A 57,671-nucleotide genomic window follows, 5' to 3' on the forward strand; every position below is an offset into this window, starting at 1 on the left:
GATCCCGGGCCCCCCCAAAAACCCCCCGGGGGGGCCCCCCGCGCCGAAGTACAGCGCGGCGGCCGCCACCAATCCCCACACTGGAATACCGCTTTTCCTCATGCTCAAGGTCGCCCCACCGATCGCCCGATTGCAGAATGACCGCCGATCCCGACGTGCAGAGCGGCGTCCCGGCGGTCGCCACTAGCGATCATCATCCCATGCGCGCTAGCACGATCAACGTGACCGTGACGACAATCGCCCCGCCGATGCGGGTGGCGATCTGCGCAAACGGCATCAGTTGCATGCGGTTGGCGGCGGTGAGGATGGCAACGTCGCCGGTCCCGCCCTGTCCGCTGTGACAGGCGTTCACGATCGCCGTATCGATAGGGTACATCTTCAACATGCGCCCGACCACAAACCCGGTCCCCATTAGCGTTGCCACCGTCGCGACGATGGTGATGATGTTGGCTAGCGTGAACGCCGCCATCAGTTTGTCCCACGGCGTCATCGCCACGCCGATCGCGAACAGCAACGGATAGGTAACGGCCGTCGAGAAGAACTTGTAGACGACAAAGGCACCTTCCTGCAACGGCGGCGACACTGCCCGGGCGAGCTTGACCAGCACCGCGAGAAACAACATGGCCACCGGCGCCGGCAGCCCGAACATATTGCGGCACATCAGCCCCAGCAGGTACAGCGTGATGGCGGTGATTCCCGCTGCCGCGATATGGGAGACGTCGACATGTCCGCGAATTTCCTCCTGCACCGGATCCATTTCGTCTTCCTCTCCGACTTGCAGACGGCCTTGACCCGTGAGATGCGGAAAGCGTTTTCCGACCATGTCGAGCGCGCCTGCAAGGATGATCGCGGTGAGACTGCCGAGCATCACTGGCGGCAGCACCTGGGCGAACAACTCGCCCTGCGGCAGGTGGAGGATTTCCGAATAGCCAATCGACAAGGGTATCGCGCCTTCGCCGATGCCACCCGCCATGATCGGCACCACCACATAGAAGAACGTATGGCGCGCGCCGAGACCCAATGCTGTGCCGACCAGCGTCCCGACAATACCTGCCGCGACTGAACCGAGGGCGAGCGGAACGAAGATCTTGATGAAGCCCCGGATCAGCACGCGGCGGTCCATGCTCAGAATACTGCCCACGATAATCGAGGCGATGAACAGGTAGAGGAAGTTGGTCGACTTCGTGAAGTCCGTCGTAAGCGTGAGGATCGGCTTGGGCAGCAAATGGTAGTAGGTCAGCGCCGAGGGGATGAAGGTCGCGAAGATTGCGGCCGCTCCGATGTTTCGGACGATCGGCAGGCGCTTGCCGATCTCCGCGCAGGTGAAACCGAAAAAGGCCAGCACGGCTATCGCCATCGAGATCTCGCCCGGCACCTTTCCGGTGATCGCGAAACCTGCTATCAGCGCAAGCAGAATGACGTAGACCGGCAGCGGAATAATACCGATCCGGTATTCCATCAGCTTCCACCAGCCCTCAGGCCAGAAGTGCGGCTTGATTTGGGGTTGCTGCGCCGGCGCCGGATGTGATGTGTGTGAAGTGATTTGCACGAAGCGTCTCCTCGCGGTTGAAGACCGGTGCTGCATTGCTATAAAGCAGTCGAATGCGGCCCGGTCCTGGTCTGATCAGTGGATGGTAGTGGCAGCCTTCAGCCCGTTCAAGCGACGATTCAAGCGACGAACCGGACGTTGGCCTGAGGCGTGCGAGTGTCGAGATTTCGACCGCGATTCAGGTGGTCGTCAATCTCCGCGGCGCAGCCGATCATCCGGCCATACAGGAACACAGTGAAGGCAGCGGTCTCGAGTGCTTCATTGGAGAAGTCGCCCGCGCGATGGCGCGCCCACAGCATCTTTAGCAGCACCGAAGCAATCACTGCATCGACGTTGACCGCGAACACGTTGCGCGTCACGTTCTCGTCGTAGAGCGCCTGCACCAGCTCCCGATAGTAGTGGTGGAACACGTTGTATTCGCCCCGCTCTTCGAAGCGCTGACGTACGAACACTTCACGTGGATCGACGTTGACGGGCTTGCCCTTGAACACCGGATGGTTGATGCAGGGCAGCGCGGTCGCCTGCTGTGCGCCGACCTCCTTGCGCTGTGTCCGCTCCTCGCCATAGGCACGTGCGAATCCGGCGGCCATCGCCTTCAGGTCGATACCGTGCGCCGGGTCGCCGGGATCGGATATCGCTATCGCCTCGAAGCGCTCGAGCAGGAACGCCACGCCTTCGAAGCCATTGCCGCCATGTGCGTAGCCCGCGTGCGTGAGAAAGCCAACCATTGCCTTGTTCAGTTGCACGCGCTCCGGCGTCTCGGGACCGTCTGCCGATACCGCGCCCTTCGCTCCCTGCGCGGAGATCGCCCCGGGTCCGTTAGTGAGCAGCAGGCCCACGAGTGTCTGGAATCCGAAGAGCTCCGCTTCATCGGGCTTGCCCCCGATCAACGCGGCACACGCAACATCGGTTAGTGAGCGTTGTCCCAGCACCTCGTCCATCGCGATACCGCAGAAGCGCCCCACTTCATGTTGGCCCGCATCGACCGACGCGCCGATCAGCGTTCCGAACAGGCGCATCCACCATGGCAGATTTTCAACGGTCATCCGCGATACGCGCTTGCGCATCAACGGTCCCCACGCGAGCGTCGTGGTGATGGCAGCCAGCACGGCATCGGAACTCGGATGCCCGTCGAGGCTCTGTAAATAGCGGATGAACACGGACTGCGCTTCTCTTTTCGTGAGACCCGCGAGCATCGCCGTGGCCTTTTCGTCAGGCGCATCGCACGTGAGCAACGTGCTCGCCTCGGCATCCGGATGCATCGACGTGACGTCGAAATCTTCGTCAAGCGCATCACGCAAGCCCGCCGCGGTGCCGAGTTCGACCAGCGCCCGCGCGGCCCGGCGCGCGCCGTCCGCGCGACGCGGGCCGACAATGCTCACCGCCGCCGCGAGTACGCTGTTTGGCGCGTTGCCCGCGTCGCGTGCAGCCTGCGCCGCTGCAAGCGTCGCGTCGCCATGCAGATTGAGCTCGGCTCCGACCGCGACGCTGACAAGCCTGGCGTCGTTCACGCCTCCCGGCTCGTGCAGCAGCGCGAGACAAAGGTTACCCTCGAGCGAATACTGCGCGGCCTGCAGCACCGGAACGCCATGCAGGCTCGTCACCTGCGTGTCCGGGTCCATCTGCGATGCGCCCGAAGCGTCCTTCATGTTCTGGCGCGGCAACACGATGCCGACTTGCTGGTTCAGTGTGGCGATCTGCGCGTCATACGGCGACAGCGCCGCGACAACGGGCAAGTCGAGCTCGGGCGGCATGGCAATTCCGTTCGACGAACGAAACCACGGTTTGAGCGCGAGACTCCCTTCCGGCTCGAAATCCGGCCGCGCGCCGTTCTCGCGCATGACCGCGGTCAGGGCGGCCGGAATGTAGGCGATGTTGGTCACCAGCGCGCCCCTTGCACTGCATACCGGATCGTCCGGTGTGAAGGGCCGGTCGACGCCAAACTTCTCCATGAACCAGCGCTCCTTGGACGCCGCGTCGTCATTGCCGCCGGCCAATGCTCCCGCATGGCCGACGGCACGTGTCAGCTTCTGCTTCCAGCGGCCGACCACGCACGCCACCACCGGTTTGCTGAATTCCGCTTCGAGCTCGTAGTACCCGCCCGGCTCCGAGTACAGGACGGCCGCTTTGCTGCGCGCGTCATTGGCGAGCGCGAACGCGAACTCCGGCGCCGCGAAGTGGATATAGACGTCCTTGCCGCTCGACATGAGCGTGGTCGTCCCCCACCCGGCCATTCGCAGGTAGGTGGCGATCGTCGTGGTGAAGTTGCCCGAGTTGGAGAAGATCGCGATCGACCCTTTCTTTAGCGCCTCGTCGGGACTATCGCCGCCGAGTGCACCGCCGATGCGCACGCGGTTCCATGCATCGGCGATGCCGAGGCTGTTGCCGCCGAAGATGTCAATGCCGTTTTGCTGCCCCATCGCCCGTATCTCGCGCGAATCATGCACAGACAATTTCTCCGTGACGATGAAGATCTTCTTGAGTTCGGGGTTGACGCGAATCAGTTCGGCCACGCCATCGCGCGCGGCGGATGGCGGCAAGTAGATCACCCCGCAATTGAAACGGTGGCCGTCCTGCAGCCCCTCCAGCACGCTGTTGTACACGGGGATATTGCCAAGCGAAGTCTCGAGCACCTGTCCGCGTCGCCCGGGCGATGTGCCGAAAACGACGTTGCCACCCGAATACACGTGGCCCACCGGCGTGACCTGCCGCGACTCGCCGCCGAGTATGTTCAGCACGCACACGCGGTCCTCGCGGCTGGCCGCCTGCGCGAGCGAACTGATGCCGACGTAGTATTTGAAATCTCCCGCACCTTGTCTGTACATGGTCTTCCTCCAGATTGATCTATGCGCTCGAGTTGTGGCGGCTCATGCCTGAGCGGGCGCGCTTTGCGCACTATTGAGCCGCGCGGCGACCTGTTCACGGCCTCCTGCCTTCATCCATCCATCCGCTGCCTTCGCGTACTGGATGACTTCGCTAATATCCGAATCGAATCCGAAAATGCTGTACGGCAAACCGAGCGCATCGCAGGTATCGCGCATCGCACCCATGCCGCGCACGAGATTCGGTCCGCCGCGCCCGATCACAACGTAGAGCGGCGTCGGCCCGTTCTTGCTGAAGTGCTCGCGCAATGCATCGGCCATGGCGCGCAAGGTCTCGAAGATATCGGTGTTGTTCGACTTCCCACCGATGATGAACAGTACGTTGGTCTGCTTCAGCCAGTGCTTGAAGCAGATACGCGCCACTTCCTTCATCTTTTCGTACGGCGGATTTCCACCAAAGTCCGAGGAGATGATCGCGTCGTCGCCGAGCATCTCCGACACCAGCGAGTTCGCTCCGCCGCCAAAAGTCGGCGCGAGGATGGTGCCGCTTTCGTTGATCACATAGACGTCGCTTTGGCCCTGGTAGGTCCGCAACTGGTTGATCTCCGATTCGAAATCGGAATAGTCGACCGAGAACACATGCGCGGGTATGTCGAGGCGCTGCCAGCGAACGTCGTCGCGGTCAAAGCCGCATTTGAAGTCGCAGGCGACGGGCGTTAGCCGGCCGTCGCGACCCGGCTGCATGCGAATCGGATTCAGTTCGAGCGTAGTCATGCCGAAGTTGTGATACAGCTCCCAGAGCTTCGGCAGGTGTTGGACCAGCGGTGAAATGATCTCCTTAGGCGCATTCAGGCGTGACAGCGCGTTGGCGACGACGAACGCCTTCAGGCCGGTTAGCGGATCGAATGGCACGTGCGCGATCATGCTGGGGTCGAGCTCCTCGATGTCGACGCCGCCGTGATGCGTGATCGTCATCGTCGGCGCCCTGAAACGCGTCGAATCGGTGATCGAGAAATACACTTCATGCTGAGCCGGCACGGCGCCCTCGAAGGTCACGCCATTGGCCTTGGCAGTCTGATTGCCATGCCGGTGTTCGGCGAAGTACAGGCGCTCCTTCTCCTTCAATGCGGTTTTCAGGTCGCTCGCGCGCCCGATCAGTCCTGCCTTGCCCTTTTTGCCTATCCCGCCCTTGAACATCGGCTTCACAAACACTGAACCATAACGATCGATCAGAGCCTTGATCTGCTCTTCACTCGCGTCAGGGCCGAGCACTTCGGCAGTTGGAAAGCCGCCGAACTTCAGCAGTTTTGAGCCGTACAACATTCCGGTGACTTGCATATCGTCTCCTTTCGGGTTGCTTCCTGAATGAAACTGAGAGCTGGCAGCGTCGGGGGCATGCATTGAAGAGCCCATTGACGAACGCATCTTTCCCGCCGGCCGCATAAGGCGGTCGGAGCTGAAGTCGGCTGGGAAAAGGTGAATGGCGGTGTGCTAACGCCGCGCGTTTGCGCAAGAGGGAATCAATCGAATCATGGGTGTCGTCTCCGTGGTCGCGCCCTGGACGGACGCCTTGATGGCGTTAAACGCCTATGGCACGAACGAATGCAAGGCCCGTGCCAATGATCGACGGTTGTCAGACACACGTATGTCTTTGATTTATTTGGTTTTGATGCGTATCGAAAATGCCGGTTCGGCGGGGAAAGTCTCGAACTTCAGAATTCGCCGGCGGCGCAGGCTTAAACTTCATCCACCAGAGAAAGCCAGCGGACATACATTGACTGCGGTTCGGCGCGCGGGGTGGAACATGGTGCTCCTGCCGATGCAGGTCGGTTGACGGGCCCTTGACGCGACGACCCGTCGCGATCAGTCAAGCACACGCATCGCCGCACAACCGTCGAGCCAGTCGAGCACGATACGAAACACGTCGTCGCTGTTGGTATCCATCATCATCATGTGCGTGTTGCCGCGCATGCCGAGCGCCGGCAGATCAATGCGTTCGCCTCGTCCGCCCGCTGCATTCCAGGCAGCCATCGAGGCGTTCGCGCGAGCAGAATGCGCACGCCACGCTTCGTCTTCATCGATGAAGTCGCCGAACACGACGAGCGCCGGCGTGCCCTGCAAACCCGCATCGAACGAAGCGGGCACGCCGTGCGGTTCCAGCGCGATGCATGCGCGCACCTGGTCGCGCGCCGCATCGGCCGCATCGAATACGAGCCCGCCACCCTGGCTAAAGCCGAGCAGCACGCACGGTCCGATACGTGTCACCACATCGATCAGCGCCTGCCGTTGCAGCGCCATCGTGCCAGGCCAACGCGGCACCGTTTGCGCTGAAAGACTGCGCAGCGCATCGAGCGGGAAACGGTGGCCGGCGTAACCGAAGCGGTAGATCTTCGCGGACTCCTCGTCGCTGCGCGACAACGGCTGGTCGGGCCAGATATCGTCGAGCGCGCAGAATCCCGCGCGTCCGCGTTCGACGTTATCCACGACGTACACCGACACGCCCTCTTCCAGCAGTCGCTGGAGCCAGCCGGGCCTGCCGTCGGGCGTGTCTTCCCACATCGCACCCGTCAGACCGCCGCCATGCATCAGCACGAGCGGCACCGGATAGCGCGGCGTGGCCTGCAGGAAGTACTGCACGTAGGCCGCCTCGATCCAGTAAGTGCCATTCGGATCGTAGTCGCGCGTCGATGTCGAAGACAGCGTGACCCGATACGGCGTCCGCCCGCTCACGCTCACACTCCGCCCGCCGACGAAGAAGCTGCCCGTCTTGCGCAGCGTGATCATCGGCCGCACCGGTTCATGCCACGGCTCGCCTGCCTGCCGCGCTTCGTGTTCATACGCGCACCGCACTGAGCGTTTCAGCGGGAAACAATTCCTCCGGCTTCAGCAGCCGATGGCACACGCCCTGCTCATAGCCGAACTCGAGGAACGCTTCGAGCGTCGTGCGGTTAGGCTCGAGCCCGTATGGCCAGATGTCCGCGCCGAACAGCGCTTGCGCTTCGGCGACACGCGACGGCATCCACGGCAGCGGAAAATGCGAGCAGGTGATATCGCTCAGCCGGTAGAGGCTGTTGCGCTTCGCCTCTTCAAAGGCCTTTAGCAGATTGCCGGCAATCCAGCGGTGCTTTTCGAAAGTCTCGCGGCGCAGCACGATCAGATGCATGATCGGAAAGATCCGGGTCGCCTCGTAGTACGCGCGTTCGGCATCGACGAATTCGGGGTAAAGCCGCACGATCTCGTCCGCGCGAGCGCTGTCCGGCTCGGGCGGACGCGCGCTCATGACCGCATCGATCTTGTCGTCGAGCAGCAGCGACGTCAACGAATGCCCGGGCTCCGATCGATACGACACGCCCTCCGGCACCCGCACGTCGACCTTTTCCTTACGCCCCGCCTGGTTCACACCGCCCTGCACCCATTCGATCTCGGACAGCGGAATACCCAGCGAATGCGCGATCCAGCCGCGCGAATAGATCGCCGCGGTTTGCGCCCATTCGGGAATGCCGATGCGTTTGCCGCGCAAATCCTCCGGACGTCGCACCGCGCCGCTGCGGCGCACGTAGAGCGACGACTGCCGGAACGAACGCGACGGAAACACCGGCAAGCCGACGAGGCGATCGTCGCCTTGCGAACGCAACGACGAGTATTTGCCGAACGACATCTCCGAGATGTCCCACTCCTGGAAATGCGTGGTGCGATAAAAAATCTCCTCGACGTTCAGGATCGAAGGCAGCAGTTCGATGCCTTCGGGCTGCACGCGCCCGGTGACCAGATCGCGCACGTGGTCGTAATCGCTGACGGCGAGGCTCAGGGACAGTCTTGACATAAGGGTTCTCGTAGAAGCAAAAATTTCAATGGGCGTTGGTCACGACCGCATGCGGTTGCGACGGACCGACGGTCAGCACCAGGGTCGCCGTCATCAGCACGGCCGCGCCGATCGCGACGAACATGATGCCCGGACCGCCCGACCACTGCTGCAGGAGGCCGGCCACGGCCGGGCCGAACATCGCGCCGACGCGCGACAGTCCGAGGAATATGCCGACGCCCGTGCCGCGCATTTCGGTCGGATAAGCCGACGCGACGAGGTTGTTCAGCACCATCTGCGAGCCGACCACGAAGGCGCCCGCGCCGGCCACGGCAAGCAGCGTGGTCGTGCGGTCGGTCGCCCAGGCCAGCAGCGCGACCATCGCCGCGCCGAGCAGATACGACAGCGCGAGAACCTTGCGGCGGTCGCCGACGCGGTCGGCGGCGAAACCGGCAATCAGTCCACCCGCCACCGCCATGCCGGCGAACAGCGAGCCGTAGGCGAAGCTCGAAGACAGATTCTCGCCGCGCTTGAGCATGATGGTCGGCAGCCAGCCCGACAGACCGTAAGCGGAGAACAGGCTCAACGCGCCGGCGGCCCAGAAACTCAAGGTACGAAGCCGGTATTCGTGTGCCAGCAACTGACGAAGCGGACTCTTGTGCGAAAGCGTGCCGCCCGCGGCGAACTCGCCCACATCGTACGCAGCGGCGCGTTCCGGACGCAACTTGTAGAGCAGCGGCTTCAACTCCTCCCACCGGCCTCGATTGGCGAGAAAGCGCGGCGACTCCGGCAGCCATAGCTGGATCGCCATCGCGAACACCAGCGCAATGCCGCCAACGTAGTAAAGGCTCTGCCATCCGTAATGCGGCGTGAGCCAGGCCGCGATCAGCCCCGCCGACGACGATCCGCTCACCCATCCGAGCGAGAAGAACACGATCGTGAAGACGTTGGACGAGCGTGTCGGCGCGATCTCGTTGATGTAGGTGACCGCGAGCGGCATCAGCAGGCCGAGTGCAAGGCCCATCGTCAGACGCAGTGCGATGTACGACGCGAGGTCGTGCGCGAATAGCGCGATCGCAAGGCTCATCACACCGGAGCCCCAGCAGCCGAGCAGCAGGATCTTGCGGCGCCCGAAGCGGTCGCCGAGCAGACCGCTGACGGCCGACCCGGCGGCGAACCCGGCAAGCCCGCTCGACAGCATCACGCCGATCCGCACCGGCGACAAGCCCCACGGTCCCGCCACGTAGTGAACGATATACGCCGAGTTGTACAGATCGTAGCCGTCGAACAACAGAATCAGCGAGATCAGGATACCCAGACGAATATGGAAGCCGCCAAGGCGCGCCTCCTCCAGTTCCTGCCGGACATCGATGCGGCTGGCCGGCATCGACACTTTAAGTTGAGCCATGATCTTCTCCGCTCTCAGAAACTGTGTTTGATGCCGACCATCGCGCCGGTCTGGTTGCTGCCCGTCGTCACGTCGCCGATCGCGCGCACGCCGATGTTCAGGCCGTTGGAGTTGCTGACATACGAGACCTCCGCGTAGAGGTCGGTGCTCTTGGACAGAAAATAGTCGGCGAGCAGCACACCGCTCGATGTCTTCTGCCCGCTGCCGCGAATGCGCTCCTGATAGCCGCCCAGCGATAGCGTGAGCGGCGCGCTCGCCTGCCACGTGGCGCCCAGCCAGTACAGCAGCGAGCTTTGCAGCGCCGTGCTGTTGCGGATGTTGAGCCAGCGCGTGCCGACATACGCTTTCACCGGTCCGAACGCGTACGATCCGCCGCCCACCACGCGCATCTGCGTGACGTCTTGCGTGGCGATCGAGGTGCCCTGCATCTGGTCGTACGCGACCCCGACATTGGCGGGCCCGCCCGCGTATTGCAGCGCAAAGCTATATTCGCGACCGACCTTCGAGTGGCCGGGCACCTGCGCGCCGTTCACAATCGTCGAATCGAAGCCCGTGCTGTACAACGCGGCGAACGTCACACCCGAAAACCTCGCCAGATATCGCACCGAATTGTCCGCGCGGCCTACCAGCGTCGGATCGTAACCCTGCGCCGAATAGCTCGGATTGAAGTTGAGCGGGTCGTACACGTACATCAACTCGTAGATAAGATTGTACTGACGGCCAAGCGTCACATCGCCGTACGGTGTGCTCAAGCCGACGTACGCCTTGCGTCCAAACATCCGGCCGCCCTGTCCGAGCGCGCCGTTGTTGATCGAGAAACCGTTCTCCAGATCGAACACGGCCTTCAGTCCGCCGCCCAGGTCTTCCTGCCCGCGCAAGCCCCAACGCGAACCGGCGAGGCTGCCGGACTCCATGCGCACGGCGGTGCCGGAGGTGCCGTTGGGTCCGGGCACATGATTGATGACTTCGATACCGACGTCGGCGATGCCGTAGAGCGTCACCGAACTTTGCGCATGCGCGGCCGGGACGGCGGCGCATGACACGGTGAACGCCGCGAGGGCGTGGCGTTTCTTCACGTTTGTGTCTCCAGGGTTATTGTATTGATGTTTATTTTTTCGGATTCCGAATTGGCGTTACGGGACTTGGCAAACCGACTGCCGGCAAGATCGCACTACACGACACGGGCGATCCTGCCGGGATCAACGCGTCGTCAATCCAGCCGTGGCGGCTCGCGACGCGGCTGCGGCAGCGGCGCGCCGAGCCCCGCCTGCCTGGCGAGCGCGTACAGACGCAGACCGAGCGCAAGGTCCGACACGCCCATGCCCATCGCCTTGAACACCGTGATGTCGTCGGACGCCGCGCGCGCGAGACGTTGCGCGACCACGTCGCAAAGCGGCGTCACCGCGCTCCAGCCATCCCGCGCGCCGAACGCGCGCGCGAACTCCGTCGACAGCCGCTTTGCCGCGCCGAGGTCGTCGACCACGGCACGCGTGCAGCGGGCGAACACATCGTCGGCGAGTTCGATTCGTTCTTCCGTGATCGCCCCCACCGCATTCACGTGCGTGCCGTATGCCAGCGCCGCGGCCGGCAGAAACGCTTCGGTGGCGCGCGTCACGGTCGTGACGATCGGCGCATCGCGGACCGCGGCTTCCACTGAAGCCGCTTCGACGATTTCGATGTCGAACCTGCCGCGCGCCTGTTCGACGAACGCGCGGCGCTTGGCGGGCGTCGGACTGTACACGCGCACCAGCTTCAGCGGTCGCACCGCAGCCACCGCCGCGAGTTGCGCGAGCGCCTGCTTGCCGGTCCCGATCAGCGCGAACACCTCCGCATCGGGCCGCGCGAGCCACTTCGTCGCGACGCCCGAAATGCCACCGGTACGCATCTGGCCGAGCGCGAACGCCTCCAGAATCGCCCTCAATTGGCCGTTCCCGCTATCGAACAGAATCAGCAGCGGACACGCGCCGCCCTCCGTATGCGCCCAGGTCTTGGTGCCGACGATCCCGGCCTGCTGGTACGCCGCACCGATCGCGTGCAGATTGTTATGCTCCCACGCGACGTGCGTCTTGCCCATGTTGCGCGCCACCCCGCTCGCCTGCTGCGCGAGCCCGTCTTCGAGCGCCTCGATGGCGCCGGAGAGGTTCATCAGCGAAACGATCTGTTGCTCGGAAATCCACACCGGCGTGCTTGTCGCGCTCATTGCTCGCCCTCGAAGATGGAAGGCACCGGCGGCTTCAGCCCCAGCGTATTGACGGCAAGCGCATGCGTGACGTAGCGGCCGATCAGCATCACGAAGGCCATCGCTTCAGCGGGACTCAGCAAACTCGCGAGCGTGTCGAACTCCGCTTGCGCTTCGAGCCCGCGCGTGCGCAGCGCCTTGAGCGCATAGGTTTGCGCGGCCTTTTCGAGGTCGCTCAGTTCCGTTGCCGCGGCGGGATCGAGCCGGTTGACCTGCGCGATCCACTCGCGCGAAAAACCGAGTTTGTCGCTCAGCCGTTCGTGCTGGTGGCGCTCATAGCGGTTCTCCATGTAGCTCGCCACGGTCAGCGCGCCGAGTTCGGTCAGACGGTCGGGCAATGCGTGTTTGAGCGCATCGGTGAAATGCATGAATTGCAGCGTCACGTCGGGCGCATGCCCCACGCACTTGAACAGCTCGCCGAGATAGCGCAACCGCTCGACGCGCGGCGTCAGATAGGCGGCCAGATCGGGCCGCATGCCGGCCATCTCCAACCGTGGGATCCTGTCGCTCATCGTTGTCTCCGGGATCGTTGTGGTTCGGGTCGTCGCAACACGCTCAGAGCAGCCCGGCGCGATCGAGCACGCCATCGAGCCGCGCTTCGAGCTCGCGCGTGGCGGGCATCATCGGCAGGCGGTGCTCGTTGGCGGGGATCAGGCCCATCCGCTTCATCATGTACTTGATCGGGATCGGGTTCGTGTCGTAGAAGACCGACTGGTTCAGCTCGAACAGCGCGAAGTGCAGCTTGCGGGCGACCGCGTAGTCGTCACGCTCGACGGCTTCGACCAGATTGGCAACCTTGCGCGGCGCGAGGTTGCCGACCGCGTTCATCAGACCGCACGCGCCGACCGCGAGCATCGGATAACTCAACTCTTCGAGACCGACGAACACGCGCCAGTCCGGCCCGAACGCGTCGAGCATGTGCGTGACGAAACCCATGTCGTTGACCGCGTGCTTCATACCGGCCATGTTCGGCACGCGTTCCCGGATCGCCTTGACGGTCGCCAGATCCATGCTGACCGCGGCGCGCCCCGGGATGTGATAGATCAGCAACGGCCGTTCCGTGCGCGCGCCGATGTCCGCGTAATACTCGACGAGGCCGCGTTGCGGCGGACGGATGTAGTACGGTGTGACCACCAGCATTGCGTCGGCACCGGCCTTGTCTGCGTGCTGCGTCAACTCGACGGTTTCGGCATGCGACTGCGAACCGGTTGCGGCCAGCACCGGCACCCGGCCCGCGGCGGCTTCGACGGCCACGTCGACCAGACGGTTGCGCTCGGCGACCGTCAGCAGGCTCGGTTCGGCCGTCGTACCGTTGACGAGCACGCCGTGCCCGCCGTTGACGATCTGCCAGTCGACGAGCCGCGCATAGGTTTCGTAATCGACCGCCTGGTTGCGGAACGGGGTGACGATCGGCGTGATCGAGCCCTTCAGCCATGAGATATCGCGCATGATTCGGATTCCTTGTCGATGGCGCCGCTTACGCGGCCTTGGCGGAGTTCGCGCGATTGGTCGAAAAACCCGTCTGCGTACCGAGCAGCGCGGGCGGCTCCTTCAGGCTCTCCTGCCACAGCAGCGATTGCATGTAGATGTTCAGCGGCTGGTCCTGGATGGTCAGCTCGTACACGTAATCGTCGTACGACGCGTGGTTATGCACGGCCCAGCCCGGCGCCGACAGCATCAGGTCGCCGGCTTTCCACTCGTAACGGTTGCCCGCCACCATGCTGTAGCCGGAGCCGGAGAAGTAGTAGTTGATCGCCGACGACACATGGCGATGCGGACGGTCGACGATCTTCGGCGGGCGGATCGTCATCGTCGCGAAGAAGTTCGGCGTGATGCCGTTGGTGCGGCCCGTGACCGGGTTGTACATCATGTACAGCCGCCGGCCGACGTACTCGCTGCCGAGCGCCTCGAGCTTGTCGAGTTCGCTCTTCACCTGTTGCCACGGAAAGTGCAGCGGACGCGAGTCGACCACTTGCGGATTGATCAGCGTTTCGTACGGCATCAGCAGACCGCCGTCGTCGCCGATCGCAAACGTGCCGAACGGATTGCGGCGCTTCGGGTCGTCGCTCGCATGCGCGGTGACCGTTTCAGTCGGCACTTCGAGTTCGACGCCGAACTCGGGCACGTACACCTCCATGTGCTGCAGCAACGGGATGTTCGAATAGACGAGCCGCACCTGGATGTCGCTGGTGTCGTTCGTATGCGAGTACGCGACGAAGGCCGGATGATTCCAGACGTCGTATTGACGGAACGCGATGGTGCGGCCCGCGACGCGCGTCGAACCGCCGCCGCGTATGCAGAAATTCACCTCGGTCGCGTTGTGGCGCATCGACTCGGTGGTTTCGCCCGGCAGCAGCACCTGCAACGACACCTGAATGCCGGGCGCGAGTCCCGGCGAGCCGTCGCGCGCGGACGGATGAACGATCAGGGAATGACGGCGGCCGTCGGACGGCTTCGGCAACGCGGCCAGCCGCGCCACCTCCGCGTCGATCTGCTCGCGGCTCACGATAACGGGCGCCCAGTAGTGATTGTCGCGGGGGCGCTGGCCCGTCTGGTCGACGAAGCTTGCTTGCGCCGGACCGAATTCGCGTCTCAGGTCATGCATCGGAAGGTCTCCTCAAGGCAACTGTCCGAAGCTCAGCCGGACAGTCGCGGGAATGGAATCGAGGATTGAAAATTACTCGCCCGCGATTTATCAATCAAGATTGATATTTCAAATCAACATAAAATTGTTTTTGATTTCCGGTGGCGTTGCAATGGGGGTGAATGGCCCGTTCATCCGCATTGGTGTGGACTTTCAATCAGACGTCGCGTACCCTTTGGCGATGAATTTATATTGATTGTATTGATTCCATGACAACCAAAGATCTGATGACACGCGAGGAAGTGCTGGCGCGGCTCAACATCAAGCCGGCCACGCTTTACTCGTACGTAAGTCGTGGAATGATCGGCACCGCGCCGCACGACGACGGCCGCCGCAGCCTGTACGTGCGCGCCGACGTCGAACGCGTGGGCAGCCGCAAGCGCGGACGCATGCCGAAGGCCGCGGCGGCGGAATCGACCATGCGCTGGGGCGAGCCGGTGCTCGCGTCGGCGATCACGCACATCACGGCGCAAGGGCCGCTGTATCGCAACCGCTCGGCCGTCGAAATGGCGAAGGCGGGCTCGTCGTTCGAATCCGTCTCGCAGTTGCTGATGACCGGTGTCTGGCAGGACGGCGTCACCGCATGGGGCGCGCTCGACACGCCGCAAGCGGTGCTGCCGCTGTTCGGCGCCTATGCGGGCAAGCTGGAAGGCAGCGACATCGCCAATCTGCTCGGCATGGTGCCGCTCGCGCTCGGCATGCAAGGTCGCGGCGCGGCGGAAATCTCCGACGGCAGCGCCGTGCAGGCCGCGCGCCTCATCATGCAGACAATGGCGGGCTGCCTCGGCTTTCTGAGCAAGCAGCGCGCGTTCGTGATGCGCGAGCGCGGCGAGAGCCTCGCGGCCTATCTGCTGCGCGCGGCGGGCGGCACCTGCACGCCCGATGCGGTCTTCGCGATCAACGGCGCGCTCACCGTACTCGCCGACAACGAACTCGCGCCGGCAACCTTCGCCGCACGCGTCGCGGCGTCGACCAATGCCGATCTCTACAACTGCATCGCGGCGGCGATCGGCTCGCACGTCGGCTTCTCGACCGGCACCGCAACCGAGAAAGTGGAAACGCTGTTGTTGCGCGACGTGTCCCACTCCGACCCGGTCGCCCGCCTGCAGCTCGTGCGCGAAGTGGGCGCGAGCCTGTTCGGCTTCAACCATCCGCTGTATCCGGAGGGCGACGTGCGCGCCAATCTGGTTCTCGAACAGGTGCGCGCGCTGGCGAACGCGACGCCGGACACCGCCCCGACGCTCGAATTCCTCGCGCTCGCCGAGGAACGGCTGTCGATGCATCCGGGCGTGGCGATCGCGCTCGTCGTGCTGGCGCGTGCGCTCGGGCTACCGGACGGCACTGCTACCGCGCTCTGGATCATCAGCCGCACGGCCGGCTGGGTCGCGCATGTGCTGGAGCAGCGCGCGCAAGCCTTCCTGCTGCGGCCGCGCGCGAAGTACATCGCGGGATTGCGCATGTAGCCGCGCGATCGGCGGCGAAGTATTCAGCCGGGCGTATCCGCGGCGTTGTCGCGCGCCATCTCGGCGAGCAGCCACGTGCGAAACGCGGCGACGCGCGCGAGCGATTCCTCGTCCAGCGGATACACCAGGTAGTACGAGCCTTGGCCGCGTGCGGTATGCGGCAGCGCCTGCACGAGCCGCCCGGACGACAGCTCGGCCCGCACCATCGCGGGATCGACGACGGCCACGCCGAGGCTCTCGCAGGCGGCCTGAATCACCATGATGCGCGACGCGAGCAGCAATTGCCGGCCGCCGGCGGGCAGCGGGTCGCGCGCGGCATCCGCCCACAAGGTCCAGTCGTCCGGCCGAGTCTTTGCCGTGAGCAGCGTGAAGCGCGCGAGATCGGCGACGCTGGTTAGCGGACCGTTGGCCGCGATCGCCGCGGGCGAGCACACCACGATCAGCGACTCCGCGCGCAGAAAATCGCATTGCGCGCCGGGCCAGCGGCCGTCGCCGTATGCGATCGCGCAATCGAGCGCATCGCGTTCGAGATCCACCGGCGCGATCGACACGCGAATCTCCACGTTGGCGAATTGTTCCTGCACGGCCGTGAGTTTCGGCAGCAGCCAGTGCATCGCGAAGGTAGGCAGCGAATTCACGACCAGCGGCGCCGCGCGTTCGTTCGCCGCCACGCGCTGCCATGCCGACCACAGCCGCTGCAGGCATTGATCGACTTCGCCGTGCAGCAGCCGCCCCGCTTCCGTGAAGGCAAGGCCGCGGCCGGTGCGTGTGAAGAGCCGCGTGCCGAGCCGGTCTTCGAGTACGCCGAGTTGATAGCTCAGCGCCGATGGACTCAGGTGCAGTTCGCGCGCCGCGTGCACGAGGTTCAGATGGTGGCCGATCACCTGGAAGCTGCGCAGATGATTGATCGAGGGCAGCGTGTGCGTACTCAAGGGAAAGGCTCCGTCGACGAGCATCACGCATCGTACTCACGCGCGCCGCACGCCGCAATCCGGGTATGCCGCGCGTCACAGGTCGAGCACGAGTTCGTCCGATCGCGAACGCGAGCAGCACGGCAGGAACTGGTCGTTGCACGCGCGCTCGGCGTCGGTCAGATACAGATCGCGATGCTCGGGCTGTCCGGCCAGCACGCGCGTCAAACAGGTCCCGCACACGCCCTGTTCACACGACGTCGCGACGTGCACGCCCTGCGCGGCCAACGCCTGCACCACCGTTTGCGCGGCGCCCACCTGCACCACCCGGCCGCTGCGCGCGAGCCGCACACTGAACGCACGGTCGCTCGCGGTATCGGCAACGGGCGCGCCGAAGTACTCGCGATGCAGTTCGCGGTCCGGCCAACCCGCCTGCTTCGCGGTCACGAGCGCATGCTCCATGAAGCCCGCGGGACCGCACACGTACAGATGCCAACCCGGGCGATAGCGGCGCATGACGCGCTCGAAGTCGAGCCGCGCGTCGGCCGGCGCGTCGTCGAAATAGAGCGTGCAGCGGCCTTGCAGCAGCGGCTCGGCGAGCCGGTCGAGAAAGGCCGCGCGCTCGCGTTCGCGCACGCAGTAATGCAGCTCGAACGAACCGCCGGCGCACGCGAGCCGCTCGGCCATGCACAACAGCGGCGTGATGCCGATGCCGCCCGCGAGCAGCACCGAATGCCGCGCATCGCGCGCAAGCGGAAAGTCGTTACGCGGCCCCTCGACGTGCAAGCTGTCACCCACTTGCAGCGCATGCATCGCGCGCGAACCGCCGCGCGATCCGTCAGCATGCTGCACTGCGATCACGTAAGCGTCGTCCTGTTCCGGACGCCCGCATAGCGAGTACTGGCGCACGAGGCCGGCCGGCAGATGCACGCTGATATGCGCGCCCGCCGTATAGGGCGGCAGCGGCTTGCCGTCGAGCGGCGCGAGTTCGAATACACGGATGCCGGCTGCGGCTTCTTCGATTCGTGCGATGCCTACTTTCATATGAGTTTTGAGTGTGAAGTCGTCAGGCGCTCTGGCTCACGCTCGCCACCGCGTGGCGGCGCGACAGCGTCACGCAAAGCATCAGCAGTACGCCGATTGCCGGCAGCAAAGCGACGGCGAAGAGGATCGTCTCGGGTTTCCAGCCATTGGCAAGCACCGCGCCCACCAGCATCGGCGAGCCGATCTTGCCGATCTGGCCGGCGGCGCCACCGAGGCCGAGCGCGGTGGAACGCACGCGAGTCGGAAAAATCAGCGCGAACTGCGCGAGCGGCGCGGACTGGCCGATTCCTCCCGTGAAGCCAATCACGAAGCCGCTTGGCAGCAGCACGCCGAAACGCGTGACTTCGAAAGCGACCACCACGGTGGTGACCGCGAGCAGCAGCAGCGACGGCAACAGCGATCGCGTCGGTCCGAAACGGCTCACGACATAACCCGCTACGCCGAGTCCGAGCATCGAGCCGATGTCGAGGCTCGCCAGCACGTACGACGTATGCACCACCGAAATGCCCGCCGTCTGCAGCAGCGGCGTGAGCCACACCGTCATGACCTTGATGGTCGCGTAGCTGAGCATCAGGATGCCGAGCAGCAGCACCGTGATACCCGTGCGCCCTTCGCTGAAAATCTCCCGCACCGGCACGCCGCCGCGCGCGGGCTTTTGTGCCGCGTCGGACCCGGCGTTCACACGCAGCGGCTCGACGTCGATCGCCTCGTTGGGATAGAGGCGCAGGAACACCGCGCGCAGCTTGTCCATCTTGCCGCGCGAGGCGAGGAAATGCGGCGACTCCGGCAGCCACGCGATGATCGCGAGCGCCGCGGCAATCGACAGCACGCCGCCGACCACATACACCGCGCGCCAGCCGTAATGCGCCAGCACGTAGCCGTTGATCATCGCGCCCACCGCCGCGCCGAGCGAATAGTTGGCGAACAGCAGCGCGACCGCGAGGCCTTTCGAGCGGCTGTGCACATATTCGGCGCCCAGCGCGAGCACGCATGGAAAGATGCCGCCGAGGCCCACGCCGCCGAGAAAACGCACGATCAGCAGTTGCGTGTAGTTGTTCACGGACGCCGTGCCGAGCGTGAGTGCGCCGATCAGCAGCGCCGCGACGATCACGAGCGGGCGGCGCCCGACCCGGTCGGCGAGATAGCCGAACACGAAGGTGCCGATCAGGCCGCCGAGTTGCAGCACCGAGAACACCACGCCGAAGCTCGCCAGCGGCACGTTCAGCGCATGCGCCATCGCCTTGGTGGCCACGCTGATCGACTGGGTGTCGAGCCCGTCGAGAAAGATCACTGATCCGCACAATACGAGAATCAGGCGCTGGCAGGCCGAGAGCGGCCGGCTGTCGATCAGCGAGGCGGCGGCGCCCGGCGAAGCGGTCGATTGCATGTTTGTCTCCGTAAAGCGGGCGCTTTGCGTCCCACCTGTTTTGTTTTTCAAGCGTAGTCCGCGCAACTCAGGCGACGGCGGCGGGGGCGGGTTCGTCGATGCGCGCTTCGGCTTCGATCATCGCCGCGAGCAGGCGCCGCGCGCGGATCGCGGCGGCGTCGGTCGCCAGCAGGATCGGCCGCATCGACAGCAGTTCGCGATCGCCCATGCGCGTCTGCACGCCTTCGATCATCGGTTTGTCCTGCTCGTGAAAGCCCATCTGTTGCCAGCGCGTCGTTTCATTGTCGGCCTCGGCGTCGTCGAGGCGATAGTTGCGCGAACTCGCGTAGAGATATTGCGTCGAGGCCGCGCCGATCGGCGTGACGATATGTGTGCCGATACGCACGAGGCCCGCTTCGCGCGGCTTGCCGACCGGCACGACGCCGGTCTCCAGCATGCAGCATCCCGGCGCGTGCCAGCGGATGTTCAGCCAGTACTCGACCGGCGTGTCCGGGTCGTCGAGAAACGGCCGGAACGATTGCGGCGCGCGCGTGGCCGGTATCGTGCGGCGGCTCTCCAGCGCGCTGCCTTCCTGCACCACGTCGTGTTTCGCCTTGAGGAAATCGTCGACCTGCTGATACGGCGCATGCAGATAGTTGACGTGCGAGAGGTCCATCAGGTTGTCGACGACCAGCTCGTAGTGCGCTTTTTGCGTCATCTGGTCGCCGACGGTCTTCAGTTGCGGCGACAGCAGGTGCGAGAAATCGGGGATCAGGCTCGGGTCGGCGCGCGACATCTCGCCCGCCCAGATCCAGATCAGCCCGTGCCGGTCCGCAGCGGGAAACGCGCGCACGCGTGCGGCGGGTGGAATGCGGCCGTCGCCGTGGGGATTCAGCGAGCACGCGCCGCTGCAATCGAATTGCAGGCCGTGATAACCGCACTCGACGCCGTCGCCGACGCGCTTGCCCATCGACAGCGGGGCAAAACGATGCGGGCACCGGTCGATCATCGCGACGGGCGAGCCGTCGTGCTTGCGATACAGCAGCAGCGGCTCGCCCAGCAGCTCGCGAGTGGCGAACCCGGACCCGATGTCACGGCTCCAGGCAGCCGCGTACCACGTGTTTTTCAGAAGCTTCATGACTCGTCTTTCCTCGGATAACGCTGGTATTGGGGATATACGCAGGTTATCGGGGGAAGACGGACAGAACAAACGCAATTATTTGCTGGCTGAGTCGCAAATTTTTGATGGCTGGCGCAGGGAGCGAAGGCGTCGACTCTTTGCAAGGCTGGTGGTTGGCGTCCTCCCCTCACCCTATTGGTTCGCGATGTCCGGCATGACTTGTCCCATCTCCATCGCCTGACTGGCTGGCACTTCCTGAATGCCGATGACAAGCTGGTCATCGGGCGCGCCCGTCGCGGTCTGAAACAGTTTCCAAAGACGCTGTATCAATTCCCGCTTGTATTCAGGTGGCCGCCCGGCGCGCATCAAAAGCGTCAGCGCGGCAGTTGCCTCGGGTTCTCCTGCGGTGAACCCGCTGCCCGGCGCATACTCCTGAAACACGACATGCACCCAATTTTTCGGCACACCCGCGTATTCGGAATGCAGGGTCGTCAGTTCCATCGCGAGCTTGGCCTTGGCGTCACCGCTGAGTGCGCCGTCCTGAGTAATCAAGGTATAGAGCGGCATGGGAGCGAATCCTCCATCGACGTTTCGCGGATCAGCCGACGTAGTTCTTCAGAATGCGCAGGTCGGTCACGGAGTACGCCATACCAAGTCGATAACCCCGGCCGACACGCAGCGGAGCAATCAGATGCATGTCCTCGCCATCGACTTCGGGAAGCTTCAGTTCTGCCGATCCGGTCCAGACATCCACGATCGCGAGATTGTCCGTGAGCGACATGGTCAGTTCGTCGACGGGTGGCTTGTCCTGACGGCCGGCCGCGAGTTGGGGAAAGTAGCGGCGCATCGTCGTCGGCCGATTGAACACGGTCGTCGGGTCGGCGACAGGTTCCTCGAGTTGGATACGGGCGGTTGCCAGCCGCTCTCCGTGCGCGGACACGCTGGCGCCGAAGCGACTTCCTTTGGCAAGCGGCGCAGCCGCCGCACTGGGAGCGGAGAAACTGCGAGTCTGATAGACACTGGCGAGTTTCTTCGGAAATCCCTGCGCCCATCCGCGGGCGATGGCGGCATCGTTGTCGACGAAGATGTATGGGCAGTAGTTGATCGGCAGACCCTCGAAGACTGCCTCGACCAGAACGAAGGCCTCACGGTATTGATACCGGGCAGGGTCCGTCACTTCGTCATTGGAGCCGGTGAACTGCCAGTCCAGAAACCAGAAGAAGGCGCGCCCTCCTGATTTCTCGTCCACCGTGACGCCTGGCGGCAGGAGCGCAGCGATTGCTTTCTGGTCGGCCCAGTATTCGATGGCGAGACAGTCGCTGGAATAGTGCCACGGCGGCAGCGTCGCCAGTGCGGACTTTCCTTGCGGAGTGATGGGAACTGAAAAAGCTTTAGGCATCTCGTTTCGTCCTGAATTGGCGCGACCCTAAGTCGCCGTACGTGGAATCGTGGCGTTGCTCCGAAACGCCGCGTATCACCTGACGCAGACGGTTCGAGGGCACAACTCGTGGCCACGATGCGATCCGCGGCAGCGCTCCAGCCAGCGTGCCGCGAGTGAGGCAATAGTGCCGCGGCTCGTCTGCTGACGCTGTCCAAATCGCACCACCGACTAGCGTATTTGCACGGTCTGTACGCCTCAAACCGCAAGCCAGTAGCACCTGCGCTTGCCTCACCCGGGCGCCGCAAGGAACTTCGCCCAACGAGCGAAGGTCGGGATCGTCAATCCATGTGACGGTCCGCTTGCTCTACCCTGCCATGAGCATAGTCAGCGTGCTGGAGAACGGCTATTACATGAACCTGTAGTCACCTGCGCCCTGCCTCCCTCGCGAGCCAGGCCGCGGGGCGTGCGCGAATGCCCGGCGCAAACTGCTACGCCGACTCCGGTGCTTATCGCGTTTTTTCATTCGCCATTAGCAAGACTTTCTTTACAGCCTTTTTACTTGCCGCTCGGTTTGAAGCACCCCTAAAATCTCCCGAACTTCAAATAAAGGAGTGGTGTCTTGCGTAATTGATGTCGTCGATTTTCTGGCAGTTTCGCTGTCTGACTTGCACGACGTCGTGCGCTCCTCTTTCAGCCGCCGTCTTGCCAGCCGGCAGACGGTGTGCGTCGTGGCAAATTTCTCCATGCACATTTGATAGCACCCATACGAATGCAGCGTTCGCGTGGCGCACCGTCACGAGCGTCAAGTTTTCCTGCGCTTTTTCGGCATTCACGAAAAGCCCCAATGCGAGCCTGCAAAGTCGGGGACTGCTAGCCGCGGAAACCAGACCGTACGATAAACGGCTCAGTACGAATATGACCAACAGCAAAATCGTTCAACTACTTCATGTACAGGACGACAACCGTGTCTTCGTGGATATGGCTGACAACGAAAGCAACCCGTGCCTGTCGTGCGGAGCGTGTTGCCAGCACTTCCGGGTGTCGATGTACATGGGTGAAATGGCGAGTTCGCCAGGCGGCACTGTACCGGATGAGCTCGTATCTGCTGTCAATCCAGTCATTGTCTGCATGAAGGGAACGGAGGCCGGATATGGTCGTTGCGTCGCTCTACGCGGGGTAGTCGGCAAGCCAGGCATCCGGTGCGAGATCTACCCTCTGCGGCCGTCGCCATGTCGCGAATATCGAGTATGGCTCGAGGATGGAACACCCAATCCCGATTGTCAGCGATTGCGAAAAAATATCGGACTACTGCCGCTGAAGCCGCGGCCCACTGTGCCAGGCGTCGCGCAGTGGTAAGTGGCGGACATGGCCTGCCGGTTCTCTACGAGAGCCAACGGGTCATTTTTGCGCGCCCGCGGCGCAGCACGACGCGTAGCGTTCACATTGCCGCGAGAGGTAGTACGATATTCAAGTCCTTTCTCCTCACGCCTTGCGTGATGCGTCGTTCCGCGCCGGCGTGACCTTTCCAGACATAGGAGAACGTATGCGTGTACTGATAGTCGGCGCAACCGGACTACTCGGCAAAGAGATCGTTCGCCTGCTTTCGCCCGAACACCAGATCATTGGCGCCAGCCGTACAGGCTCAGACCTGTCCGTCGACCTCGCAGACAAAGCATCCATCGTGTCCATGTATCAGCAACTCGGAACCGTGGATGCCGTGATTTGCGCCGCAGGTGCGGCGAAATTCGCGCCGCTTGAAGCGCTGACGGATGAAGATTTTTCGTTCAGTCTGGCCAACAAGCTGATGGGGCAGGTCAATCTCGTCCGATGCTCCATCGGCCATGTTACGCAAGGTGGATCCCTGACACTAACCAGCGGCATCCTGGCCCAATATCCGATGCAAGGCAGCCCCGCCGTGAGTATCGTGAATGCTGGGGTCGAGGCGTTCGGCAGGTCGGCCGCACTCGAACTGCAGGGCAAGACACGGGTCAATGTCGTCAGTCCGGGCTGGGTGTCCGAAACACTTGCCGCGATGGGCCAGGCCCGCTCTGCCGGCGTTCCCGCCGAGGCCGTGGCCCACGCGTACAAACGGAGTCTGGTCGAGGACTTCACGGGCCGGGTCATTCAGGTCGCGAAGTGGTAAGCGAGGGCGGCGACGTCAACACTGCTCGCGTGATGGGCCGGGTTGGTCTAAACAATCGACCCACTACAGTGCGCCTCACAACCTCTGCTAACCGCCCACATACCGCGCAGGAAGCACGGGCGCATCGGCAGGAATCCGCACGACCGCGGTGTTCAGCCACGCCTGCGGGGTGCCTTGCGAAACCGCATAGGCGCCGACGTAAGGCATCATGCAGGTCGTCTGATAGAGCTGTGGCGTCCAGCCTGAAGGCGCCAGAAAAATCGTCGTCGCACGCTTCTCGCTGTACGGACACGCACCGAACGTCGAAATATTCCACAGGGTCTGCTTGTACGTGTCGTAGTCGATGTTATGGCGTTGCGAACCGGCTTGCCATCCTTCGAGCTGGATAAACGTGTTGTAGCTGCCTGCGCTCGCGTACGGATCGTTGACCGTGCGTCCGGCGAGAAACGCCAGGATCAATGCGCAGTTTGCCGGCGCGAAGTTGCCGCTGACATCCAGATAGTACGTGCCGGTGATATTGGTCACGCTCGCGTAGTGCGAGTTGCCCATGTCGTGCCGGGTTGGCAGGCCAGCCGAAGTGAAGAACTGATCGAACGCGGTCATGGTCACGCCAGCCGGCAGATCGTCGTTCGCACTGACGGCGACGAAATGCGCGCCCGCCGCCAGCAAGTTGGTGAACGCGGTCACGCTCGCGCTATTCCAGTTCGTGCCGTCGCTGAATGGAAACGCACGATAGCCGCTGATGGCGAACACGGACGGATTGGTGCCCGCCTGCCAGGTGATTTGCGGCACCCACATGGTCAGCGGTCCGTTGCTCGCCGCACCGCTCATGTAACGCGCGAGCAATCCGATCAACGCCGCGTCCTGCGGCGGACAAGCCGCGTTGTTTCCTGAAATGCTGCCGCCCTCGAGCCACTGTCGCGCCCATTGCGCGGCGAAGCCTGTCATCTGGCCGCCGGTGAAATCCGCCGGCTCGATATAGCCATTCGGCGCACCGTTACCGTACGCCGTGGTGACGACGGCCGCATCGCGCGTCCCTTCGCCAAACATGCTGTTGACGAAATCCTGGCTGTTATTGCGCGCCGGCGTATCGAGCAGACCCAGCGGCACGACCCACGCGCGATTGTTGGCGTTGATGGCCCGGTACAGATTCAGATAAGCCACCGAGTCGTGCCCCGGAAACGTCGTTGCATTGGCGCCCGAGATATAACCGGTCGACGCATCCACGCTCACCGTCGTCGAACCCGCTCCAGACGGATGGTTGTATGACACGCCGAAATTCACGGCGCTGGCAGTCAGGCTGAAGCGGCCGGTGCAGCCGCCCGAGCGGTTGAGCGCGCTGGCCACCATCTTTTGTCCATAGCCGATCGCGCCCGGCTGCGCTTGCGGCACAGGCCCGTCACTGGCGGCCGCGCTGCCGAACTCGAGCGTCATTCCGGCAGCCCAGTTCGTAAGATTGATCGTCATCGATCGTTCCGACATGGCATCTCCTTGAGGGGCCGTGAGATTCATCACGCGGCGCAGTTGCTGCGCCGCGCCCCACCACCGCGTTCAATCATCGTGATCGACTTCACGCACTCTGGTTCTTCGACGACGCGCCGTAGACGCCCCACACCGTATAACCGGTGACGAGGAAATAGCCGCCCGCGATATACGCGGCGATTGCCGCCTGCGAGGTCGCCTGCTGCTTGAGCGTGTCGACCGCGCCGTTGATCACGCTCGAGACCCGCACGATCGCCTTGTCCGAGGCGCTGACGGCGGTCGACGCCGGCCCGGCATTGGCCGCTTTCACGCCGCTGAACGCACCCGAGAGCGCTCCCGTGCCGAAGCCCTGCGCCGAGCTGAGCAGCAACTGTCCGACCGTCACCTTCTGGCCGGTGACGGCGTCGGTGAGCAGGGTCGAGACGTCCTTGCCAATCATGCCGGCCGTCGCCTTCGTCAATGCACGGAACGCGACGCTTGCCGTGGCGCTCATTCCCTGCGACAAACCCAGCGTGGCCGGCATCGTGGCAAGCCCGCCGATACCGCCGCTCGCAAAGCCGGTCAGCGCGCCCGTGCCCATGGCCTCGAAAAAGCCCTTGGCCGTGAAGTCCCGGCCGTGCTGGACGTCGTACTGCAGGCCGCTCGTGCCGGCGCCGCTGATCGCGCTGGTGGTCGCGCTCCACAACACCGAGGTGGCGTTCTGCGCGACGACCTGCGCGGTCGTGAGCGGCGCGGCCGCCTCGACGCTGGCACTCGCGCCGGCCGCGACCTCGGTCGCTCCCGCCGCCGCCCCTTCGACTGCGACCTCGCCCGCTGCGGCGCCCGCGGCCGCACCGGCCGCTTCACCGCCCACGGCCACCGCGCCGGCTGCGGCCTCACCGCCGAGTGCCGCCCCCGCCAGCGCACCGTCGGCCGCCGCGGCCGCCGGCGCGGCGGCGCCGAACGTCACGAAGCTCAGTGCGATGCCGGCCGCGATCACCGCAACCATCGCCGCGCCGATGCCGATCTGCGCCCAGAGCGAAATGTTGCCGCTCGGGTCGACCATGTTCAGCGGGTTATTGCTCGCGAACACATAAGGGCTCGCAAATTGCCGCGCCGGATCGGGCGTGACGAAGCGCAGCAGCGCCGGGTCGTAGAGCCGCGCGCCGAAGTCGTACAAACCGAGCGTCGCGTCCCACGGCTTGCCCGCGTACTGGAACAGCCAGTTCGGCGCGCCGCTGCCCGCTTCGCTCAGCAACCCGCCGAAAGGCAGATAGTCGAAACTCGCAACCAGTGCGCCGGCCGTGTCGGTCACGGCCCATACCGTGTTCTGATGATCGGTGACCGGATACTTCAGCGCGCCATCGTGCACGGCGGCGAGCCCATTGGCCCCCCAGATGCAGATTTGCGGCGTGCCGTCGTTCCAGATCACGAGCGGCGTATTGCCCGCGCCCTGGAAACTGATCTGCAACGCACTGCCCTGCTGACGCACCACACGCTGATTGTTCAGGCCGCGCGCGTAGCGAACCACGTTCGAGCCATTCGTCACGGCGGCGATCGTGCCGAGCGCGGCGTCGTATTCCATGCTCAGGCCGCGCCACTGATCGGGTTTGCCGTCGTTGCGATAGTGGAACGTGACGCCGTCGCCGTTTGCGAGGGTGGCGGTGTCGAGCCGGTCGGTGCCCGCGCTAAAACTCGCCGACAAGGTCGCGCCGTCCTGCGTGGCCTTCCAGATGTTGCCGTTCGCGTCGTACTCGGTCACGGCCTGATTGCCGCGGCCGCCGTTGGCGACGACGGCAGTGTTGAAGCGTTGCTGGCCGTCGTACGTGTACGCGACCGAACGCGTGTCGCTCAGCGCGCTGAAATCGAAGGCAGTGTCACGGCTGGCGATCTGCGAGTCGGGCGTATACGTGTAGTCCTGGCTGAACACCGTCTTCGTGCCGACGCTCGCCTGGTGCGTGAGGATGCTGCCCGGCGAGTCGTAGCCCCACACGTCGGCGAGTGCGCCGCGTATTGCCGTTTGCAACTGGCCGTCGGCGGTCCATGTATAGCTTGCGATCGCGGCCGGCGTGCCGGGCACGCCGATAGAAGTGATTTGCCCCTGATCGTCGTACGTGTAGACGATGCTCGGCAATGGACTCCCCGCCGGCAGATCGATCTGCGTGATCTCGTTCAGCGCGTTGTAGTGGTAAGTCGCGCTGGCCGAGAGTTGCGCGGCGCCGGATACATCGAGACGCGTCGTCACGACACGGCCCAAGGCGTCGTAGATCCATTGTTCGTCGACGGTGCAGTCGCCGAGACCGCGCGCGGATGCCGGCGCCGGATTGCAGGTAACCGCACGCGTGAGCTTGCCGAGCGCGTTCGGATCCGTGCCGTCGCCGTCGTAGCTGTAGACACGCGCCGCGGTTGCGCCATCGCTCGCACTGGGCCACGCGAGGTTGTCCACTTCCGCGGCGAGTTTCGCGGCGTCCCATGCGCCGGCTACGACGCCCTCCTCGACGATGCGGCCGAGCGCGTCGTAGCGGGTATAGAGGAAGTACTGCTCATTGCCGTCGAGCGGCACCTGAACGAAGCGCGACTGGCCCTTCCCGTCGAACAGATACGACGTGTTGCCGGTGTCCGGATCGCTGTAGACGGTTGGCTGGCCTAACGGGTTCTGCAACGTGGTCCGCACGAATGCGGCCGGGTCGGACTGCGGCCCGTTCGTGAACGCATTCGGCAATTTCATCGTGCCGAGGATCCCGGCCGTGCCGGCCGCCGCGTCATAGCTCGGGCTCACCGTGGTTTGCCCGGCGTTGCTGCCGTCGGTGGCGAGTTGCACGGTGGCCACCGCGCGATTGGCCGTATCGACGAACTGCCGTCCCTGATAACCGCCCGGTGTGGTGGTGAGCGTCGCGAAATACTGGCCGGCCTGCACCGGGTCGTTCGCGGCGCTTGCCGTATAGACGGTGCGCGTCGTTTCGCGCTCGGCGGGGCTCGTGGTGTTGACGTCGTGAATCGACAGTTGCAGCCCAGGCTTGCCGCTTTCCACGATGCGGCCAAGCGCCGAGCCGCCGTAGCGCAGTCCGTTATACGGATAGTTCTGGTCGTTCGAACGCTTGACCGGCCCGTCGGATTGGCCGGCGTAGTACGCCGCGACGTCGCCTTCCATCTCGCAAGTATTTTGCAGCGCGGCGAGAAACGCCGGCACGTCGACGAAGCTCGAGCGGTATTGCAGCGGCGCGAACGCCGCCCCGCTGCCGAACGTGCCGGGCGCAATGCGCGTCAGGGCGAGCTGCCGGTCGAGCGCGTCATAGACGACTTCCATCACGCGGCTGTCCGTCCCCTGCAACTGATGCACCTGGCGCTGGCGCGCGGCGCCGTCGGTATAAGACTGGCCGATCCGCGGATTGGCGCCCGCCATCAGATTGACGATCTGCAATGCGTTCGGGCCGGTGGAGAACGTCAGGCCTTGCGACGGCGTCGCAGTGCTCGCATGACTGAACAACAACTGGCCGTTGCCGAAGAACAGCACGGCCCCCGGCACCATGGCGAGCAGCCATTGGGTCGCCAGATGCGACGGGGTCGCCAGCGGGGCCTGCACGGGCGTGCCGCCCGCCCCGCTCCATTGCCAGCCGGATCCCGGGGTCCAGCCGATCTGCTCGCCGTCGCCGAACTGGAACGCTATCGTGCCGTTGCCCAGCGTCGCCGGCGGCACCATCTCGACGAAAAACGCGACGGCCGGTGTGGCGCTCGCGGCGCCTTGCCAGACCAGCGAGTCGGCGGCGTTGCTGGTCTTGTTCAGCACGCCGTCCGCGGTGCTCCACAGACCCGGATTGCCGGGCTGCCAGCGAGTGCGCCACTGCGCGCCGTCGAGGAAGGTTTCCGCGTGGCCACCGTCGGCCATGTGCAGCGTCAGTTCGGCGTTCGGACTGGCGTTGTCGAACGCATCGTCCGACGCGCCCTGGCGCGACAGGAAGCGCACGTCCAGTTCCTGCAGTTGACCGTCGCCGCCGACCGCCCCCAGCGGCCGGTTGTACGCGTCATAGAGCGTGAAGCTGACGTTGCCGCCGGCGTTCATCGTCGCGCGCAACAGGCGCGTGTCCGCGTGCCAGCTTTGAACCGTGACGTCGGTGCCGAACGGCGCGAACAGCACACTGTCCACCAGCACATTGCCGCTGCCGACATTGGCAAGGCGCAGCGCGATGCTGTTGGTGCCGGCAGCCAGCGCGACCGACGCGCTCAGATACTGCCATTGCCCTCGCGTGTCGACGAACGCGACGTGACTCTTCTGTGATCCACAGTCGATGTCGATGCCCGAGCCGTCGGCGTCGTAGCCCGCGGGCGTCTGATAACGCACGGCCAGCAGATAGGCCGTGCGCCCTGCCGCCGACGCGACCGTCACGCTTGCGCTCGCGCCTTTGGGTACGCTCAGGCTGCGGGTGCCGAGCCACGCGTTCGCCGTGTCGAAGGTCGTGCCCGTGAGTGTCCAGCCGCTCGCGTCTTCGTAGGACTGGAAACCGTTCCAGGCGCATTCGGCGAGCGCCGCGGCCTTGAACGTTGCGACCGGCAAGCCGAGTGAGGTGCCAAACAGCGTTGCGCATAACGTCCCGGCGCCATCCGCCTGTTGCAACACCGAACCGTTGGCCGCGCGCACCAGGTTGCGCGTCGTGCATTGCCAGTCGGCGGGCGTTTCGCCCGGCGCATACGTCGAAAATGGAAACGCGGCGGGTCCCCCGGTCCAACTGAAGTCGGCTTCTTCGGCGGGCGTCAGCACGTCGTCGCCCCATAGCGTCGGCCAGCTGCTCAGCGCAGTGACGGCCGACGATGTCGTTACGCCGGCGTTGGTCGACGTTTGCGCCACCAGGCTGCTGACATCGCTCAGCACGCGGCTGGCCGCGTTGACTTCGCACGCATACACGTTGGTCTGCACATCGGTTTCGAGTTCGCCGGCACCGTTCATCGTGGTGCGGGTGACGCTCGCCGGCTGGCCCGTGTAGGTGTACGGCAACCCTTGCGGTGCGTACGCGGTCGTCTGCCCCGCGGCGACGCCGTCGGTCACCGAGTTCTGCGCGGTCTGCAGGACGTACGCGCCATAAAGCTGAACCGGCGCGGCATGCGTATCGGCCGGGTCGCCCGCGCGCATCACATACGCATTCCATTCGTTCTCGACGCTGGTCAGGGTAGCGCCTGATGCATCGCAGGTCACGACGCTGTGCAGCAAGCCGTCGAGCATGTTGTAGTAATCGTCGGGCGCGACCAGCTGGTTGCCGTTCAGGTAGCAACTCGTCACCGAACCATTCACCGGATTCGCGCTGCTGCCGCCCGGGTACACGATGCTCTCGAAATATTTGACGACCTCGCCGCTCGCATCGCACGCGGCGCTCGCGGTGTTCTGCGCATAGCAGGTGGTCGAGCTTTCCGACAGGCCGTCGTCGATCGTGATGCTGGCGACGGGCCAATCCTCGATCGGCCCCTGGATCGCGTCGCCCGCATAGCGGTGCAGATCGACGCTGGTGGCGCTGTCGAGATCGCTCGCGGTGTCCGGGTACGTGAAGAACGCCGAGGCTCCGCCCGGATACATGCCCTGCCCCGGCAAATCGTGTTCCTGCGCCGTCCACATCTGCTGGCCGCCGAGCAGTTGGGCGGAGCCGGCCACCCCGCCATTGCGCAGCACCAGCGCCGACGAAGCCGTCGCATGCCCGCTCGGATTCTGCGTGTCATACGCCGCACAGGCGATAAACGCGGGACCTTCGTTGATCACCGACGCCGCGTTCAACTGATAGCGGTTGCTCGTTCCGGCGGCCTGGTTGATCAGCGTCTGGATGTCGCCGATGCTCTGCGTCACCGCATGCGACCAGTTGGTCGCCACGCCGCGGAAAAATAGCTGCGTGCCGACGCTCAGATAATCCGGGTTGCCGCCGCTCGCCCAGTTCGCGGTGCTCTGGTTGCTCGGCGGGACGCTCAAACCGGTGATCGCGGTCGCCGTGTCGGTCCAGGTCGCGCTGGTGCTGTTCGCGTCGTAGCCGACCAGTTGTGCTTTCGGCGAACCGTTGCCGACGAGAATCAGCGTGCCGTAGTCCGGTCCATACGCGTAACGCTGCTCACCGACTATCACGCCGCCTTGCGGCTTCAGGTTGCTGTTCGCGAGCCACGCGTCGCCGTCGAAGCGGATCAGGTTGCCGCCCACCGCGACCATCGCGTTGCCGATGCTGGCGGGCGCCCAACTGGTTGGATACGCGTTGTCGAATTTGTCGATGAAGGAGAACTTCGCCGGCGCGGCAAAGCGGTAGGCGCTGTTCCATTGCAGCACGAACACGTCGTAGCCCTGCTGACCGCTCGACGCACCGCCCGAGGTCAGATGCGAGACCGCCAGCAGCGACACGTCCGAACTCAGCGCAACCGTCGTCGTATTGCTCAGCGAAAAGCCGAGCGTCGCGCTGCCGCCCTGCTGCCACGTGCCCGTCGGGCTCAGATACGACAGCGTGACCTGTGACTTCATATCCAGCGTGGTGAAGTACTCGCGGCCGGCTGTGAACCACGTATAGGAGGCCGTCTGCTGCGTCGTATGCGACCAGCGTTGGGTCGGCCAGTTCCACGTGAACAGGTCATAGGCGCCCTGATTGGCCGAGGTGCTCATCTGCGGCACGAGCACGAAGTTCTGTCCGGCCAGTGTCGAGACGCGGCCGTTGGCAATCGGCCAGTGCCAGGTCGGGCTGTTGCACCCGCCGCTGCCGCCGCCGGCAATCACTGCCGCGTCCCACTGGGCCCGGCGCGCCGGATCCTTGCGGAACAGGTGCAAATTGGTGTTGCTACTCGTGTTGTACGTAATCGCAACGAAGTCTGCGGCGGCCAGCACGGCGACCGTCGACAGATCCGTGCCGCCGTTGCCGTCCACCAGCAGCGGGTTGGATGGGTCCGCCTGCCAGCTGTTCCACTGCCCGTTCCAGGTGAGGATCTGCAACGACAACTGCTGCGTCGCGCTGTTGTTCCATACCGCGACCGCGTAGTCGGGGCCGAACCACACGCGCGGCATCGACTGCTGCGGCATGGGCGCCGGCGCGGACAGCGTCAGCGCGCGCTCGCAGATCGGCAGCTCGACCTGGTCATACGCATAGCTGGCGCTGCCGCCGGTCGGATAGACGACGCGGCGCAACGCGCCGAGGTTGGTGGGCTCGCCGATGTCGAGGTTGTATTCATAGCCATAGCCCGGCAGATTCTCTTCGGCTGGATTGAACAGCGCGAAGCCGGTGAGCAACCGCTTGCAGGTGTCGCCCGATGTGCCGGCAACGTTGGCCACCGCCTGCGCGCCCGGGTTCGACGGGCTCGGGTCGTAGATGAACGCCAGCGAAAACAGCGTCGAGCCGTCGGTATGCGTGACCGCGATCCCGCTCAGGAACTGCGTCTCGTAACGGTCCTGGAAGCCATTGGGTGTGATGTCCGGCACCGTCTTGTGCGGGTCCGCATATTCGCGCGGACTCTCCGGTGTCGCATTGCTCCACAGTTTCGGCTGATAGGTGAAGCTTGCAGTGCGGCCGAACACGTCGGTGATACTCGTCAGATAGCAGGCCTTGGTGTACGGCTTGCCGCCCACGCCGACCTGCTGTTCCGCACCGTGCGTAAGCAATCCGCTGCCGTCGCGATCGAAGCCGTTGTAGCCGTACGAGACGAATTCGCCGAAGCGGCTATAGGCGCGCTGCAAATGCCACGCGCTCGCGTATTGCTGCTGCTTGCCGGTTACGGCGCTGTTGCCCTGCCACAGCGCGAGACCGTTGTCGTCGGTCCATTGCACGGCCCATTCAATGCTGTTGCCGGCGCTGACGTTGCAGCCCTGCGCGGTTTGCGCGACGCCGCCGCCGAACGACATCGTCTGCCCCGTTTCATTGGTCACGGCCCAACGCTCGTAACGCGAGTAGTACAGCACCTTCCAGAATTTGTAGTTGACCAGTTGGTACGACTCGCCACCGTCGCTGGCATCGAGTGTTTGCTGATTCAGTTGCAGCACGAATTGCTGCTGGAGTGCATCGTCGTCGATCCGCCATGGGCTCGCGCTGCCCGCGATCTTCGCGCTCGCCGAGAGCGGCAAGCCGCGCTGCACGAACTCGCTGCGCACGGCGGGCGGCACCGCCTGACCGTCGACCAGCGATCCCGCCAGCGCGCCGTCCATTCCGAACAGCGACGGATTGGCGGGCTCGCGGATCAGTTGGCTCGACACGCCCGCCATGTTGATCGAGTAGGTCGCAGCGCCTGGTGTCGGCGCGCCGCCGGTGTCGAGCGTGATCGCCGACACCGGCAATTGCCAGCCCATGCCCAGCACGCCCGTCGGACGGTCGCGGTTCCACGTCATCGCCTGCTGGTGGATGTTGCTCTCGTACTGGATCGACAGATCGATCTGCAGGCCGTCGTTGCCGGTACGCCCGGGCATCGAAAACAGTGCCTGCGTGAGGTTCACGTCGCCGCGAAACAGGTTGACGCTGCTCTTGAGCACGCCCACCGTGCTGGCATCCATCTGGAAAGTACGAATGCTGGGAATCGAGGAATCAGACATGACGGCCGGCTCCGGAAAGAACGCGCGCACGCGACCGCCCGCGGCCAATGCGGGCGGCGTGAACGCGCAGGTGTAAGGAGGCGCACGCGCGTGCGCCGTTGCGTGTTGCGGCGAGTTGCCTGGTAGCTGACTCAGGTACCGACGATGAAACCGCTGACGTTACTCACGCCGTCGTCCTGCACATGGCCGGAGTTGTCGACCAGCTTCGCCGCGCCGGTCACCGTGACGTCACTGCCGCTCACGCTCTGCACCGACAGACTCACTGAGAACGTTTTCACGTGATGGTCCGAGTTGTCGCGGTACTGCACCTTGTAGCTGCTCAGGAACGGCGTGTAGTGGGCGTACGGCTTGCCGAACGTGATTTTCTGCGTGTTGTTCTGCAACGTGTTGGTGCCGCGCACGAAGTTGCCGAGCGACGGGTCGCAGTTCGCCACGAGTCCCGAATCCACGGTGCCCGATACGTTCCCATGGCCAGTGTCGTCGTACATATAGACCGTGCCGTTGATCGATGCGGTGTTCCCGCTCAAGGTCGTGCCGACAGCCGCGCATGCCGTCTCCATATGGTGATCGGTGCCGCCATACGACAGGTAGTAACCGGCTAGCGCGGCCTGCAGCACGTTCGGATCGGTGCCGGGAATCGTGATCGGCGAACTCGTCCCGCCGTTGACGATGCCGGCGACATTGCCGAGCTTCAGATTGGAATCGTCGACGCCGACCCACGCGAGCGCCACCACATTGACGTAGGACGCGTTGGGATCGAGGTTATTGCCACTGGCGTCGACCATTGTCGCGTGCGCCGTAATGGAAAGCGACGACCCCGACTGGTTGACGCTCAGTGAGACCGATATCGTCTGCACGTGATGGTCCGTGTTGCCATAGCTCAACGAAAAAGCCGAGATGCCGACCATGCGTTGCGTAATCTGGTCGGTGAAGTTGAAGGTGCTGGTGGCACCGGGTTTGATCTGGGCACTCTGAATCTGCAGCGGCATGATATTGCTCCCGAGTTTGAATACGCGCGGACAAAGCCAGTCCCTGCCATGGCGATTTATGCGCCTTGGCTTAACCAGCCATTTTTAATAAAAAAGGAACCCCTTTCAGTAAAAGACTGAAATAAAATCCTACGTACTTTATTTAAAAATTTAACATTCCCGTTAAATCAGAATCCAGAATACAAAACGTCTCCCAGACTCCGGAGAAGGGAATCGGATTACCTGATTTTGAAGAGCGAAGGCGCAGACCGCACCCTCGCGTACGAACGGGAATGCCCGTCCCGCGGGCCTGATGACCCCGGTATTTCGATGGCCTCCTACAGAACCTCGGCACTATGAGCGGCCGATAGCCAGGTTGCGTCTAAATTGCTGTTATGCGACTCAGTATGGTTGATGGCAACAGGAAATTCAATGTTCAGACCAATTCCGCAAGGCATTGCCATCAAAAAAAAGCGTTTCACTCAGGCGCTGGTTCGGCGGGTAAGGAAAATCACATTCCCAATTGAAAGAGAGATAATTTCAGTCGATTAGGGCAGGTTCGACGTTTGGCTATCGGGCTTCAATGCAAAGCGGATGAACCGGGCGCGTTATGCCCGGATTGTGCTCGCGTTGTGCTCCGGTTTTGACGAGTGCGAGCCCGCGCTGAGTAAGCTGAAAGCCTTTCATCGGGGCGGATATGTAGGACAATATGGTCCGGTCAGCAGCGCACTCCGCACTCTGTCTTCCAACACGGCACACAGATTGGGCGGTTAGCGACGCCGATATACCCATAAGACAGAACACCAACCAAACGGGCCAGAATGGACAGCTTGCTTATTGGGCCGGCGACACGCAAACAGGTCGTTTTTGCAGGTACATTCGCGTCGCTTGTTCTGCTCACGTTTGTGATCGCGGGTCCGCGCGCGCACCAGGCGCTGCCCGCAATCACGTCCTTCATGCCCATGTGCGCACTCACGGTGTTCACCATGTCGGGCATCGCCGCGTTCCTTCTCGGCGCCCGCTTTGCCGTGACGCAACAACCCATGATCGGCGCGCTCGGCGGCGCATACGCATTCACGGCGATTACCGTCGCTTTGCAACTGCTGATGTTCCCTGGCGTTTTCACCCGCACGGGCCTCTTCGGCGCCGGCCCTCACAGTGCGGTGTGGATGTGGGTTTTCTGGCACGCAGGGTTTCCGCTGCTCGTCATCGTGGCAGCGCTCATTCGCGACCGCTTCCCGGGCAAGTCGATCGAACTGCCTCATAGTGACGTCTGGACCTGGGCGTTGATCGGTGTTCCAACCGCGCTTGCCGCCGCGCTAGGCGTCTTCGCCATTTACGCGAATCTGTCGGCGCCGTTTCATATGCCGCCCGAAACGGGCGCGCTTTCAGGCGGCCGAACCGCGGTCGTCATCTGCTCGCTCGACGTTCTGGCGATCGTCGTCGTTTTGTTCAAAGGGCGACTGCGGACGGTGCTCGATCTGTGGATCACCATCGCTCTGCTGGCGTCGTTCGTGGACGCCAGCCTGAATCTGCTGAGCATCGTTCAGTTCACGCTCGGCTGGTACGTCGCACGGGTCTTCAGCATGCTTGCTCCCGGCGTCCTGGTGTGCGTGCTGGTCTGGGAAGTCACCGTGCTCTATCGCAAACTGTCCGAGGCGCACACGTATCTGTTGCATACGTCCATACGCGACAGCCTGACCCGCGTTTATAACCGTAGCTATTTTGACGACCAGTTTCGCAGGGAGTTCGAGCGTGCGACGCGCAACCGTCAGCCGCTCTCGCTCGTCATGGTCGATGTCGACAATTTCAAAGACTACAACGACGCCTTTGGGCATCTTCGGGGCGATGCCTGCCTTGGCGCGATTGCGAGCGCGCTGGCAGGAACAGCGCGCCGACCGGGCGATTTCGTCGCCCGTTACGGCGGTGAAGAGTTCGCGCTCGTGTTGCCCGACACCGGATTGAACGAGGCATCGACGATTGCCGAGCAGGCCCGGCGCGCAGTCATGGATCTTGGATTGACAGCGCCGATACTTGCCGGTCAGGTCACCATCAGCGCCGGGTGCGCGACGATCGACCCAAACACGCCGAGCACTCCCAACGCACTCATTCACGCAGCGGACGCCGCGCTCTACGACGCAAAACGTGCAGGACGTAATCGGGTTCAGTCCGTCACGCCGCTGCCGTGAAGTGCGACTGATTCTGTATCAGCGCAAGGAACGGATAGACAGGGCGCGCGATCGCTCTTTAAACACCAACCGCTCAAGCAATACTATCCAGCAGGTCCAGCAACGCGTCGCCGTCGACAGGCTTTCTGAAGAAACCTAATGCGCCTCTTCTCAGATAGAAGTCTTCTGTATGCCCGCTCGGGTTCCCGGTGATGATGATGACGGGCGTAAGTGCGTTCGAATGAACCGTTCTTTCGAGTACCTGAATGCCATCAATGGGCCGCATGCCGAGGTCCGTGATAACGCATACCAGACCCGCGTAGCCATCGGAAAAGAAATCCAGTGGAGATTCGTAGACCCGTGTTCCATACCCGCCGGAGGCAAGCAGGTTCGCAAGCGACATCAGAACGCGCCGGTCGTCATCAATGATGGCGACGGTCCGAACCGGAGGCGTGGGCATTTTTTTCTCCGCTCATCGCTTCTCACGAAGAATTAATTGACCTCAGACATCGGAGGTGGTCGTCGGCGATGCTTCGAGTTGCAGTTTGCTCGCCTGCCTGACGAGAGTAGCAAATGAATCCGCCTGCATTTTTTTCATGATGTGGCCGCGATGTACCTGCACGGTGTATTCGGTGATGCCAAGGATTGCTGCCGCCTGCTTGTTGAGCAGACCGCTTGCGAGTAGCGGCAAGATCTCCTGCTCGCGAGGCGTCAGCGATTGATAGAGAGCCCAGAGTGTCGTCGCGTCCTCCGCCTCCTTGCGAAGAACGTATGCTCTCGCGAGAGCCGCATCGACTGCGCGCATCAACTCGTCTTCATTGACGGGCTTGGTGAGGAAATCAACTGCCCCGCCCTTCATGGCAAGGACCGCGGACGGCACATCTCCTCTCCCGGTAATGAAAATAACGGGAATTCGAGAGTCCGTGCGCACTAGCCTCTGGACTTCCAGACCATTCATGTCTGGCATGCGCATATCCAGGATCAGACATGCAACGACATTTTTTTGACGTGGTGTGTCCAGAAACTCTCCACCGGAGCTGAATGCCTGGACGTTTCTTCCGTTTGCACGCAGCAGCGCGGAGAGTGCTTCTCGCACCCGTTTTTCGTCGTCGACCACGTAGACCAATTCGCTTGCGGATTCCATGGAACCCCTCGGTTGTCAGGTGAAAGTCCCTCCTAACTTCGGCACAGCCGGGCCACGATAGTCCCGCTGAATGTCCCTCTCACGCGGTCGTGCCGACAAAAAACTATTGCCATCGGAAACGTCACATGAAACCACGGACGGCTGTGTTGTGCATCACATGAATATGTAATGGCAGCACCCAATATGAAGTTGTAGGCTTGGAACCCGTCGCGAAATGACCGATAGAGTCTGTCAAGAATGGTCTGCAAAAGTCCTTGCGTTGACGTGCGTCTGAACGAGCCTGCTGGCGATATCGCCAGTCCTCGTCAACGTGCCGTTGCGTTCGACCGCTCTATCGGAAGACTGAAGCTGAAGGTTACGCCGCGGGACACATTGCGCACCGCCCAGATCCGGCCCGCGTGTGCTTCGATGATGGACCGGCAGATTGCCAGTCCCATGCCCATCCCTGTTTCCTTCGTGGTGAAAAACGGCTCGAAGATCTTCTTGAAGTCCACTTGTCCCGCGCCATGATCCTCCACGTCGACCACCACATTGTCCGCATCGCGACGCGAGCGGATCACTAGCAGCCTCGGCCGTTCCTCCGTTGCCGCTAACGCTTCGATCGCGTTGCGCACGAGGTTCACCATCACTTGCTGAATCTGAACCGCGTCCGCGCTGATCTTCGACACGTCTTCGCCCAATATTGTCTCGAGCGAAACCGCGCTGCGCTGGATGTCGTCGGCCATCAGCGTGCATACCTGAAGAATCAGCTTGTTGATATCGAGTTCGACCTTCTGGGGAGCCGTATGCCTGAAGAGCGCCCGAATCCGGCTGACCACGTCCGCTGCGGAATTCGCGTCGCGGAGCAACTGCTCGGCCGAGTATTTGGCTTCGTCGATCCTGGGCGGCGTTGCGGCGAGCCATCGCACGCATGCGCGCCCATGCGCCACGATGGCCTGGAGCGGCTGGTTGAGTTCGTGAGCGATGGAGGCGGACAGTTCCGCAACGGCCGCGAGCCTCGACGCCTGCGCGAGTTGCTCCTGCGCATCGTGCAAGGCTTTCGACAGTTCCGCACCGTCATCGATGTCGACATCGAGGCCGAAGAACTTCATCACTTGCGCGCCGGCCGCTTCAGTATTGCGTTGTTCTCGCGCGTGGCCGACTTCGAGCCTTGATAACAGGTCCGGCTCATCCGATAACTGCTCGAGGAGCGCGACGAGATGGTGCCGCACGCTTTCGGATCGGCGCGCGCCTTCCTCGATTGCGATGGCCAATTCCGCCCACCGCGGCTGCCGATAATGTTCAGCCAGATAGGCACGGACAATGATCCGCGCAATGAAATCGAAGTGATCGAGAAGATACAGCGAGACGTCGGCCAGAAGTTCTTTGGCGATGCGCTCGTCCAACTCTCCCAGCGCGATGTATGTGCTCCAGGTTTCTCGCAACCCCAGACGCAGCGCCTGAAGAAGGCTCTGCAGCGGCACGCGCTGATGCTCACGTCTTTGACTGATTTCGCGGAAAGCGTCCATGTCCTGTGCCGATGGAGGTTCGCCCGACAACAGCGTCTCGAACCATACTTTGGCTGACAGCACGACGGATTCGTGAACGTCCCGTTTCGCTGCCGGCGCGAGCAATTTGTATCCATCGAACTGGGTCAGTATCGCAAGCGTGCGTTCGACGACAAGCGTCAGATCGGCTGCGATGGACACGGTTTTTTCCCGCAAGTGATTGCTGATCTTTGGAACTTTGGCTAACACGGCTATATATCTATCAGTAACAGGCGCGCGATTTCGACTGACAAGGAGCGCCGGCGCAGCGACGTCGACGGCTGCGCACCGACCGGTTGCCGCCTGGTACTCTGCAATGCGATTCGATGCGGCGTATCATGTGGCAAAAAACGAGTCGTTCCCGGCGAAGCGCCAGTGAGCCGCCCGACAGAGTGACCGACAAGCGCGCGGCCCTTCTCCAGGGGCGCGCTTCGATCCGAACCCGGTGCATGCATGATCTCCTGGCGTCGCGTGGCCTACCATCCCCCATACAGGGGAGATGCCCGCCATCCCCCGACACGGGGGATACGCTTCAATAGATGGGGGATGGCGGCAAGTACCGCACCCCAATAACAATGTGACAGAAAAATGCGTGTGGTTGGAGAAACGTCCACGATCGGGCCGCATCTTTTCCTTGCGACGAAGGTCGTTCCGCCGCGTCTGCCGGTGGATTTGATCGTTCGTCCGCAACTCGTCGGCCTGGCTGAGCGCGCCGCGAGCAAACGTCTCACCGTGATCAAAGCGCCGGCCGGATTCGGCAAAACTTCTCTGGCGCTCATCTGGCTCGACCGGCTGCGCGCGAACGGTGCACGGGTGGCGTGGCTGTCGCTCGACACAGAAGACGACGAACCCGCACGCTTCCTCAATTATCTGGCGCATGCGTTGTGGCATGCCTGCGGCAATGTCGGTGCGGCGGCGATCAGCCTGACTGCCGACGCCGCGTTCGTCCCTTTGCACGCCGTCGTTTCCACGCTGATCAACGAGCTTGTCGAAGTCGACGACGAGGTCGTCCTGTTCGTGGACGACTATCATCTGATCAGCCTTCCAGCGGTACACGACGCGATGTCGTTCTTTATTGAAAAGGCACCGCAAAATGTCCATGTGGTCCTCTGCAGTCGCACGGATCCATCGTTGCCGCTTGCGAGGATGAGAGCAGGAGACGACCTGCTGGAAATCGATGCGTCGGCGTTACGTTTCGACTTCGACGAAACGAGACGCTTTGTCGAACACGCATTGCCCGGCGTGCTGAACACTTCCCGCATCGAGACGCTTTTTGCGAGCACGGAGGGTTGGGCTGCGGCGTTGCGCATCTCGATGTCGCTGCTGTCGCGCAAGGAATGCCAAGGAGCTCAGGAGCGTGCTGCGCCGTCTGGCACCTCGCGGCCGTTCGCCGCTTATATCGAACACATGTTCGAGCGGTTGCCCGCCGAAATCGTCGGGTTCATGCTGCGCACGTCGATACTCGATCGATTGAGCGCGCCGCTCTGCGAGGCGGTAACGGGCCTGCGCACGAGCCAGCGCATGCTGGACGACATCGCCGAGGGCCAGATGCTGTTGCAAGCGCTCGACTGCAATGGGCAATGGTTCCGCTATCACCATCTGATGGGCGAGTATCTGCGGGCGAAGCTCGACGCCCAGCACGCCGACGAGGTGGCGGAACTGCATTGCCGCGCGTCGGGGTGGTATGGCGCTCAGGAGCTGTGGACGGAGGCTGTCAAACATGCAATCGCCGCGGGCACCACAGATAACGCCGTTCGTCTCATGGAACAGTGTGCAATGGCGCTGGTCAAGAAAGGCGATCTGCTCACGCTGCTCGGTTTGCAGCGCCGCTTCCCCGTGGGTCTGGCCGGTGCACAGGTAAGGGTCACGCTGGCGATCGCCTGGGGAATGGCGCTCGCGTTGCATTTCGACGAGGCGCTCGCGATGCTGGATGCGGTCGAACGTGATATCCCGTCCCACCCCGGTGCCGAAGCCGAAGACATCCGTTGGGAATGCCAGGCGATCCGCTCAGTCGTCGCCGCACTGAAGGACGATCCTGAAGCGGCGCTCGCTATCGCTGAGCCATGCCTCGAGCGGCCATCTGCCAATATCTGGACAACCAATGTGGCATCCAACGTCGTGCGCTTCGCGCACTGGAAGGCCGGCAACCTCGAAGCGCTTTACGCAACGCCGTGGCTGTCCTATTCAATCGAAGAAAACCAGCGCAACCTCTATTCTTCGGTTTACCGGCTGTGCCTGCTGGGACATGCGGAGATGCAACAGTTGCACTTCGAGCTTGCCGAACGGTATTTCACGGACTCGATGCGGCTGGCCGAACGCGATGCCGGTCCCGATTCGATCTCGGTAGCGTTGTGCGCACCGATGATCGGGCAAATCTGGTACGAACACGGTCGACTGGACGAGGCTGAAACGCTAGTTGCCGGATTGATGCCCGTTATCGACGTTGCGGTCTTGCTCGATAGCGTGTTGATTGCCTATCGCCTTCTCATCCGAATCGCAGTGGCGCGTTCGGACATGCGGCAGGCGTATGCGTTGCTCGATCGCGCGCAGGCGTTGGCTCGTGCACGTCGATGGGAACGCATGACCGCCGCCGCCCTGGTCGAACGCATACGGCTCTATCTTGTGGAAGGCAGGACGGTCGAGGCGGCCGCGTGCGTTACGCAACTCGATCAGGTGGCGCGCTCCCACTCCCATTCTTCACGCTCCATCTCGCTCGAGATCGACGACTATCGCGCACTGGGGGCGGCCTCTGTCGCCGCGGCCCAGCACCGGACCGAAGAGGCCGCTGCGGCGTTGAGCACCGCGCTGCAGAGCGCCGAACGACGACATGGGGATTTCCTCGCGATACGTTTGCGAACCATGCTTGCGCTCGTCTGGCTGGCAGCGAATGAACGCACCCGCGCGATCGAGGCCTTCCGCGAAGTCCTGAAGGTCGCCGCGCCCACAGGCGTGTACCAATCCATTCTCGACGTGGGTCCGGACATCGGAGACCTGCTGCACGCCGTTTGCGAAGACGCGCGGCACACGGCGCAAACGGACGAGCTGATCGCCTGCGCCGATCATCTGCTTCATGGCTGGCGGATGCTGTATCAGCCTGGCGGCAACCGTCAGCGCGACACGGAGCGCGGGGCGCTGAGCTCAAGGGAGCGCGAAATCGTCGACTTGATTGGCCGAGGGCAGTCGAACAAGGAAATCGCAAGTACGCTTGGGATTGGCGCTGAAACCGTCAAATCCCATATGAAGAGCATCTTCATGAAACTCGGCGTCGATAAGCGAGCTCAAGCCGTTGCACGCGCGCGTGACCTCGGTCTCGTGGGTCCTTACTAGACCGCATGGCGAGAGGCCGATCAGCCGACTCGTACCCGTCGGCCTGTTTCATCAGACTGCTCGATTGCGTCAAGCACCTTGTGGAGTGCGAGCGCGTCGTCGAAGTCTGGACAGGCGACGAGCTCCGCCACGTTCTCGAAGGCGCGCGGAATGCCAAAAGCAGCGGCGGCGGCCTGCGCACTCGCGAGGCTGGTGTTTGCCACGCCGGTTAATTCAAACACATCAGACAGCGCGCGCAAGGCCGGAATATGGGCCGTGGTAGCCCAGCCGCGCTCGGCGCTCAAGCGCAACAACCGCTTTGCGAAAACCGGTATCGACGAGGACTTCGGGAAGGGATCATCTGCGTACAACATTTATAAAGGTGACCCGACGCACTCGCCAAGTCCCTGTCTCGGCCCCATTGAGAAGGGGCCCTTCTACGCCGTCAAGCTGATGCCGGGCGACTTTGGAACGAGCCTTGGGCTCGTCACCGGATCTCACGGGGAAGTTCTCGACGACGACAGTCGCCCGATTCCCGGACTGTATGCCTGCGGCAACGACATGAACTCACCGGTAAGCGGTCATTACATCGGTGCCGGCATTACGCTCGGGCCCGCATTGACGTTTGGATATCTCGCCGCCATGGCGCTTGCGGCGAATGATCACGGCCGATTTCCGCATCCCGCCCCGCAGCGGGTCACTGTTCTCATATCCCGCGCCCTCCTTTCGACGTCCCAACCATCACTGTCTTTCAATTCGCTTGCGCGCTCGTCGTCCTTTGATTGGCGGTTTGCCTATATCGCCTGTCGTCGCCCCGTATGTATGCGCACAAGGAGCTCACCATGAAAGACAGTTTGCCCATTTACCGGCTTGAACCCCAAGACACCAGCGTCAAGCGACTGGCGATGCTCGGGCGACAAATCTTCGGCCTGCGCGATGAGTTCCGGCTCAGCGAAACGCGCGACGGCAAAGTACTGCGCAACGCCCACCACGTCGTGGAAATCGCCAATGCCAGCGGCGCCGTATGGGCCGCTGACGAGTCGCAGATGTGGCGACCATCGGTCGACGCGGAACTGCCGGGCGATGACGACGCGCTGTCGATAGCCAAAGACTTTCTGCATCGCGAAGGTTTGCTGCCTGCGTTGGAGTCGCCGTTTTCCTATGGCAAGCCGGTGCTCGGCGGCACTCATTTCGCGCTACGCAAGGACGGCAAGCGGCAGAACCGGCGTCTCGACGTGCAGGTGGTGTACCCGGTCATGGTGGACAAGATTCCCGTAGTCGGCGGTGGTAGCGATCTGACCGTGACGCTGGGGCACAAAGGCAGCGTGATCGGCTTTAACGGCGGCTGGCGCGCAGTGGTGGCCGAGTTCGACGCAAAAATGATCGCGCCGGACAAAGTGAAGGAACAGTTTCACGGCCTCATGAGCCAGATGAAAATCGAATCCTTCGACATGTCGCTCGCCTATTACGCAGCGCCGTCATTTACCGCGCAGGAATTCCTCTATCCGGTGTATGTGTGCCGCGCCACGGCCGTGTTCGGCAAACAACGCGTGCCGCTTCGGCAGGTCATGCTCGCCGCCACCGACTTCGGTCCACCGCTCACCTTCGGCGAGCCGCAAGCGAAACGGCAGAAGTCGGCCAAGCCCACCTCGGTGTCGAAAGAAAAGGCCAAGACCGATGCTGCCGGCAAACCGCGCCGGTCGTTTGCCGCCGCAACCGTAACGCGGCCATGGGAAGCTGGGACATCGTGGATCGGACAGAGCGGAGGTCTGGCGGGAAGCCAGGCCAACGCGCAGGGATTCGTCGACGAATGGGCGGCAGCAGGTTGGCACATCGATTTCAACTGGGGTGATGCCAACGCATGGGAATCGGATTGGCGTCGCAACGACGACACCTGGGTGGACAACGCCGACTTCGTGTTCTACACCGGGCACGCCAACATGAACGGCTGGGTGCTGTCCAAACCCGACGACGGATTCCTCGACTTCGCCGAAGTCGGCGCCGGCCCACAAACGCCGGGCGACCTGTGGGGCCAAAGCGATCTCGAATGGGCGACGATTGCCGCCTGCGGCCCATTGCAGGACGACCTGCTCGCAAGCGGCGGTGGCGACGTGCTGGCCCGCTGGGATGGCGCGTTCGATGGCATGCACATCCTGATGGGCTACGGCGCGATCACCTTCGACAACACCGACGAAGGACGCAAACTCGCCCAGTACGCTAAGGGCGGCAGCACTATCATCGATTCGTGGTTCCGCGCGGCTCGGGAGATTCAGCCCGCAACGAACGGCGCCGCCGCGCCCGATGGTCCGAACGTCTGGGTCGGCGCGATGTGGGTGGGCAAGGACGGCGTCGATCCCGTGAACGACCACGCATGGGACTATGGCTCGGTCTCCAGTGATCCAACCTCGCCCACGTGGCTCGCCGCGATGTGGACGACCTGCTGAGCGCAACAATCAGCCTGGTGCTCTAACTGCTGTGGATGTGTGTCAAGCGGCACACGTCCGTGGCAGTTGGAGGCGTCGCTAACGAACCGCTGTCCGACTGCGGACATGCGCCGATGAAATGAAAGCGGATCCGCCGTGTGCGCCGACACGGTTTCGCTTTGTATCGCAACGTATCTGCCGGGTGCATCGATACCCGCGCATACAAAAACCGCCCTTCCCGACACATGCGGGATACCTCCGCGCGCTCCAATACGTCCACCCTACATCGAATCCCGCCGCACAGTGGCTCGTGTAATCATGTTGCCATTGATTGGTAAGCCTGGCTTCATCGCCGATCGGAGACTTTTATGTCAGACAACCTCCCTCCCCACTCGCCCTCTCGCCGCCGTTTTGTCAGCGTAGCCGCGGCGGCCGTCGCTGCCGGCTCATTGAGCCAGCTCGCTTTCGCGGAAACGAATCAGGCGATGACCGAAGTTGCCCCGGCGACAGGCGGCGACAAGACCGCCATTCGCCGACTTCGCGTGCATGTGCCGGAATCGCAACTCATCGATTTGCGCCGACGCATCAAGGCGACGCGATGGCCCGATCGGGAGACCGTCACCGATAACTCGCAAGGCGTGCCGCTCGCGATGATCCAGGAACTCGCGCGCCATTGGGCGACCGATTACGACTGGCGCAAGTGCGAAGCGAAGCTCAACTCGTTGCCGAATTTCGTGACCGAGATCGACGGACTGGACATTCATTTCATTCACGTCCGTTCGAAACATGAAAATGCGATGCCGCTCGTCGTCACGCACGGGTGGCCGGGCTCGGTGATCGAGCAGTTCAAGATCATCGATCCGCTGACCAATCCGACCGCGTATGGCGCGAGTGCGTCCGACGCGTTTCATCTGGTCATTCCGTCTTTGCCGGGCTACGGATTTTCAGACAAGCCAACCACCACCGGCTGGGGCCCGGAGCGCACCGCGCGTGCGTGGGTCGTCCTCATGAAACGCCTTGGATACGAGAAATTTGCCGCGCAAGGCGGCGATCTGGGTGGCGTCGTCTGCAACGTAATGGGCAAGCAGGCGCCGCCGGAATTGTTAGGCATCCATGTCAACTTCCCCGCGACCGTTCCGCCGGAAATCGCCAAGGCGCTTCAAGCCGGCGATCCACCGCCGGCCAATCTCTCTGCCGACGAAAAGCACGCTTACGAGCAACTGAGTTCCGCAGCCATGAAGCGACGCGCCTACGCATTGGAGATGGGCACACGCCCGCAAACGCTCTCAGGATTGTCGGACTCTCCCGTTGGTCTGGCGAGCTGGCTTCTCGACCACGGTGACGGGTATGAGCAGCCGGCGGCGGCACTGACCTCCGCCGTGTTCGGGCACCCCGTCAACGGGGAATCGGCCGGCGACTTGACGCGCAACGATGTACTCGACGACATCACCCTGTACTGGTTGACGAACACGGGAATTTCCGCGGCGCGCTTCTATTGGGAGTCGCACTTCAACTTCCTGGCCGCCGCCGATGTATCCGTCCCCGCTGCGGTAAGCGTCTTTCCGCGCGAGAACTATCAGGCTCCGCGCAGTTGGACAGAGCGGGCGTATCACAACCTGATCTATTACAACAGGCTCGATAAAGGTGGGCACTTCGCGGCGTGGGAACAACCGCAACTATTTGCCGAAGAGGTCCGCGCGGGGTTGAGGCCGCTGCGCACGTAAATGAGAAATTGCCGGACTCGGACCACTAACCGCAGTTAGCGACAACGGTCCGAGTTCGGCGCATGACGCGGTCATCGTGCTACGGCAGTTCACGCAGCATTCACATGCCGCCTCGCCTGTTCCTCGAGATAAAGCGCCACCTCTTCGGCCAACGCCTTTGCGACCTGCGGACGATGCGCCGTTCGCTTGTAATACGCGTCAACGGAAGGCCACTCGGCAAGATCGACACCGCCATGCTGCGCCCAGTTCAGGACGGTGACGAGATAAGCGTCCCCAACCGTGAAATGCTCCATGAGAAATTCGCGCCCGCGCAGATGCTCTTCCAGCACGCCGAGTCGCAGGTTGACTTTCTTGCGTGTGTAGGTCTGAACGTCGGCCGGCGCATGCGGATCGAGCAGCGGCACGAATACGGCTTTATGAAGCTCCGTGCTGATAAACCCCAGCCATTCCTGCAATTTCGCGCGTTCCGCGGTTCCCACTGCCGGCGCAAGCCGGGCTGCCGGAAATGCATCGGCCACGTACGGCAGGATCGCAGTATTTTCCCTGAGCAGCCAACCCTCGTCCGTACGCAAGACAGGCACCTGCCCTAACGGGTTGATCGGATAAAAATCAGAGCCGTCACGCAATTGCTTCGACTTCGTATCGACTTCGATGAACCGCGCGTCGGCATTGGCCTCGTAGAGCGCAATACGTGTCGCGAGCGAACAGGCGAGCGGCGAGAAGTAAAGCTCCATGCTGATGTCTCCGGTTGTTGGGATGATTTTTGTACTATAGTGTATAAAAATCAACGCAGCCAGACAATTTTATGCACAACGGTACAAAAAGTGAGAAGCGTTCGCGCGGACGGCCTCGTGGCTACGATTCCGAGCAGGCGCTGCGCGACGCGCGAGACGCGTTCTGGCATGGCGGCTATTCCGGCACGTCGCTCGACACGCTGAGCGACGCGACCGGCATGAACCGGCCGAGTCTGTACGGCGCATTCGGCGATAAACATGCGCTGTATCTGAACACGCTGGATCAATACATCGAACTCGGGCGTCAGGGAATGGAAGCCGCGCTCGCCGGAGATCGCCCATTGGCGGAGGCCTTGCAGGCGGTGTACGACGCCGCGCTCGCCATGTACCTTCCGCCCGGCGAGGTGCCTCGCGGATGTTTCCTGATCGGTACGGCACTCGTGGAATCCCGAAGCGATGCCGAGGTTCGCGACAAACTCCTCGGCGGCCTGACTATCTACGATCGCGCATTCGAGCGACGGCTCGAACGCGCCAAAGCGGAAGGCGAACTCAGTGCGGCTTCGGATCCAGCCATGCTGGCGAAAGTCGCCTCGGCGATCCTTCACAGCATCGCGCTGCGCTCGCGTGCGGGCGACTCGCGTGATTCGTTGCGAGCGACCGCCAAGGCCGGCATCGCGTTGATTTGCGGCATACGTGACGAGCCGCCAGCCGATCCGCAACCACGCGTGCGACGCAAATCAAAGACTTAGCCTTTTTCCGAAAGCACAGGCCGTCGATCAAAGATCCAACGTCACACCCGCATCCCCAGCAACCGGATGCGCCATGCAAACCAGCGCCGCGCCGGGCTCGATTTGCGCCTCGACTTCACCGTCGTATTTGACCTTGCCCGACAACAGTCGCGTCGAACACGTCCCGCACATACCCGACCTGCAACTCGACGGCGCGTCGATACCGTGCGCTTCGGCAAGTTCGAGCAAGCTGCCGTCGCGCGGCAGCCATTGGATCGTGCGCTCCGAGCGCGCGAACGTCACTTGCACAGCGCCGGTGTCTTGCGCCGAGGTCTCAACCGGCTTCGTCTCCGCGTGTGCGACAGCTGCCCGCTTGACGGTCGCCGGGCCGAAGGCTTCGAAACGAATGCGCTCATCCGCGACATTCAATCCGCGCAAGCCCTCATACAGATCACGCATGAACTGCTCGGGGCCGCACAGATAGAAGTCATAGTCATCGAACGGAAGCACGCGCTTCAACGCGTCGATGCTCACACGTCCGGCCGACACGCCTTCGGCCAACCGATCGGCGGCGCTATCGAAAAGATGCAGGGAAAGCGCCGAATTGCGCGCGGCAAGCTCTTTCAATTGCGCACTAAACGGACGTTCGCGATCGCTACGCGCGCCGTGAAAGAAGAACAGCCGCTTCGCTTGCGCACCCTCACCGCGAGATGGAGCCAACGCATGCCGAAGCATCGCCATCATCGGCGTGATGCCGATGCCCGCCGAGATAAACACGGCGGGCCGCGGGCTGTCTTCATCGAAGACGAACGCACCGCGCGGCTTCATCGCTTCGATCCGCGCTCCGGCAACGAGGTGCTCATGCAGCCATTTCGAAGCCACGCCTTCGCGCTTCACGCTGATTCGATACCGCTGCGGATCGTGCGCATCGGAAAGCGTGTAGGTACGCGACAAAGGCGTGGCGGAGCCCAACACCGGCACGCGGATTGGCAGAAATTGCCCCGGCTTGTACGGCGGCAACGGCGCACCGTCGACCGATTCGAAATAGAAGGAGCGAACCGATGCTGTCTCATCGACCACGGCCGCAACCTTCAGCTTGTGCCAGGGCGATGCAGCCACCGGCTTACGCACCGCCGCCGCAAACTGCGGCGCATACTCGACGTCCGACCAACGAAACGGCAACGCGCTCCGGCTGCGCCGCACTTCCTGCACATGAAAACGCACGAGCCGTTGCGCGCCTTCGAACGCAGCCAGTTCCGCACCGTCCCATACGATCTCGGCGCGCGCCGCGATATACAGCAGATCGCCGCTCGCAAAGTCGATGAACAGCAATCCGGCGCGCGAATCATGGATCAGGTTGCCGATCGTGTTGAAGAAGTTGTTGCCGACGAAGTCGGGCGTCGTCAGCGTGTGCTCATCGTCGACGCGCACGAAGCCGGGCGCGCCGCCGCGATGCGACACGTCAGCGCCGCGAGCAAGATCCGCATCCTCGGCAAGATTCGCGCTCGCGATGAAAAATGTGTCCGCTCGTGCCAATAGCGCGCGGTCGTCATCGCTGAGTTGCGTCGCTATCTCCGGCGGCGTGGCAAGTTCAGACGCATTCTGCTCCACCCACGTCGGCGTACGGCTCTGGATGTACTTGTTGCAGTTGCCGAAGCTCTGGCGAACCTCGAGTGTCAACGCCGCCCCGTCCACCGACCTCACGACGCCGTTGATCCGGTTGCGCCTGCGGGTCTGCGGCTGCAGCCCAAGCCCGCCGATCATCGCGCCCGCCTGCCAGCTATCCGCAAGCGGATCGCCGGGCAACACGCCGCCCTCGATGCGCAAAGTCTGCGCATCCGGCGACGACACGAAACCCGGCGTACCGGCGCGCACGGTCGCCCACGGCTGCCCGTGCGCATCGACGCCGCCGAACACCATGAACGGCTGCTCGGCGAAAAACTTGCGATGCTGGTCCGGCATGTAGCGGCGAATCCCCCGGCGTCCCGACGCTTCCGCCATGCTTCTCACCCCGGCACGCTGCTGGGCGGCGAGTTCGGCCGCATGAAACGGCGAGGCGTCGACGCCCCAGCTATTCAGTGGGATAACGGTGGACATGACCGGACTCCGGTGTCGTGAAGGATCAACCGCTCATTCAGCGAGCAGCCCCGCTTTTGTCGACGGCATTGCGACAAACCGCGGCAACGCCTCGACGCGGCGCAGCCACGCACGAATGTTCGGATACGGGTCGAGCGACACGCCGCCTTCCGGCGCGTGCGCGATGTAGGTGTGGGCGGCAATGTCGGCAATCGTCACCTGATTGCCCGCCGCGAACGGCTTGTCCGCCAGTTCACGGTCGAGCACGTCGAACAGCTTCACGGCCAGCTTCTTCGCGGTCTCGTGATCGTGCGGCGCACCAAACACGGTGACGAGCCGCGCCGTGCACGGCCCATAGGCGATCTGACCGGCCGCGAGCGACAGCCAGCGCTGCACCGCCGCCGCGCCGAGCGGGTCTTCCGGCAACCACGAGGCGTCGCCGTAACGCTTCGCCAGATACACGAGAATCGCGTTCGAATCGAACAGCGTGATGTCGCCGTCCTGAATCGTCGGCACCTGGCCGAACGGGTTGAGCGCCAGATACGCCGGCTTGCGGTTGTCGCCGGCCTTCATGTCCAGTTCGACCACTTCGAACGGCAGATCGAGCAGGGTCAGAAAGAGCTTCACCCGATGGCCGTGGCCGGAAAGCAGGGTCGTATAGAGGCGGATCGGCTGGGTGGGTCGGGCAACGGGCATGACAGGTTCCGGAAAGCGTGAAGGAATGGATCGAGCATAATGCGCACGAGCCACCTTGCAGAAGCCTGATAATCCGGGAAACACAATCAATCGAAGATGGACAATCCACCATGGCCGACGTACGCGACGTAAACCTGAACCGGCTGGCGATCTTCGTCGCGGTCGTCGAGGCGGGCTCGCTGACCGCCGCGGCAGCGCGTCTGGGCCTCGCTAAAACGATGGTCAGCACGCACATGCAGCGGCTCGAGGCCGAGGTGGGCGCGAGCCTGCTGGTGCGCACAACGCGGCGGCTCGGTTTGACCGAAGCGGGCCGCGCATTCTACGACGCGAGCGTGAAAATCCTGCGCGCCACGGAAGACGCGCTGTCGGCGATCGGCGGCGAAACGGCGTCCGTGCGCGGCATGTTACGCGTGAGCTCGCCGATCGATTACGGTTCGCTTGCCGTCGCGCCGGTGCTGGTCGAACTGCGCCGCACGCATCCGCAACTCAATGTCGAGTTGCTATGCACCGATCGCTATGTGGATCTCATCGCGGACGGTATCGACGTCGCGATTCGCCTCGGCCGGCTGGCCGATTCCAATTACCGCGCGGTGAAACTCGGCAGCTTCGTCAAGTGGGTCGTGGCGAGTCCGGATTTCGTCGAGATCTGGGGGCAGCCGCAGACGCCCGCCGAATTGTCGGCGATGCCCTTCTGCGCGTTGACAGTCTTGCCGCGTCCGCTGACGCTCGACCTGCAGCGCAATAACGGCAAAGAGGAAAGCGATGCCGAAACGGTGCGCTGTGAGAACGCGTTGCTGGTGAACACCGCCGACGCTTGCCGTGCGGCGACGCTCGCCGGCGGCGGCTTCGGTCTGTTGACGGACTTTTCGATCGGCGGCGACATCGCTGCCGGGCGGTTGATTCGCCTGCTGCCGGAATGGGCGACCGAGCCCGCGAGTATTCAGGCTATCTTTCCGCCCACCAGCCATCCTCCGCCCAAAGTGCGGGCGCTGATCGACACGTTCAAGAAGCAGCTGGAGCGCGCATCGTGATGGCGCGGACGATGTTCCGTGACCCGGGACACCGTCCACGCCCGCAAACCTTCGCCGCGCGTCAGAACGAATGCCGCATGCCAATCCGCACATCGGTCTGTGTGTTCGACGTGGACGGCGTAAAGCTGTAGCCGATCACCGCATTCACGCCATCCGATGCGCGCAGATAGTCGCCGGAGATATAGACGTCGGTGCGCTTGGACAACAGGTAATGCAGCCCGAGCGAGCCCTGGTTCCAGTGATTGCCTTCGAACCGCGTGTGCTGATAGCCGCCGTACAGCATCAACGCGGGCGTGAAGGTGTACGAGGCGCCCGCCTCATAGACCTGCATATGCGAGGTCTCGCCGAGCCCCTTGATCGTCGTGTAGGTGAAGTCGCCGCTTAGCATGACGTTGCCGATCGTATAGGCCGCGCCGACTGCGAACGCCCCCTGCTTGTCGACCGGGAACGACGACGAGCTATACAGATCCGTCACCGCGCCGGTCGCCGGATCGACGGACACGGTCGGCTTGCCGAGGAACGTGCGCGTGCCGATCATCGCGTACGGATCGAATGCATAGATGCCGTTCGGATTGTTCAACTGCGTATAGGCCGCGCCCATGTTGAACGCGCTGTGCTCGTAACGCGCGCCCACGCTCCATGCGCTCTTGTTGTGGAAGTCGCCGGCCGTATTGCCGAACGAGTACATGCCGCCGAACGAGAAGCCCGCGTAGTCGTTGGAGAGAAACTTGATCGAATTCGGCAGCCGGTCGCCGTTCATCCGGTCGAAGTCGCCTTGATGAATCGCGTAGCCGCTCGCCCAGGCCGAGATGTTATAGAGGTAGACAAACTCCTCGGTCATGTCGAGCTGGTTGCCCAGCGAGAGCGTTCCCCAGTTGTTCTTCAAGCCGACATAAGCCTGGCGTCCGAACTCGGCGCCGCCGAATGCATACTGCCCATTGCCCACGTGAAAACCCGATTCAAGCACGAACACGGCCTGCAAGCCGCCGCCGAGATCCTCGACGCCCTTGAAGCCGATCCGGTTGCCGTACGAAATACCGTCATCGAATTTGAACTGGTGAGCCCCGCCGGCATTGTTCACGTAGGTAATGCCGGCATCCAGAATGCCGTACAGGGTGACGCTGCTTTGCGCATGGGCAGCCGTCGGCGCGCATACGGCGCTTGCCGCGATAGCGAGTCCCGAAAGGCTGACGGCATTTCTCTTCTTCATCTAATTCTCCCCTGCTCTTTGCCTGCGTATTTCGTTGGATAAAGCGATCCCTGCTGCGTGCTGTTGACCAGCGCGCGGCGCTTCTCGCATGACGGGCAGTTCGAAACCGGCTGAGACCGAGTGAAACGGATCGGCGCTATCTACGATGCATGCAATGACCAATCATGTCCGCATCGCCGGATCAAGAATACGGGTCCAGATTTACGAGGATTCGACCGGATGCGACATAAATCTGTCGCCCCGCGACTTCATCGTTAGGAATGCGGCTGTTATTTCACACCGAGTGCGGTTTGCACGGCTTGCAGGCCATTGGCGCCGCTGGCTGTGTTCACGCCGTCGAGCCACGACTTCAACAATTCGGGGTGACGCTTGAGCGCTTCCATGGCTGCTGTATCCACGGCAGTCTTCTTTTCCAGTACTTCGGTGATCACGCCGTTTTCCAGATCGACGTTGAAGGTGAGTTGCCTGAACAGACGGCCGACATTCGGACACTGCGCGGCATAGCCGCTACGCGCGACCGTATTGACCGTGGCGCCGCCGTAGTTGGGCCCAAAGTACTTGTCGCCGCCGTCGAGGTACGTGAGCTTGAACTTCGTGTTCATCAAATGCGGCTCCCACGCGAGAAAGACAATCCACTTTTTCTCACGCGCCGCGCGCTCCACTTGCGTAAGCATGCCGGTCTCGCTCGATTCGACGAGCTTCCAGTTGCCGAGTCCGAATGCCTTGTCGTCGACCATTTTCTTGATGTTCTGATTGGCCGGCGCGCCAGGCTCGATGCCATAAATCTTGCTGTCGAACTTGTCGGCATTCTTCGCCAGATCCGCGAATGAATGGATGCCGGCGGCGGCCACATAGTCCGGCACGGCCAGCGTGAACTTGGCGTTGCTCAGATTCGGATGCACGACTTCGATCGACTTGTCTTCCTCGAACGGTTTGACGACCGGCGCCTGCGCCGGCATCCAGTTGCCGAGAAACACGTCGATTTGCCCTTTCTTCAAGCCTTGATACGTAATCGGCACCGACAGGTTCGCCACGTTCTGCTTATAGCCGAGCGCCTTCAACAGCACGCCGATCATTGCATTGGTGGCGTCGATGTCGGTCCATCCCGGCCCCGCCATGTTGACCTGCGTGCACGACTGCGGCTCGGCGGCCGACGCGAAAGTGGCTGCCGCGCACAGCAGCGCAACGCCGGTTACCGCCTGTTTGAAGAGCTTTTTCATTATGTCGGCTTCCTGTTCGTGAGGTGGATGGAGTCGTTAGCAGCGTGAGGATCAACGGGCGACGGCGGGAAAGCGCGCCATCGCTTCGAGCGTATCGAGATCGATGTGATTGCGCATATAGCGCTGGCTCGCATCGACGAGCGGCTGCCAGTCCCATGACTCGACCGTGCCTTGCGTCGTGGAAGCGAAATGAAAATGCCGGCGCCGCTGGCTTTGCAGCACTTCGTCGTGTAGCGCGGCGAGGTCCCAGCGTTGCGCGATTTCCTCACGAAATGCCGCCACCTGTGATGCATATTCACTGCGCGCGGCAAGGTTCTCGCGTTCGAGCGGATCGGCTGTCACGTCGTAGAGTTGATCGGGATCGGTCGGCGTATGAATGAACTTGAAGCGGCCGCGCCGCAGCATCACTATCGGCGCAATCGCGCCCTCGGCCAGATATTCGCCGATGGCTTCGTCATGGCCACCTTGAGTCCCCAGCAAATGCGGCACGAGACTTTGTCCATCGAGCGAATCGGGCCACGCGGCCGGTTGTTCGCCGCGCGCCAGTTCGACCAGCGTCGGCACCAGATCGAGATGCGAGACAGATGCCTGCACGCGACGCGCGTCGAATTGCTGCGGCGCGTGCACGATCAGCGGAACACGGCAACCGCCTTCGAAGAAAGTCATCTTGTACCAGAGGCCGCGCTCGCCGAGCATCTCGCCGTGGTCGGATGTCACGACGATCACGGTGTCTTTCGCGAGCCCCGCTTGTTCGAGCGCTTCGAGGATCGCGCCGAACTGGTCGTCGACGTAGGAGATCGCGCCGTAGTACGCGCGGCGCGCATTGCGGATCTGCTGATCGGTGGGCGGCGTGCGGTCGGTTTCGCAGACATGGCGCAAGCGCTTCGAGTGCGGGTCGGCGTCGTCGAACGAATCGCGAAACGCGGGCATGTCGATGTCTTCGTCGCGATACATGTCCCAGTATTTTTGTGGAATCGCATACGGGTCGTGTGGATGCGTCAGTGAGGCGACCATGCAGAACGGCCGCGCATCCTTGCCCGCATGACGTTCGCGCGCGATATCGAAGAGTTTCTGACGGGTGGTGAACGTGACTTCGTCGTCGAAGTCGAGTTGATTGGTGCGCACGCACGGGCCCGCGTCGATCACGGAACTCATGTTGTGATACCAGGTGGGACGCGCTTCGAAGTTGTCCCAATCGGGCGTCCAGCCGAAGTCGGCGGGATAGATGTCGGTGGTGAGCCGTTCCTCGAATCCGTGCAACTGATCGGCGCCGCAGAAATGCATCTTGCCGGACAGAATGGTGCGGTACCCTTCGGCGCGAAGATAATGCGCGAATGTCAGCGTTTGCGACGGAAATTCCGCTGCATTGTCATAGGCGCCGATTGCGGAAGGCAGCTTGCCCGACAAAAAGGAAAACCGCGAAGGCGCGCACAGTGGACTCGCGCAATAGGCCGATTCGAACACCACGCCCTGTTCGGCGAGGCGATCGAGATTGGGTGTTTTTGTCAGACGGTGCCCATAAGCAGCCAACGCGAACGGCGTCATTTGGTCAGCCATCAGAATGAGAATATTCTTCCTGGTGTCAAGCATTGGTGCGTGCCTCGAATAGAATCGCAAGTGTCGGTGCAAATGTCGTGATGGATGCAACTGCGAACGGGCCGCCAGCATGCCGGGCCCGCCATAGCACCACTATTGCCGTTCAATTCATCGCTGTGAAGACGGCAATTCGTTATGTGCCTATAAGAGGGTGTTATGTCGAGACAGGATCGCTTGCCGCCGATGCAGGCGTTGACGGTGTTCGAATCCGCCGCGCGTCTGGCCAGCTTCACGGCGGCCGCGCGCGAGTTGGGTTCGACGCAGCCCGCGGTGAGTCAACGCGTCGTGCAACTCGAGGAAGCGCTGGGCGCGCCGCTCTTCGAGCGTGGCCATCGCGGCGTCACGCTCACGGAAGACGGAGAACTGCTCTTTCAGGCGGTGCGCCACGCACTGGACACGATTCGCCTCGCCACCACGGAAATCCGCGCGCGGCGCACGCCGCAAACGCTCACGCTCTCCACCGACTTCGGCTTTGCCACCTATTGGCTGATGCCGCGTCTATCGCAGTTCAAGGCGCTGATGCCGGACGTCGACGTGAAGATCATCACGTCGCAGAACGTGTTCGATCCTTCGCACGATAAGGCGGACATCGCCATTGCGTTCGGCGATGAACATGCGGACTGGACCGCGCGAGGCGTGGTCAAGCTGTTTCCCGAGCGCGTCACGCCGGTGTGCAGCCCGGCCTTTCTCGCGGCGCACCCGTCATTGCACACGCCAGCCGATCTGCTGAACCTGCCGCTGCTGCATCTCGAGCCGATTCAGCCGGCGCGCTGGCTGTCGTGGGCCGACTGGTTCGCCGCGCACGAACTCGATGCGCCCGCCGCGCATCGCGGCATCACGTTCAACAGTTTTACGCTCGTGGCCCATGCGGCGATCATGGGCCAGGGCGTCGCGTTGGGTTGGGCGCCGCTGGTCGACGAACTGCTTGCCACCGGGCAACTGGTCGAACTGTTCGACCCGCCGGTCGTCACCGAGCGTGGCTATCTGCTCGTCACGCAGCGCGCGGCGACACCCGTGGTCGGCGCCTTTCGCCATTGGCTGCTCGGCGAATGCGGGCTCGACGCCGAATGAGCGCCCGCGCGCCAGCCTGACGCTCCCGTTCCAGCGCGACGGCGGTTAGCTTCTATCCGCGCGCCCGCCTGATTTGCTCTACTGCGAAGATGCATGCCGCGCCCCGCGGCATCGTCCTATCGTCCAAGTGGAGTGCGTATGTCCGCCGATTCCCGTCCCGATCAGCTGGT

Annotated in this window: 44 protein-coding genes (1 of these 44 running past the window's edge); 13 read left to right on the forward strand and 31 right to left on the reverse strand. The window is 63.0% G+C overall.

Translation table 11 applies throughout. The features are described from left to right. Window positions 1-193 precede the first annotated feature (193 nt). The 3 genes from PQR42_RS33290 to PQR42_RS33300 all read right to left on the reverse strand — a co-directional run bounded on the left by PQR42_RS33290 (window position 194) and on the right by PQR42_RS33300 (window position 5,709). Complete coding sequence (locus tag PQR42_RS33290; RefSeq protein WP_408219295.1) at window positions 194-1,549, reverse strand: 2-hydroxycarboxylate transporter family protein; 1,356 nt, start codon at window positions 1,547-1,549, stop codon at window positions 194-196. A gap of 119 nt (window positions 1,550-1,668) precedes the next feature. After that, window positions 1,669-4,374: a CoA-binding protein gene (locus PQR42_RS33295; protein WP_408389446.1), complete on the reverse strand. Its 2,706-nt coding sequence runs from the start codon at window positions 4,372-4,374 to the stop codon at window positions 1,669-1,671. 42 nt (window positions 4,375-4,416) lie between these two features. After that, window positions 4,417-5,709: an ATP citrate lyase citrate-binding domain-containing protein gene (locus PQR42_RS33300; protein ID WP_408389444.1), complete on the reverse strand. Its 1,293-nt coding sequence runs from the start codon at window positions 5,707-5,709 to the stop codon at window positions 4,417-4,419. 193 nt (window positions 5,710-5,902) lie between these two features. On the opposite strand from PQR42_RS33300, the gene PQR42_RS33305 reads away from it, so the two are divergent. Beyond that, the gene (locus PQR42_RS33305; RefSeq protein ID WP_408389442.1) at window positions 5,903-6,205 is read left to right on the forward strand and encodes a hypothetical protein; all 303 of its coding nucleotides are present in this window, start codon (window positions 5,903-5,905) and stop codon (window positions 6,203-6,205) included. Window positions 6,206-6,234: 29 nt separating this feature from the next. On the opposite strand, the gene PQR42_RS33310 is transcribed toward PQR42_RS33305, so the two are convergent. From PQR42_RS33310 to PQR42_RS33345, 8 genes are all read right to left on the reverse strand, one after another. Beyond that, window positions 6,235-7,155: an alpha/beta hydrolase gene (locus PQR42_RS33310; protein ID WP_408494738.1), complete on the reverse strand. Its 921-nt coding sequence runs from the start codon at window positions 7,153-7,155 to the stop codon at window positions 6,235-6,237. 49 nt (window positions 7,156-7,204) lie between these two features. Continuing rightward, on the reverse strand, window positions 7,205-8,194 hold the full coding sequence (locus tag PQR42_RS33315) for a substrate-binding domain-containing protein (RefSeq protein ID WP_408389438.1): 990 nt from the start codon (window positions 8,192-8,194) through the stop codon (window positions 7,205-7,207). A 25-nt stretch (window positions 8,195-8,219) separates the two neighbouring features. Then, window positions 8,220-9,581, reverse strand: a complete 1,362-nt coding sequence (locus PQR42_RS33320; RefSeq protein WP_408219313.1) for an MFS transporter — start codon at window positions 9,579-9,581, stop codon at window positions 8,220-8,222. A gap of 14 nt (window positions 9,582-9,595) precedes the next feature. Beyond that, the gene (locus PQR42_RS33325; RefSeq protein ID WP_408389436.1) at window positions 9,596-10,657 is read right to left on the reverse strand and encodes a porin; all 1,062 of its coding nucleotides are present in this window, start codon (window positions 10,655-10,657) and stop codon (window positions 9,596-9,598) included. Between the two features lie 134 nt (window positions 10,658-10,791). Beyond that, window positions 10,792-11,781, reverse strand: a complete 990-nt coding sequence (locus PQR42_RS33330; RefSeq protein ID WP_408389434.1) for an ornithine cyclodeaminase family protein — start codon at window positions 11,779-11,781, stop codon at window positions 10,792-10,794. Then, a complete protein-coding gene (locus tag PQR42_RS33335) occupies window positions 11,778-12,332 on the reverse strand; it encodes a hypothetical protein (protein WP_408219322.1) in 555 nt (184 codons plus the stop codon). The genes PQR42_RS33330 and PQR42_RS33335 overlap by 4 nt, the downstream gene beginning before the upstream one ends. Before the next feature lie 43 nt (window positions 12,333-12,375). Further along, complete coding sequence (dapA, locus tag PQR42_RS33340) at window positions 12,376-13,269, reverse strand: 4-hydroxy-tetrahydrodipicolinate synthase (RefSeq protein WP_408389432.1); 894 nt, start codon at window positions 13,267-13,269, stop codon at window positions 12,376-12,378. Between the two features lie 28 nt (window positions 13,270-13,297). After that, window positions 13,298-14,425: a cupin domain-containing protein gene (locus tag PQR42_RS33345; RefSeq protein WP_408219328.1), complete on the reverse strand. Its 1,128-nt coding sequence runs from the start codon at window positions 14,423-14,425 to the stop codon at window positions 13,298-13,300. A 266-nt stretch (window positions 14,426-14,691) separates the two neighbouring features. On the opposite strand from PQR42_RS33345, the gene PQR42_RS33350 reads away from it, so the two are divergent. Then, window positions 14,692-15,927 carry a citrate synthase gene (locus tag PQR42_RS33350; protein ID WP_408389454.1) on the forward strand — a complete coding sequence of 412 codons (1,236 nt, stop codon included), beginning with the start codon at window positions 14,692-14,694 and terminating at the stop codon, window positions 15,925-15,927. Window positions 15,928-15,950: 23 nt separating this feature from the next. Here the strand turns inward: PQR42_RS33350 and PQR42_RS33355 are convergent, their stop codons facing one another. From PQR42_RS33355 to PQR42_RS33385, 7 genes are all read right to left on the reverse strand, one after another. Next, window positions 15,951-16,859, reverse strand: coding sequence for a LysR substrate-binding domain-containing protein (locus tag PQR42_RS33355; protein ID WP_408389430.1), 909 nt, complete (start codon window positions 16,857-16,859; stop codon window positions 15,951-15,953). Window positions 16,860-16,934: 75 nt separating this feature from the next. After that, entirely contained in the window at window positions 16,935-17,882 is a 948-nt protein-coding gene (locus PQR42_RS33360) for a PDR/VanB family oxidoreductase (protein WP_408389428.1), read from the reverse strand. A 22-nt stretch (window positions 17,883-17,904) separates the two neighbouring features. Then, complete coding sequence (locus tag PQR42_RS33365) at window positions 17,905-19,269, reverse strand: MFS transporter (RefSeq protein WP_408389426.1); 1,365 nt, start codon at window positions 19,267-19,269, stop codon at window positions 17,905-17,907. A 67-nt stretch (window positions 19,270-19,336) separates the two neighbouring features. After that, the gene (locus PQR42_RS33370; RefSeq protein WP_408389424.1) at window positions 19,337-20,386 is read right to left on the reverse strand and encodes a Rieske 2Fe-2S domain-containing protein; all 1,050 of its coding nucleotides are present in this window, start codon (window positions 20,384-20,386) and stop codon (window positions 19,337-19,339) included. 174 nt (window positions 20,387-20,560) lie between these two features. Next, complete coding sequence (locus PQR42_RS33375) at window positions 20,561-20,935, reverse strand: tautomerase family protein (protein ID WP_408389422.1); 375 nt, start codon at window positions 20,933-20,935, stop codon at window positions 20,561-20,563. A gap of 31 nt (window positions 20,936-20,966) precedes the next feature. Then, entirely contained in the window at window positions 20,967-21,767 is an 801-nt protein-coding gene (locus PQR42_RS33380; protein WP_408389420.1) for an acetoacetate decarboxylase family protein, read from the reverse strand. Window positions 21,768-22,348: 581 nt separating this feature from the next. Further along, complete coding sequence (locus PQR42_RS33385) at window positions 22,349-22,582, reverse strand: hypothetical protein (RefSeq protein ID WP_408389418.1); 234 nt, start codon at window positions 22,580-22,582, stop codon at window positions 22,349-22,351. Window positions 22,583-22,664: 82 nt separating this feature from the next. On the opposite strand from PQR42_RS33385, the gene PQR42_RS33390 reads away from it, so the two are divergent. Both PQR42_RS33390 and PQR42_RS33395 read left to right on the forward strand, forming a co-directional pair. Continuing rightward, window positions 22,665-23,105 (forward strand): YkgJ family cysteine cluster protein, encoded by a 441-nt coding sequence (locus tag PQR42_RS33390; RefSeq protein ID WP_408219351.1) that lies wholly within the window; start codon window positions 22,665-22,667, stop codon window positions 23,103-23,105. 187 nt (window positions 23,106-23,292) lie between these two features. Then, complete coding sequence (locus PQR42_RS33395) at window positions 23,293-23,892, forward strand: short chain dehydrogenase (protein WP_408389416.1); 600 nt, start codon at window positions 23,293-23,295, stop codon at window positions 23,890-23,892. Between the two features lie 87 nt (window positions 23,893-23,979). Here PQR42_RS33395 and PQR42_RS33400 read toward each other — a convergent pair whose 3' ends face one another. From PQR42_RS33400 to PQR42_RS33410, 3 genes are all read right to left on the reverse strand, one after another. Then, entirely contained in the window at window positions 23,980-25,374 is a 1,395-nt protein-coding gene (locus PQR42_RS33400; RefSeq protein ID WP_408494743.1) for a hypothetical protein, read from the reverse strand. 88 nt (window positions 25,375-25,462) lie between these two features. Further along, window positions 25,463-33,880, reverse strand: a complete 8,418-nt coding sequence (locus PQR42_RS33405; protein ID WP_408389412.1) for an RHS repeat domain-containing protein — start codon at window positions 33,878-33,880, stop codon at window positions 25,463-25,465. A 131-nt stretch (window positions 33,881-34,011) separates the two neighbouring features. Then, entirely contained in the window at window positions 34,012-34,869 is an 858-nt protein-coding gene (locus PQR42_RS33410) for a hypothetical protein (protein WP_408219362.1), read from the reverse strand. Between the two features lie 800 nt (window positions 34,870-35,669). Between PQR42_RS33410 and PQR42_RS33415 the strand changes: the two genes are divergently transcribed. Further along, the gene (locus PQR42_RS33415; protein ID WP_408389410.1) at window positions 35,670-37,037 is read left to right on the forward strand and encodes a sensor domain-containing diguanylate cyclase; all 1,368 of its coding nucleotides are present in this window, start codon (window positions 35,670-35,672) and stop codon (window positions 37,035-37,037) included. Between the two features lie 73 nt (window positions 37,038-37,110). Here PQR42_RS33415 and PQR42_RS33420 read toward each other — a convergent pair whose 3' ends face one another. From PQR42_RS33420 to PQR42_RS33430, 3 genes are all read right to left on the reverse strand, one after another. Beyond that, a complete protein-coding gene (locus PQR42_RS33420) occupies window positions 37,111-37,476 on the reverse strand; it encodes a response regulator (protein ID WP_408219365.1) in 366 nt (121 codons plus the stop codon). 42 nt (window positions 37,477-37,518) lie between these two features. Further along, window positions 37,519-38,160 (reverse strand): response regulator transcription factor, encoded by a 642-nt coding sequence (locus PQR42_RS33425; RefSeq protein ID WP_408389408.1) that lies wholly within the window; start codon window positions 38,158-38,160, stop codon window positions 37,519-37,521. Window positions 38,161-38,465: 305 nt separating this feature from the next. After that, window positions 38,466-39,848: a sensor histidine kinase gene (locus tag PQR42_RS33430; protein ID WP_408389406.1), complete on the reverse strand. Its 1,383-nt coding sequence runs from the start codon at window positions 39,846-39,848 to the stop codon at window positions 38,466-38,468. Window positions 39,849-40,274: 426 nt separating this feature from the next. Here PQR42_RS33430 and PQR42_RS33435 point away from each other — a divergent pair, with 426 nt between their 5' ends. Continuing rightward, on the forward strand, window positions 40,275-43,013 hold the full coding sequence (locus tag PQR42_RS33435) for a winged helix-turn-helix domain-containing protein (RefSeq protein WP_408494746.1): 2,739 nt from the start codon (window positions 40,275-40,277) through the stop codon (window positions 43,011-43,013). A 20-nt stretch (window positions 43,014-43,033) separates the two neighbouring features. On the opposite strand, the gene PQR42_RS33440 is transcribed toward PQR42_RS33435, so the two are convergent. Further along, window positions 43,034-43,234, reverse strand: a complete 201-nt coding sequence (locus PQR42_RS33440; protein WP_408389402.1) for a hypothetical protein — start codon at window positions 43,232-43,234, stop codon at window positions 43,034-43,036. On the opposite strand from PQR42_RS33440, the gene PQR42_RS33445 reads away from it, so the two are divergent. The 3 genes from PQR42_RS33445 to PQR42_RS33455 all read left to right on the forward strand — a co-directional run bounded on the left by PQR42_RS33445 (window position 43,164) and on the right by PQR42_RS33455 (window position 47,139). Beyond that, complete coding sequence (locus PQR42_RS33445; RefSeq protein ID WP_408389400.1) at window positions 43,164-43,838, forward strand: FAD-binding protein; 675 nt, start codon at window positions 43,164-43,166, stop codon at window positions 43,836-43,838. The two genes, PQR42_RS33440 and PQR42_RS33445, sit on opposite strands and share 71 nt — an antisense overlap. After that, complete coding sequence (locus tag PQR42_RS33450) at window positions 43,835-45,436, forward strand: DUF6345 domain-containing protein (protein ID WP_408389398.1); 1,602 nt, start codon at window positions 43,835-43,837, stop codon at window positions 45,434-45,436. Before PQR42_RS33445 ends, PQR42_RS33450 begins: the two co-directional genes overlap by 4 nt. A 347-nt stretch (window positions 45,437-45,783) precedes the next feature. Beyond that, entirely contained in the window at window positions 45,784-47,139 is a 1,356-nt protein-coding gene (locus PQR42_RS33455; RefSeq protein ID WP_408219384.1) for an epoxide hydrolase family protein, read from the forward strand. 89 nt (window positions 47,140-47,228) lie between these two features. Here the strand turns inward: PQR42_RS33455 and PQR42_RS33460 are convergent, their stop codons facing one another. Then, on the reverse strand, window positions 47,229-47,873 hold the full coding sequence (locus PQR42_RS33460; protein ID WP_408219386.1) for a glutathione binding-like protein: 645 nt from the start codon (window positions 47,871-47,873) through the stop codon (window positions 47,229-47,231). 71 nt (window positions 47,874-47,944) lie between these two features. Here PQR42_RS33460 and PQR42_RS33465 point away from each other — a divergent pair, with 71 nt between their 5' ends. Next, window positions 47,945-48,622 (forward strand): TetR/AcrR family transcriptional regulator, encoded by a 678-nt coding sequence (locus tag PQR42_RS33465; RefSeq protein WP_408389396.1) that lies wholly within the window; start codon window positions 47,945-47,947, stop codon window positions 48,620-48,622. Between the two features lie 27 nt (window positions 48,623-48,649). On the opposite strand, the gene PQR42_RS33470 is transcribed toward PQR42_RS33465, so the two are convergent. Both PQR42_RS33470 and PQR42_RS33475 read right to left on the reverse strand, forming a co-directional pair. Next, window positions 48,650-50,698: a 2Fe-2S iron-sulfur cluster-binding protein gene (locus PQR42_RS33470; RefSeq protein ID WP_408389394.1), complete on the reverse strand. Its 2,049-nt coding sequence runs from the start codon at window positions 50,696-50,698 to the stop codon at window positions 48,650-48,652. A gap of 33 nt (window positions 50,699-50,731) precedes the next feature. Next, complete coding sequence (locus PQR42_RS33475) at window positions 50,732-51,373, reverse strand: glutathione S-transferase family protein (protein ID WP_408389392.1); 642 nt, start codon at window positions 51,371-51,373, stop codon at window positions 50,732-50,734. Between the two features lie 110 nt (window positions 51,374-51,483). Here PQR42_RS33475 and PQR42_RS33480 point away from each other — a divergent pair, with 110 nt between their 5' ends. After that, window positions 51,484-52,404 (forward strand): LysR family transcriptional regulator, encoded by a 921-nt coding sequence (locus PQR42_RS33480; RefSeq protein ID WP_408219397.1) that lies wholly within the window; start codon window positions 51,484-51,486, stop codon window positions 52,402-52,404. A gap of 61 nt (window positions 52,405-52,465) precedes the next feature. On the opposite strand, the gene PQR42_RS33485 is transcribed toward PQR42_RS33480, so the two are convergent. From PQR42_RS33485 to betC, 3 genes are all read right to left on the reverse strand, one after another. Further along, on the reverse strand, window positions 52,466-53,614 hold the full coding sequence (locus PQR42_RS33485) for a porin (protein ID WP_408219400.1): 1,149 nt from the start codon (window positions 53,612-53,614) through the stop codon (window positions 52,466-52,468). Between the two features lie 269 nt (window positions 53,615-53,883). Further along, entirely contained in the window at window positions 53,884-54,834 is a 951-nt protein-coding gene (locus tag PQR42_RS33490) for a choline ABC transporter substrate-binding protein (protein WP_408389390.1), read from the reverse strand. Window positions 54,835-54,885: 51 nt separating this feature from the next. Next, window positions 54,886-56,424, reverse strand: a complete 1,539-nt coding sequence (gene betC, locus PQR42_RS33495) for a choline-sulfatase (protein ID WP_408389388.1) — start codon at window positions 56,422-56,424, stop codon at window positions 54,886-54,888. 162 nt (window positions 56,425-56,586) lie between these two features. Between betC and PQR42_RS33500 the strand changes: the two genes are divergently transcribed. Beyond that, window positions 56,587-57,501 (forward strand): choline sulfate utilization transcriptional regulator, encoded by a 915-nt coding sequence (locus tag PQR42_RS33500; protein WP_408389386.1) that lies wholly within the window; start codon window positions 56,587-56,589, stop codon window positions 57,499-57,501. Window positions 57,502-57,639: 138 nt separating this feature from the next. After that, on the forward strand, window positions 57,640-57,671 hold the start of the coding sequence (purU, locus tag PQR42_RS33505; RefSeq protein WP_408389384.1) for a formyltetrahydrofolate deformylase. Its footprint extends 844 nt past the window's final position; only the first 32 of its 876 coding nucleotides appear in the window; its start codon is at window positions 57,640-57,642; the stop codon falls past the right edge of the window.

It is taken from the genome of Paraburkholderia sediminicola, assembly GCF_046027355.1.
Lineage (GTDB): Bacteria > Pseudomonadota > Gammaproteobacteria > Burkholderiales > Burkholderiaceae > Paraburkholderia > Paraburkholderia sediminicola_B.

Excerpts from the sequence above, each read along its gene's own strand:
- PQR42_RS33295 (WP_408389446.1), bottom strand. The coding sequence starts at position 4,374 with ATGTACAGACAAGGTGCGGGAGATTTCAAATACTACGTCGGCATCAGT.
- PQR42_RS33300 (WP_408389444.1), bottom strand. The coding sequence starts at position 5,709 with ATGCAAGTCACCGGAATGTTGTACGGCTCAAAACTGCTGAAGTTCGGC.
- PQR42_RS33305 (WP_408389442.1), top strand. The coding sequence starts at position 5,903 with ATGGGTGTCGTCTCCGTGGTCGCGCCCTGGACGGACGCCTTGATGGCG.
- PQR42_RS33310 (WP_408494738.1), bottom strand. The coding sequence starts at position 7,155 with ATGATCACGCTGCGCAAGACGGGCAGCTTCTTCGTCGGCGGGCGGAGT.
- PQR42_RS33315 (WP_408389438.1), bottom strand. The coding sequence starts at position 8,194 with ATGTCAAGACTGTCCCTGAGCCTCGCCGTCAGCGATTACGACCACGTG.
- PQR42_RS33320 (WP_408219313.1), bottom strand. The coding sequence starts at position 9,581 with ATGGCTCAACTTAAAGTGTCGATGCCGGCCAGCCGCATCGATGTCCGG.
- PQR42_RS33330 (WP_408389434.1), bottom strand. The coding sequence starts at position 11,781 with ATGAGCGCGACAAGCACGCCGGTGTGGATTTCCGAGCAACAGATCGTT.
- PQR42_RS33335 (WP_408219322.1), bottom strand. The coding sequence starts at position 12,332 with ATGAGCGACAGGATCCCACGGTTGGAGATGGCCGGCATGCGGCCCGAT.
- dapA (WP_408389432.1), bottom strand. The coding sequence starts at position 13,269 with ATGCGCGATATCTCATGGCTGAAGGGCTCGATCACGCCGATCGTCACC.
- PQR42_RS33345 (WP_408219328.1), bottom strand. The coding sequence starts at position 14,425 with ATGCATGACCTGAGACGCGAATTCGGTCCGGCGCAAGCAAGCTTCGTC.
- PQR42_RS33350 (WP_408389454.1), top strand. The coding sequence starts at position 14,692 with ATGACACGCGAGGAAGTGCTGGCGCGGCTCAACATCAAGCCGGCCACG.
- PQR42_RS33360 (WP_408389428.1), bottom strand. The coding sequence starts at position 17,882 with ATGAAAGTAGGCATCGCACGAATCGAAGAAGCCGCAGCCGGCATCCGT.
- PQR42_RS33365 (WP_408389426.1), bottom strand. The coding sequence starts at position 19,269 with ATGCAATCGACCGCTTCGCCGGGCGCCGCCGCCTCGCTGATCGACAGC.
- PQR42_RS33370 (WP_408389424.1), bottom strand. The coding sequence starts at position 20,386 with ATGAAGCTTCTGAAAAACACGTGGTACGCGGCTGCCTGGAGCCGTGAC.
- PQR42_RS33375 (WP_408389422.1), bottom strand. The coding sequence starts at position 20,935 with ATGCCGCTCTATACCTTGATTACTCAGGACGGCGCACTCAGCGGTGAC.
- PQR42_RS33380 (WP_408389420.1), bottom strand. The coding sequence starts at position 21,767 with ATGCCTAAAGCTTTTTCAGTTCCCATCACTCCGCAAGGAAAGTCCGCA.
- PQR42_RS33390 (WP_408219351.1), top strand. The coding sequence starts at position 22,665 with ATGACCAACAGCAAAATCGTTCAACTACTTCATGTACAGGACGACAAC.
- PQR42_RS33395 (WP_408389416.1), top strand. The coding sequence starts at position 23,293 with ATGCGTGTACTGATAGTCGGCGCAACCGGACTACTCGGCAAAGAGATC.
- PQR42_RS33400 (WP_408494743.1), bottom strand. The coding sequence starts at position 25,374 with ATGTCGGAACGATCGATGACGATCAATCTTACGAACTGGGCTGCCGGA.
- PQR42_RS33405 (WP_408389412.1), bottom strand. The coding sequence starts at position 33,880 with ATGTCTGATTCCTCGATTCCCAGCATTCGTACTTTCCAGATGGATGCC.
- PQR42_RS33410 (WP_408219362.1), bottom strand. The coding sequence starts at position 34,869 with ATGCCGCTGCAGATTCAGAGTGCCCAGATCAAACCCGGTGCCACCAGC.
- PQR42_RS33415 (WP_408389410.1), top strand. The coding sequence starts at position 35,670 with ATGGACAGCTTGCTTATTGGGCCGGCGACACGCAAACAGGTCGTTTTT.
- PQR42_RS33420 (WP_408219365.1), bottom strand. The coding sequence starts at position 37,476 with ATGCCCACGCCTCCGGTTCGGACCGTCGCCATCATTGATGACGACCGG.
- PQR42_RS33425 (WP_408389408.1), bottom strand. The coding sequence starts at position 38,160 with ATGGAATCCGCAAGCGAATTGGTCTACGTGGTCGACGACGAAAAACGG.
- PQR42_RS33435 (WP_408494746.1), top strand. The coding sequence starts at position 40,275 with ATGCGTGTGGTTGGAGAAACGTCCACGATCGGGCCGCATCTTTTCCTT.
- PQR42_RS33445 (WP_408389400.1), top strand. The coding sequence starts at position 43,164 with ATGCCAAAAGCAGCGGCGGCGGCCTGCGCACTCGCGAGGCTGGTGTTT.
- PQR42_RS33450 (WP_408389398.1), top strand. The coding sequence starts at position 43,835 with ATGAAAGACAGTTTGCCCATTTACCGGCTTGAACCCCAAGACACCAGC.
- PQR42_RS33455 (WP_408219384.1), top strand. The coding sequence starts at position 45,784 with ATGTCAGACAACCTCCCTCCCCACTCGCCCTCTCGCCGCCGTTTTGTC.
- PQR42_RS33460 (WP_408219386.1), bottom strand. The coding sequence starts at position 47,873 with ATGGAGCTTTACTTCTCGCCGCTCGCCTGTTCGCTCGCGACACGTATT.
- PQR42_RS33465 (WP_408389396.1), top strand. The coding sequence starts at position 47,945 with ATGCACAACGGTACAAAAAGTGAGAAGCGTTCGCGCGGACGGCCTCGT.
- PQR42_RS33470 (WP_408389394.1), bottom strand. The coding sequence starts at position 50,698 with ATGTCCACCGTTATCCCACTGAATAGCTGGGGCGTCGACGCCTCGCCG.
- PQR42_RS33475 (WP_408389392.1), bottom strand. The coding sequence starts at position 51,373 with ATGCCCGTTGCCCGACCCACCCAGCCGATCCGCCTCTATACGACCCTG.
- PQR42_RS33480 (WP_408219397.1), top strand. The coding sequence starts at position 51,484 with ATGGCCGACGTACGCGACGTAAACCTGAACCGGCTGGCGATCTTCGTC.
- PQR42_RS33485 (WP_408219400.1), bottom strand. The coding sequence starts at position 53,614 with ATGAAGAAGAGAAATGCCGTCAGCCTTTCGGGACTCGCTATCGCGGCA.
- PQR42_RS33490 (WP_408389390.1), bottom strand. The coding sequence starts at position 54,834 with ATGAAAAAGCTCTTCAAACAGGCGGTAACCGGCGTTGCGCTGCTGTGC.
- betC (WP_408389388.1), bottom strand. The coding sequence starts at position 56,424 with ATGCTTGACACCAGGAAGAATATTCTCATTCTGATGGCTGACCAAATG.
- PQR42_RS33500 (WP_408389386.1), top strand. The coding sequence starts at position 56,587 with ATGTCGAGACAGGATCGCTTGCCGCCGATGCAGGCGTTGACGGTGTTC.